The sequence below is a fragment of the Acinetobacter sp. PFS20 genome (assembly GCF_052261015.1).
In the GTDB taxonomy this organism is placed as follows: Bacteria; Pseudomonadota; Gammaproteobacteria; order Pseudomonadales; family Moraxellaceae; genus Acinetobacter.
Map to the genome: position 1 here is coordinate 2537153 of NZ_JBPVZE010000001.1, position 57333 is coordinate 2594485.

Here is a 57333-nt window from a genome sequence, read left to right on the forward strand (position 1 = left end):
AGTTGGTTTAACTTTTCAAATGGATATGGGTGCAATAACGACAAGCTAGAGTTCATTAAACAGTTACCAAGTAGTTGAGTTTCAGTGCTGACAAATTTGATTAGATGCTTCATCTAATGCAGCTTTAAGCTTTTCCGAGAAGAGTTTAACCTCTTCGTTATTTAACGGTTTTCCATCTTTTTTTGTGACAAAGAAAATATCTTCTGCACGTTCACCTAAAGTTGCAATTCTAGCTGAATGGATGTCTAAACCTTGCATCATAAATAAGCCACCTACACGTGCAAGTAGGCCAGGGTGATCGAGTGTTGAAATTTCAACCATGTTTTGCTGTAACGCTTCATTCAATGTTACGTCAACTGTATTTTCGATATCGAAGTGACGTAGTTGACGTGGAATACGGCGTTGCATAAGTCCCGGATATTGATCTGGCTGACTAAGCGCCTTCACTAATGCAGTTTTAACCGTTTCTTCGCGTTCGGGGTCGGTTAGCAATGTACCAAAGCGATCCAGCACCACATAGGTGTCTAAACTAAATGCGGTACTTGCTGTGATAATTTTTGCATCCTGAACGTCTAAGTTCATGCGGTCTAAAACTGCCACAGTCGTTGCAAAAAGGTTGGGTTGGTCGCGCGTATATATAAAGATCTGCACGGCATCTTGGGCAGCTTTACGGTGAGCACGTAATAGTACTAATGGCTCTGGATTATCGCCGTGTTTCAAAATTGCTTGAGTGTGCCATGCAATTTCATCTGCCGATTCTTTAATGAAGTATTCATCGCCCAGTTCTTGCCATACTTTTTCAACGTCTGCCAATGAGAAGTTATTTACCAGTAATTCGCTTGCTGCAAATTTGGTGTCTTCAATCAGCATTTGATAGTCAACAGGACGACTTAAACCTGTACGAATGACATCACGGGCATGCGTATAAAGTTGACGCATAAGCGAGGCACGCCATGTATTCCACAGTTTTGGATTTGTCGCATTAATATCTGCAACTGTTAAGGTATATAAATAATCAAGATGTTCCATATCGCCAAGTTTTTCGGCAAAATCTTTAACAACATCCGGATCGGAAATATCCTTTTTCTGAGCTGTTAGCGACATGAGCAAATGGTTGTGGATGAGCCATGCAATTAATTTACATTCACGCTCTGTAAAACCGTGCGCACGTCCAAACTCGATCGCGTCTTCTGCACCAAGTTCACTATGGTCTCCACCGCGACCTTTGGCAATGTCATGAAATAATGCAGCTATAAATACAATATCTTGACGAGCGAGACGTTGGAAAACTGAGCTTACAACAGGGAATTCTTTGGCAAATTCAGGTTCTTTAAAACGGTTTAAATTGCGCAGTAATAATAATGTGTGAGCATCAACTGTATAGATATGGAATAGGTCATATTGCATAAGACCCATAATTTGACCAAAGGCTGGAATATAGTTTCCTAAAACACCATATCGTTTCATCGCTACCAAAGTGTCGTATAGACGATAAGGTGAGCGAATAATCGACATAAATAGTGCTTGATGCTCAGGGTTATCTCGAAAATTTTGGTTAATACGTTTTGCAGCAAGAATAAGTAAGCGTAAAGTACGAGCGCGAATACCTTCAATATCTGGTCGATTAGCCAAAATATAGAATAGTTCTAAAATAGCACTTGGATGTTCTGCGAAGATTTTGTGGTGCTGTACGGCAAGTTTATTGTCGACAATCTTAAAGTGGTCATTAACGACTTCAATTTTACGTTCGTAATTTGGTAAGCGCGGAGTAATAACTGATTCGCTAAAGTAGGCCAATAACATTTCATTGAGTGTTGAAACCTGTTGAGCCGTACGGTAGTAGCGTTTCATGAACTGCTCGACACCGTAGTTTACAGGCTGACCTTCTTGACGAGCGTAACCAAATTGAGCCGCAATTTCTCTTTGATGATCGAACAGAAGACGGTTTTCATCACGCTTCGCTAAGCGATGTAAATGGTGACGAATTTCCCAAAGAAAACTTTCAGCTTCTTCTAAAACGTTTAATTCAAATTCTGAAATAAAGCCTAAATGAACTAAGTCATAAATGCGGTTTACGCGGAAATGACGTTTAGCAATCCAACCAATCTGGTTAATATCACGAATGCCGCCAGGCGCATTTTTAATGTCAGGTTCTAAATTGCTTTCAGTATTGTTGTGTTGGTGGTAACGCTTAGCTTGTTCAGCCATTTTTGCATCAAAAAAGGTTTTGTCTGTCCACGTTTGCGAAACAATACGACGTGGCCATTTTGCAAGTTGACTATTACCGGTAATTAAACGAGCTTCGATGAGTGTAGTTGCAACAGTTAAATCGGTAGCAGCTTGTTCAACACAACTTTGAATGGTGCGAACGCTAATACCGGGTTTGAAATTACCAACATCCCATAAAGAGGAAATGAATGTGGAAATGCGTTTTTCATTTTCTTCGTTAATTTCATGTTCCGATAAAATCATGATATCAACGTCGGAATAGGGCAACATTTCACGGCGCCCATAACCACCTACAGCAAAAAGACCTAGCCCTGTCTGATCAAGTTCAGCATGTTTCCATAAAAAGATCAGTGCTTCATCAACGAGGTCTGAGCGTGCTTTAATGACTTCCCGGATAGATTGCCCATTTTCATATGAATCCTGCAATTGCTTTTCTACATCCGTTCGCCATTGATTAATGGCTTTAATATCATGATGGCTTGTAACGTAGTTCAGCAATGGCGATGTATTGATCATGAAAATGGGTCTACCAAAAAGTAAATATTAAGAGTTGGTTTTTACGCTTACTTGATCAGCGGTTTCTTTCGCTAAAGTACGAGCAAGATCAGTATTTTCTGCACGAGCAGTTGCTACACCCATACGACGTCGTTTGAAACCTTCTGGTTTACCAAACAAGCGTAAGTCGGTATTTGGGTTGGCTAATGCCGTATTTAAGCCGCTGTAGCTTAAATTGTTGGCATCTACACCAGCATAAATAACTGCACTAGCAGCAACACTATGACGAGCTGTATTTACTGGCAATCCTAAAATTGCACGAGCGTGCAGTTCAAATTCGCTTTGAAATTGTGATGCTAAAGTCACTAGGCCAGTATCATGTGGACGAGGAGAAACTTCACTAAACCAGACCTTGTCGCCTTTAATAAATAGCTCTACACCAAAAATACCACAACCACCCAGTGCTGTTGTCACTTTATTTGCAATACGTTTTGCTTCTTCAAGTGCAGCCGCAGTCATTGGTTGAGGCTGCCAGCTTTCTACATAATCACCGGCATCTTGGCGGTGACCAATTGGATCACAGTAGTGAGTTTCGATTTCGCCAGTTTCAGGATTTTTAGCACGAACGGTAAGTAATGTAATTTCAAAATCAAAATCAATTTGAGATTCAATGATGACCGTACCTTGGTTAACACGACCACCTTGCATCGCATATTCCCAAGCAGCATCGACTTCATCGAAACTTTTTACACGAGACTGACCTTTACCTGAAGATGACATGACTGGTTTTACAAAGTTTGGATAACCAATATCGTCACAAGCAGCACGGAAGCTTTCTAGTGAGTCAGCAAAGCGGTAAGCAGAGGTAGGTAAACCAAGTTCTTCAGCTGCAAGACGACGAATGCCTTCACGGTTCATGGTCAGGTTTACAGCTTTAGCAGAAGGAATAACCGTGGCAGTTTGGCTCGCTTCAATTTCAAGCAAAACTTCTGTAGCGATGGCTTCAATTTCTGGCACAATTAAATTCGGTTTAATTTTCTCGATGAGTTGTTTTAACTCAGTTGGATTAGCCATATTTAACACATAAGAAAAATGTGCAACTTGCATGGCTGGTGCATGATCATAACGGTCGGCTGCATGTACTTCTACACCAAGACGTTGTAAAGAAATTACAACTTCTTTGCCAAGCTCTCCTGAACCTAACAATAAAACTTTAAATGCAGAAGATTGAAGTGGGGTACCGAGTGTCACGCTCATGCGAATCATCCTGACAAAATTATTTTTTTAAGCATAGCAGAACTTATGAGGGAGTTAAGCTTTATCACACATAAAAAAATTAATTTTGTCGGACAATTAAGATGTGACTTTTTAGATATTAACTTGATAGTTTAAAAGTAACTCATCTGCATTTTTGCCGCGAATACCCCAATTTTCTTTAGGGGTTTCAAAAATCGTAATTTCAATATCTTGCGGAGCTATTTTGCATTGTTGTTCAATATTGCGAAATAAAGTTTGAATGAGTTGTTTCTTAGTAGCCGCGCTACGTCCTGCAAACATTGAGAGTTCGATAATAATGTAGTGTTGGCTGCGGTCAGAAGGATAGATAAAATTTCCAGGCTTAAGACTGATAAAACGTTGAAATCTTTTCTCGATAGGATATTTCAATTCTTCAATGAGCGCTTGATGGATTGCATGAGAAAGCAATTCTCTATATTGCATAATCGTTTGTTCATTTGCGTAAATTTTAACTTGTGACATTTTTATCTCTATTAAGTAGGTAAGATTATCTTTTTAATCAATTCAAAAATTAGATTTTTACGCCAGAAGTTTCAATCTTAAAGGCTTCTGGCTAGGTTTTATTTTATATAAGGAAGATCAGTTTATCTATTTATAAAGGTAAATAAGTATAGATTACGCCATAAACAATTGCGGCAGTTAACGTTGCCGGAACAATTTTCTTAAATTTAAAATAAAGACCTGCTAAAACCAGAAAGCCAATAAGCATGGCTAAGCTTTTATCTGGATTTTCAAGAAGTGGTGGAAGGGTGGCCACAACAAGCATGGCGCTAATTGCAGATATACCAATACAACCCAAAGCAATTTTTAGCCAGACTGAACCGCGTCTTTGCTGTGTACCTTGTAGCTTTTGTATAACAAAGAATGGTCCAAAACGTGAGGCGAAATTAGCAATACCAACAATGATGCCAACCAGAATAATTTCTAGATTCATTTTAAACTTCGACCTCTTCTTGTTGTTTCAGCACATAATGTTTAAACAAGCCGGCTAAAATGCCTGAAAGAATACCAATAAAAATAGCCGCCGATAGGTTAATCCAATAGCAGGACAACGCTGAAACAACCAAAGATACAGCAACTACAAGGCTATGCTTTCGCTCAAATGCTGCTAATAAAAAACTTAAGAATAAAGCAGGCAATAAGAAGTCTAAGGCTGCTTGTAAAAACTTTGGAAGATGAGACACTTGATCTGCAAATAATCCCCCTAACAATGAACCAGTTGCCCAAGCCATCCAACTAAATAGACTCAAGCCTAACATCCAAGACTCGGACCATTGTTGTCTGCGCTGTGAAAGTTGAATCATTCCACTGGCAAAAACTTCATCGGTTAAGCCCCAAGCCCATACCGCAGTTTTTTTAAGATTTAATTTGTTTGGAATCAAGTTGTATAAAGCTGGTCCATAAAGTACATGGCGAATATCAAGTGCAATAACTGTTAATGCAGTTAACCAGATAGATGAACCACTGGCTAGAAGTGCGACAACTAAGAACTGGCTGGCTCCAGCATACATTGAACAAGATAGAAAAAATGCTTCCCATGGTGCAAAACCAAACTGAGATGCAGAAACACCAAAGGCAAAAGAAACGGGTAAATAGGTGAGTACGATAGCTTGGCTATCTTTGGCGCCTTGCCAAAAAGTTGCTGTTTGGGCAGGCATCAATTGTTGTTCGGACACAATACACCTTGGCAATAAACCAAATGATAAAAATACTTGAAAGATTGAGTATTGTAGCCGAATTTAATAGCATAGTGCCGAAATGTTTAATCGGCAGTTTGCTATGTTCAACGCAAAGATTCGTTTAGTTTATATCGCCATGTTGAGTGCAGGTATTTTTACATTGCAGGGCTGTGACAATGGTAATCATGAGCCAGAAAAAAAAGTAGAAATTAAGCCAGCACCTAAACTAACCAATGATGCAACTGTTTATGCTCAAAAAGCATGGACATTGATTAATACTGTTGAGCATTTGGTTTATGAAAAACAGCTGAGTCAAATCGATGACAAAGTTCGCAAACCTTTACGTCAATTGAGTACAGACTGGCGTATTAATGTGAAAATGACTGATTCCGTGACAGAAGGGAAATATGCACTTTGTCGTAAAGCTTTAACGAGTCTAGATGTGTGGGCACGCGAAACGCTTGAAAATAATGATTCAGTTGCTAAGAAACAAGCAGATTATGAGCGAGATAAAGCCCAATGTAAGGATGCGATCGATACGCCAAATCTTGGAAATACTTCGCCAAAATAAAAAATTATAAATATAAAAAAGCGAGAGGATCAATCTCGCTTTTTTGCTTTTAAAACGATAATGAGTGAATATTAATTACGGCTTCGCCGCAGCTTTAGCTGTGTTTGCTGTTTTCACTGCATCTTGTTTCATTTGATGAGTCATTTGCTGTGATTCATGTTGAGCATGCATAGATTTCATCATTGCTTCATGCTTTTGTTCAGTCATATCTTTTTTAACATCTTGTTTTGCTTTTACTGCTTCTTTTTTAGCAGTTGCTTTGCCGTGTGCAGCAACACATTTTCCGCCCTTATGATTTGGCCCTGTACCACCTTGTAATTGAGTTCCTTTTGGACATGCAAATGCCGAAACACTTAACATAGCCAATACGCCAGCTGTAAGAATTGTTGATAATTTTTTCATGTTAATCAGCGCCTTGTTGAGTATTATTGCTCAGCTTGAGTGTAAAATGAAAATATCTGCTTTAAAACATTTATTTTGTGAAATAGAGTTTGAACAATGTGTTGTTTTGCAGCGTTATCTATTTTTTTAATTTGGTTTTAAGTTTTTGTCATATAGCTGGTTGTGCAAAGATTAGGAATGGGCTTGAGCAACTACTTTTAATTTCTCAATATCTAGAATCTCAATTTTTCTAAAAGCAATTTTAATGATTTTCTGTTTTTCGAGCAGGCTCAACTCATGGTTGATCGTCTGTCTGGATGTGGTCAGCATATTTGCCAATTGTTCTTGAGAAATATGGATGTGATGATCTTGAATAAGAATATGATTACCATAACCCTCTAAAATAAATAGAAGACGCTGAGCAAGCCTTTGAGAAATACTGCGTGTTTGTATCGCAATCTGTTCTAAGAAAACATATCTGAGTTTTTGGCTAGTTAAACGAGCAAAATAGTACCAGTAATAGGGATTTTCTTTGAGTAGCTCATTTAAGGGCTTGGCAGGAATATGCAGAACCGTACTTTTTTTCAAAGCAATCGCATCGTGCGAGCGCGGTTCATGGTCAATGAGGGATATTTCACCAAACCACATAATTGGTTCAGCAATTGCAGAAAGTGCTTCATTACCATTTACGTCGACATAACCTAAGCTAATTGAGCCTTCAAGCACGGTATAAATGCCATCAAACACATCTTGGGCACGGAAAACATAACTATTTTTTTCAAAAGTTCTTTGCTTACCATGTTCTAAAATAAAGTTTTGGAATGCCTCTGGAAGCACACTAAACCATGTATTTTCTTTTAGTCGGTTAATATAAATAAGGTCCAATATTGGGGCCATCCATGAAAAAAATCATTACTTTGTCAAATAGCTGACAACTTTAAGTTTTCCTTATTTGTACAGTATGACTATATGTAGATGAATAGGGAACAACTCATGTCGAATCTGGAGCAACAGCTTAGCAAATATGCGGCTTACCACTTAAATCATAAAAATATTTTGACGCATTTTATTGGTATTCCACTCATCGTGTTTTCAATTTTATGTTTAACAGCAAGAGCTGGAGTCGATATTGGCGATTTTAAACTGACTTTAGCTATAGTGTTGATTGCGGCTAGTACGATTTATTATTTTATTTTAGATAAAGTATTTGGTTTACTCATGCTGATTCTTTTAGTCGCTGTCTATCCACTGGCGAGCCAAATTGCTCAATTATCTTGGGGAGAATGGTTAGCAGCAAGTATTGGCTTCTTTGTGGTGGGGTGGGTCTTTCAGTTTGTTGGGCATTATTTCGAAAAGAAAAAACCAGCTTTTGTGGATGATGTAATAGGACTTGCGATTGGGCCGTTATTTGTATTGGCAGAATTTATATTTATGCTGGGTTTTAGAAAGCCATTACATGAGCGAATTTTGAAAGAAGCACGTAGTAAACGAGAAATGATGGATCTGAATCATTCCTTATAAATATAAAAAAAGCCCCAATATGTTGGGGCTTTTTTTAGCTTTAACTTAAACGTTAAAACGGAAGTGCATTACATCACCATCTTGAACAACGTAAGTTTTACCTTCTAAACGCCATTTACCAGCTTCTTTAGCGCCGTTTTCACCGTTGTATTGTACGAAGTCGTCATATGCAACAACTTCAGCACGGATAAAGCCTTTTTCGAAGTCAGTATGAATCACACCAGCTGCTTGAGGAGCGGTTGCGCCAACTTTTACTGTCCATGCACGAACTTCTTGTACACCAGCAGTGAAATAAGTTTGTAAACCTAAAAGCGCATAACCTGCACGAATAACCACATTTAAACCTGGTTCTTCCATGCCCATTGCTTCTAAGAACTCAGCACGATCTTCATCTTCTAATAATGAAATTTCAGCTTCGATCTGGTTGCAAAGAGGAACAACGATAGCGTTTTCTTCAGCCGCTAGTTTTTTAACTGCTTCTAAGTGTGGGTTGTTTTCAAAACCATCTTCTGCAACGTTTGCAATATACATGGTTGGTTTTAAAGTCATTAAACCAAAACCACGAACTAATTTACGTTCGTCATCAGACAAATCAGCCGCGCGAGCTGGTTTACCTTCGTCAAGTAAAGGTTGGATTTTTTCTAAAACTGCTTTAGTTGCTACAGCTTCTTTGTCACCGCCTTTAGCAACTTTAGTTAAGCGTAAAATTGCTTTAGCAACAGTTTCAAGATCGGCAAGCGCAAGTTCAGTATTAATCGTTGCGATGTCGTCTAATGGATCAATTTTACCATTTACGTGAATTACGTTTTCGTCTTCGAAACAACGTACAACGTGTGCAATTGCATCAGTTTCACGGATGTTAGCAAGGAATTGGTTACCTAAGCCTTCACCTTTTGATGCGCCAGCAACAAGACCTGCAATGTCCACAAACTCCATTGTAGTTGGCAAAATACGTTGCGGCTTAACAATTGCTGCAAGTTTGTCTAAACGTGGATCTGGTACAGGAACAATACCTGTGTTTGGTTCAATGGTACAGAAAGGGAAGTTTTCCGCTGCAATCGCTGCTTTCGTTAATGCATTGAAAAGGGTAGATTTCCCTACGTTTGGCAGACCAACAATACCGCAATTAAAACCCATGAAAACCACTCACAAATGTGTAAATTAAAAATTGTCGCTGATTTTACATGAAAGCCATGACAAAGTCATGGCTAGAGCGGGGTTGTATTGCGTTTAAACTTTACGTTTATCAAGTTGCTGGGCTAATGCATCGCCAGTCGCTTGTACTAACATGACTAAAACAATGAGCACAAAAATTACAGCCAACATAATTTGCATATCAAAACGTTGATAACCATATCTATATGCGATGTCTCCTAGACCACCTGCACCAATAGCACCAGCAATCGCAGAGGAGTTAATCATAGTCACAATAGTCACGGTAAAGCCTGCCACAATACCCGGCAAAGCCTCTGGTAAAAGCACATGCCAAATAATTTGTTTACGGTTACAACCCATGGCCTGTGCAGCTTCAATTAAGCCTTGGTCGACTTCACGTAAGCTGACTTCTGCAATACGAGCAAAGAAGGGAATTGCCGCAATCGTCAATGGAACAACGGCTGCCCAAACGCCATAACTTGTACCCACAATCCAGCGAGTAAGCGGAATAAGTGCAACCATTAAAATTAGAAAGGGTACAGAGCGAGTAATGTTGATTACCCAACCCAAAGCTTGATTAATCTTTTGCGATGGGTGAATGCCGTGCTCAGAAGTGCTGACTAAAACAACAGCAATCGGTAAGCCAATTAAAAAAGCAATAAATGCAGATGCACCTACCATGAGTAAGGTATCTACAGTTCCAGTAATTAATAAATCAATGAGCTGGTCGTGCATAGCCAAGTACCTCAAATTGTGCAATTGCAGTTGATGCGTCTTGTCGTATAGATGAAAGATCAATTTCTACGTTGGGAATACCGACTAAAAGAGAACCAATAATGTGCCCTTGAATGGTATCGACCTGACTTTGATATAAATTGACGGGTGCTTTAAATCTAGCAAGTAGTTCTTGAATATCGGGTACTTGATGTGCTTCAGCCTCATATTTCAGTTTTACAATAATATGAGTCGAATCTTCATCGGGTAGAGGATTGATTTTAAAAGGCAGAGTGATCTGCTCAAGGTTTAACAATTCTTGAGTAATTTGTTGTTCTGGTCGTGAAAATACAGACCAGACTTGCCCAGCCTCTACAATTTCACCTTGGTCAATCACCACGACTTGATCGCATATTTCTCGAATGACCTGCATTTCGTGTGTGATGAGTACAATCGTTAGACCAAGTTCCTGATTAATCTTTTTAAGTAAAGCCAAAATAGTAGCGGTACTTTCTGGGTCAAGTGCTGAGGTTGCTTCATCACAAAGTAAAATTTCTGGGTGGTGAACAAGTGCACGTGCAATACCGACACGTTGCTTTTGTCCGCCTGAAAGTTGTGACGGGTAGTAACCAGACTTATCTGCTAGGCCTACGAGTGCTAGAACTTCATTTACACGTTGATCGATATCTGCTTTGTTGTAATTGGAAACTTTTAAGGGCAATGCCACATTTTCCCAGACCGTTTTTGCAGACATCAAATTGAAATGTTGAAAAATCATTCCAATTCGTTGGCGAGTTTGAATAAGCTCGGCATGACTCAATTCAGCAATGTTTTGTTGATGAATATGAATACTGCCTGTATTCACTTGTTCTAAGCCATTTAACGTGCGGAGTAAGGAAGATTTTCCGGCACCACTTTTACCAATAATGCCTAAAATCTTACCTTGAGGAATATCAAGGTTAATCTCTTTTAAAGCATGCAGTTTTTGACCCTGCGATTGGTAAAACTTATTTAAACCACGAATTTTGATATGAGGTAGAGAAAAATCAACTTGTGATCCAAAACTCACCATTGTCATTCTCCTTATTTCCACCCAGGGAACCAAAGTTTTGGCCCAATCTCAGCATCTAACACAGCTTTAACTTTTGGCGAGTTTTGATAGATATCAACAAATTTCTTTAATTTGTCGCCCTTGTCCTGATAGTCGTCACGTACTACAAACAAAATTGCATAACGTTTATTGGTATTGTCATCAAGTAAAAGAGCACTATCAGGATCAGCTGTTTTTGCTAAGCGTAAGTAGTGTGGGTATCCAAATGCCAAGTCAACATCATCAATTGCACGAGCAGTTTGCGGTCCTTCAACCTCAATGAATTGCAAGTTTTTAGGATTTGAAACAACATCTTTGAGTGCAGATAAATGATTGTTTGAATCTTTAAGCGTAATTAATTGAGCTTGCTGTAAAAGTAGTAGGGCACGACCTTGGTTCACAGGATCATTTGGAATGACTACACGTGCGTTTTGTGGCAATTCATCAAGGCTTTTGTATTTCTTTGAATAAAGGCCCACATGTGATGCTGCACCTACTGCAAATGCCTTTAATTTAAATCCAGTTTCTTTAATCGCATTGTCTAAGAAAGGCTGATGCTGGAAAAAGTTCGCATCAATATCCCCATGATTTAAAGTAATGTTTGGTGTATTCCAGTCAGAAAACTCAACCAGTTTCACATTTAAGCCTTGTTGCTTTGCTTCATCGGCAGCAGCTTGTAAGGTTTTTGCAAATGGTGGGCTAATGCCAATCACAAGTTCATTTGAGCCACTTTGACGGTGTTTATTCCAAAAGAATAAAGCAACAAAAAGGACTACAACGACTAAGCCTACGCCTAGCCATTTTTTAGAGGCTGTTTGAGCCATGTCTATCTCCAAATTTAAGCGGTTATTTCTTCAATTGTTGTTAGGTTTTTGCTGTTGTTATAGGGACTACATCGGAACGCTTGAACAGGGTGCTGTTCTGGTAATTGATCACCCCGATTAAAAATTTTGTTCCGCAGAGAACCCGTTTTATATGCAGTTTTATAACGACCACGTTGTTGTAGCTCAGGAATAACCAAGCGAATAAAGTCGTGGTGAGATTCAGGTGCAACGGTACGTGTCAAATTAAAGCCATCAATATCTGTTTCATCTAAAAGATGAATTAAGTATTCAGCAACTTCTTCGCCACTACCCACGATGAGGGGATAACGACCACCTAAAACATGCTGAGCTTTTAAATCATTTTTTGTGATTTGTTGCTCTTTAAATTTTTCTGTAATCGAAACAATACTGTTACTTTTCTGGTAAGGAATCGCTTCATCGTCGGTAAATTTACTTAAGTCAATACCAGTTGAACTCGCATAATGCGCTAAGCCAGCTTCAGGGTTTGCATACTGACGATATTCATTAAGTTTCTGTACAGCCAGATCATGTGTTTCGGCAACAACAACGGTTATGCCAACAAAGACTTTAATGTCATCCGCTGAACGGCCTTGCTGTTCGGCAAGAGCACGAATCTTTTTCACCTGTTCGCGAATTTTTTCGGGTTTGTCGCCGCCAATAAATACACATTCAGCATGACGAGTAGCAAACTGCATACCTTTGGGTGAAGCGCCTGCTTGAAATAGAGTGGGAGTACGTTGCATAGAAGGAGACACCTGAAACACACCTTCACTCTGGTAATACTTTCCATGGTGGTGAATAGTGTGCACTTTGGATGGGTCTGTAAAAACGCGCCGTGCTTTATCTTTTTTAACTGCGTCGTTTTCCCAAGAACCTTCCCAATATTTGTAGCAAAGTTCTAAAAACTCTTCGGCTTGTTCATAGCGAGCATCGTGGTCTTTTAAACCTTTTTGGCCAATTAGACGTTCTGCACTATCTAGATAACCTGTCACGATATTCCAGCCAATACGACCTTGAGTTAAATGGTCAAGACTCGCAAAGCGGCGGGCAAATTGATACGGATGCTCATAGCTTAAGTTCACAGTAACCCCAAAACTTAAATTTTGAGTGACTGCTGCCATAGCTGAAATGAGTGTAGATGGGTCATGGCTTGGAAGTTGAATAGACTCTTTTAAAGTGAGATCTATACCGTTTTGATAGACGTCATACACACCTGTAATATCGGCAATAAACAAGCCATCAAATAAACCACTTTCTAAGGTTTTAGCTTGTTCTGTCCAATAGCTTAGTTCATTAAATCGGTGTGATTCATCACGTGGATGTGTCCATAAGCCATGATTGATATGCCCGACACAGTTCATATCAAAGGCATTAAGTAAAATTTCTTTCGCTTTAAAATCTGTCATTACAATGTCCCCCGACGAGGTGGTAGAACACCGTTAAGAACATAGTTCCCAATAAAGTAATATTTCCAGCGTGCAGCGTCATGTAACGTATGTACGCGTGCATTGCGCCAGAAACGGTCTAAACCATCTTGTGACTGACTTCCACGACTACCAGCAAGTTCAATCAGTTTCGATGATGCTTTGAGAGCTGTATCGCTACTATGAGCACGTACTTTGGCCACATCGATGGATGCTTTTGCAATGCTTTCAGGTGTGGTTTCAATTTTTGCGGCATCAATTGATTGCGCTGCCTGTTTTAATAACACTTCACTTGCTCGTACATCTACGGCAATGCGTCCTAATTCATAAATCGTTAAAGGATCTTGGTTGGCCGTTTCTACATTTGAGTCAATCCATGGGCGGGCTTGATGCACTCTTTGCAAGCTTTCTTCAAAGGCTCCACGTGCAATGCCTACCTCAATTGATGCATGCATAATTTGGGCAAAAGGGCCCACTAAGGTTGGTTGTAAAAATGCAGTATCAAAAGGAATAACATCATCCGCATCTACAAAAACCTGATCAAATTTAACTGTGCCACTGCCTGTGGTTTTCTGTCCAAAGCCAGACCAGTCATCTACAAGCTTTAGACCTTGTGAACCACTTTTTACAAATGCCAGATACTCTCGACCTGCATCATCTAAAACTAAGGTTGGAATACGGTGAGCAAATAAACTTCCTGTGCAGTAAAACTTTTCACCCTGAATCAAATACCCATTTTCGTGAGGACGGATATTGGTTTGTTTATGAGTTGAAGTTTTGGTTTTAAACTCAGCAAGCGCATTACCAAAGCGAGTGCCATTTAACACTTCGCCATATAAACGTTGTTTTTGAGCTTCTGTGCCTGTATTGCGCAATACTTCTAAAGCGTAAAAATGGTTTTGTGGAATTTGTCCGATTGAACCATCTGCACCGCTTAAAAGTGCAATCACTTTAGCAACAGTATGACTTGAAACTTCGGCACCGCCATATTGCTTTGGCACTGTAATTGCCCAAAGCCCTGATTGGCTTAAAGCATCGATTTCGGTATACGGTAAAATTCGTTTAGAGTCTCGTTCAACTGCGGTTTTTTTAAATTGCTCAGCAAACTGTTTTGCAACTTCTAAAGCTTCAGCATCATTTTGAATAATGTGTGCTTGGCCAGATGCCGATGTTTGTTTTGTTTGAACCGATTGATATGAAGTCATGATAATTTCTCCTTAAATCCAGGCATGGCGGGCAGGGAAATGACCATTAAGGTAATAATTGCCAATAGCATGTAATTTCCAGCGAACAGGGTCGTGTAAAGTATGTACACGGGCATTTCGCCAATGTTGATCTAAATTGTGTTGGCTTAAACTTGAACGGCTACCGCCCAGTTCCAGCAATTTTTCAGAAATTTGTAGAGCAGTATCATTGGCATAGACTTTCGCTTCAGCAACCAAAATTGAAGCTTTTGCAACTTGTTCATCAGTCACAGTTTGAAGTTGGTCAAGTTCATCTAAATATTCAGCAGCTTCATCGAGTAATAAAATGGCCGCGTCGAGCAAAATATTTAACTTACCCACTTCTTGTAGGGTGTAATGTTCAAAGCTGGCTTTTTCAACATTTGCATCAATAATTGGACGTGCTTTATGAATAGTCGATAAAGTATCGTCAAAAGCGGCTTCCGCTATACCTACATCAATTGCAACTTGTAATAACTGAGAATAAGCACCCCGATAAGTAGGGGCTTTAGTTAATAAGCGTTCATCAAAAATGAGATCTGGATTAACTTCAACGTTATTTAATTTAACTGTACCACTCGCTGTAGTACGCTGACCAAAGCCATTCCAGTCATTAATGACTTCAATGCCTTGAGCATCTCGGTTAACAATGACTAAAACGACATGGCCCTCAGGATGAATGGCTTTAATTGCAAGCCAATGTGCAAAACTTGTACCTGTCGAATAAAACTTTTCACCGTTTAAAATATATTTGCCATTTTCAATTTGAAGTGTGGTTTCTAAAGTTTTTGAGTCATGGGTATTTCGTTCGGGACCACCGTTGGCAAGACGTTTACCAGCTAATATTTCTGAAAAGATAAATTGTTTTTGTTGTTCTGTGCCCATAATTTCGATCAGGTTTAAAAGGCTAATCTGATTTTGTGGAATCTGACCAACGTTCGCATCACCTTTACTTAAAATACGGAAAACTTGAGCTAGTGTTTTATTGGAAACAAAAGCTCCGCCATATTTTTTCGCAATTCGAATTCCGCCTAAGCCTTTTTGGCTAAAGCTTTCAATTTGCTCATGCGGTAATAAGCGTTGTTGATCACGTGTATTACGACCCTCTAAAGCATAATCAGCCACTTGATAAGCAGCATTAATGGCTTGTTGATCATTTTGAATGATTTGGACGTATGCCGTCGTTTTAGATAGAGAATTAGACATAATGACACCTTGTATTGCTGTCATTACCTTACAAAAGAAATATTTTTCCACTAAACGAGGACTTATGCTCAGCTTATGAAATAAAGTGCAAAGCATTTTTTTTGATTTTTAATGGAGAAATATAGATATTAAAAGTATTTATAAATCAATAAATTATAGTTTTTATGCGTAAAGCTGATAATAAAATTAGTTTTAATATGAAAAAGAGCTATAAGTACGGTAAAAAAAGATATAAAAAATATAGACCTAACTGTCAGCAAAAAATGAGCACAATATCCATTGTTTTAAATAAAAATAGCTTCTAAAGTATCTACTTACCATCGACCATTTTTGTACAAATAGTCAAATAAAAATAAACGTGGAGATTTTATGCGGGTTTTGTATCAGTTTCCTTTGTCCCATTATTGTGAGAAAGCTCGCTGGTTGTTAGACCATAAAGAACTTGATTATGTGGCTCATAACTTAATTCCAGGATTTCATCGTGCTTTTGCACAACTCAAAACAGGCCAAAATTTATTGCCAATTTTGAAAGATGACCATCAATGGATTGCTGAATCAACCAAGATTGCACTTTATCTGGATGATACCTACCCAGAACACGCGCTTTTGCGTCGTGATGAGCAACTTAGACAACAAACTCTTAAAATTGATAGTTTAGCTGATGAGCTTGGTATACATGTACGCCGTTGGGCTCTAGCTCATACATTGGCGCAAGGAGACCATGCTTTAGAAATTATGATGGGTGAACAAGGCTATTTACGCCAGTTTGAGAAAATATCGAAGCCTTTTCTCAAAACCCTTGTAAAGAAGAACTATAAACTTGAAGAGGAGTTGGTGGGTCAGTCCAAAGAGCAGATGGATGAACTCATAAATGAACTCAATAACTGCTTAATAGAAAATCAGGCACGTTATATGGTGGGCGATCGCTTAAGTCTAGCTGATATTTCTGTGTGTTCTATGCTTGCACCACTATTAGAGGTGAAGGGTACGCCATGGGAGCGTGAAGAAGCAGAAGAAGTTTCTAAGGAATGGAGCAACTATCAAAAATATTTGCTTGATTTACCTCTAGGCCAATATGTTTTAAGAATATATCAAACCGAAAGAAACGCACGCGTAGATTGGCGAGGAATTTAAACTTTATAAAAAGCCCTGATTTTATCAGGGCTTTTTTGTAATATTTCTAAGGTCAGTTATTAACTTAAATATTACTATCAATTTTCTAAATGCTTTTTATTAAAACATTTATATATATTATTTTGCTGTGGGAATTTCTTCATTTAGCTCATTATTCAACTTTAGTCTAAATACTTAATAATTTTAATTTTTATGTTTTTTCACAAAATACAATTTTTTTTAAAACAGTTTTTAGCTGAAGTTAAGCCACTTTATTGTGCATATGTTTACATTGTAATCAATAATTGCCACATTAAAGTGTAAATAGATGAGCTTAATAATAGACAGAAGATTAAAACATAGATTAAAGTAGAAACATGTTAGCAGTTTTAAAGGTATTAACTCTGCAAAACAGACTGAATAAAATAAGTGAAGCAAATGGATGTGTCCTACTTGGAAAAGTTGGCGCGATAATTGCAATTTAATAATAAATCACTCTATTACTCTATATGAATGATTCTATAGATAAATAGAGAGAATGATCATCAAGGAGTTCTTATGAAACGTTCTGCAACCTCTCTCATTGTTTCAACATTTATGCTTTGTACGGTTGGCGCTACTTCTCAAATTCAGGCAGCAGATACATTAGCTAAAATTAAAAGTACCGGAAAAATCGTTATTGGCCACCGAGAATCTTCTGACCCAATTTCATATGTTGTTGCAGGTAAACCAGTAGGTTATGCAGTCGATATCTGTAACCAGTTTGCAAATGACATTAAAAAAGAATTGAAAATGCCTGGGCTAAAAGTTGAATACAAGGCAGTAACTTCATCAACACGTATTCCTGAACTTTTAGCAGGTAATATTGATATGGAATGTGGTACGACCACAAACTCTAAGCAACGCCAAGAACAAGTGGGCTTCTCAACAAACTACTATGCGACAGAAGTACGTATGGCAGTTAAAGCGAACTCAGGCATTAAGAGTTTGGCAGATTTAAATGGCAAGGCAGTTGTAACAACTCAAGGCACAACATCTGATAAATACATCAAGATGAATGAAAAAGGCCAAGCGCTTAATATCCAAAATATCTATGGTAAAGATCATTCTGACTCGTTTGCAATGATGGCGTCAGGCCGTGCTGCTGCATTTGTTATGGATGATAATATTTTAGCTGGCTTAGTTGCTAAATCTTCTACACCTAAAGCTTTCGCAATTGTTGGTCCAGTACTTTCATCAGAGCCTTATGGCATTATGCTGGCTAAAGGTGATACAAAATTCAAAGCGATTGCTGACCGTACTGTAAATAATCTATGGAAAACTGGTCAAATGGACGCTTTATATAAGAAGTGGTTCTTATCGCCAATTCCACCAAAAAATACAAATTTGAACATGCCACAAAGTTCATCTTATAAAAAACTAAAAGCTCACCCAACAGATGCAGGGATCTAACAAGATCTTTTTGTCCTAAATTTACTTAAGCAAGTGAGACTCACTTGCTTAAGCGGTCTATTTTCCTAAAGATATTCATTTAAGGGGCAAACATGTCAGTCGGCTCGCTAAACTGGACTATATTCTGTGCGGAGTCTAATGAATATGGTGTCGATAAAGCCGCATGGGCAGAATCAGTCTGTAGAGTAATTGGTAGTACAAGCTACAATGCTCATGCTGAAGCGCCCACATGGTTACAAATGTTAGGTTCAGGCGTCTTTACTATGGTTTGGACAGCTGTTATAGCCTTTCTTATCGCATTTTTATTAGGTTCTCTCCTAGGGGTAATTCGTACATTACCTAACAAACCTCTCGCATTTATTGGCAATTGTTACGTTGAAATCTTCCGTAATATTCCACTTATTGTACAGCTATTCTTCTGGGCATTTGTTTTTCCGGAATTCTTACCAGACAGCTTAAGTGCAGGCAGTGGGGACGTGGTTGCAGGTGGATGGTGGAAAAATATTTTAAATCAGCAACCTGCAGTTATTGGTGTTTTTGCATTAGGTCTTTACACTGCTGCGCGTGTATCTGAACACATACGTGCCGGTATTAATACTGTTTCTCGTGGACAAAAGTTCGCAGCTTCTGCAATGGGTTTTACCACTGCACAAAGCTATCGTTATGTTATTTTACCTGTTGCATATCGTACAGTGTGGCCAACGATTACTTCTGAAGCAATGAACGTTTTCAAGAACTCGGCTGTTTTATATGCTTTGAGTGTTTTGAACTTCTTCGCTTATACAAAAACCATGCGGGAAGAAACTTCTCAGGACATCATTATTCTTATTCTATCTACGCCTGTTTATTTAATTATTACTTATAGTATTAAATTTATCATGGCATGGATTGAGAAACGAATGGCTGTGCCTGGCTTAGGTTCAGGAGGGAAGTAATTATGGATTTTTCTTTATTACATAACCCTGATGTGATCGCGGCACTCAAAGAAGGTTTCATTTTTACCCTGACCGTGACTGTATTGGCCATGATGGGCGGTATCCTAATCGGAACCCCATTGGCAATGATGCGTTTATCAAGCAATGCCATCGCAAGTAATTTCGCAAAATTTTATGTCGATCTGTTTCGTGGTATTCCACTGATTCAGGTGATCTTTATTTTCTACTTTTTGTTGCCAAAAATATTTGAGTTTCAATCTGATACGTATTGGGGACCATTGTTTTCAAGTGTTGTGACTTTTGCTATTTTTGAAGCTGCATTTTTCTCGGAAATTGTACGTTCCGGAATTCAGTCTATTTCAAGAGGTCAGGTCAATGCAGGCTATGCGCTAGGTTTTACCTATGGTCAATCAATGCGCTATGTAGTTTTACCTCAAGCCTTTCGTAACATGCTCCCAGTATTGTTAACTCAAACAATTATTTTATTTCAGGATATCTCATTAGTTTATGTGATTAGTGCACCAGACTTTTTAGGTCGTGCAGATACATTGGCCAATACATATGGTCCTGAAACGAAAGCAACATTCTATTTAATCGTCGCTGTAGTTTACTTCTGTAGTTCGTTTGTGCTGTCGCAATTAGTCAAACGCTTACAGCAAAAAATTGCCATCATTCGCTAATTGGAGATTTTAAATGCCAATGATAGACATCCAACATATCTCTAAATGGTATGGTGATTTTCAGGTTTTAACAGATTGCACGACGAGTATTGAAAAAGGTGATGTCGTTGTTGTTTGCGGACCGTCTGGTTCCGGAAAATCAACACTCATTAAAACAGTAAATGCGTTAGAACCATTTCAACAAGGCGATATTATTGTTGATGGAGTTTCTCTGAAAGATCCAAAAACGGATCTTGCTAAATTCCGTTCACGCGTAGGAATGGTCTTTCAACACTTTGAACTTTTTCCACACATGACTGTTTTGGAAAATTTAACCATTGCTCAAGTTAAAGTGTTAAAGCGTTCAGTTGCCGATGCTCGTGAAAAAGGTTTGAAATATTTAGAGCGTGTAGGTTTACTTGCACATAAAGATAAGTTTCCAGGTCAATTGTCTGGGGGCCAGCAACAACGTGTAGCGATTGCTCGGGGCTTGTCCATGGACCCAATCTGTATGTTGTTTGATGAACCAACTTCTGCACTTGACCCAGAAATGGTAGGTGAAGTACTTGAAGTAATGGTGCAACTTGCACATGAAGGTATGACCATGATGTGTGTGACACATGAAATGGGTTTTGCTAAAAGAGTATCTAACCGTCTAATTTTTATGGATGAAGGTAAGATTTTAGAAGACTGTCCAACGCATGAATTCTTTGATAATTTAGATGCTCGCCACGAGCGCGCGAAGCTCTTTTTAGAAAAAATTCAAGCCATGCACTAATACTATTAATAAAAAAAGAGCCTTTTGAAAGGCTCTTTTTTTACATCCAAATTTTAGAAACTATATTTTGCTAATAAATTGACGCGAGAGTAATCACCTTTATCGCCTGCAAAAGTTTCTCGTTGGCCGTAGGTATATTCTGCACCTAAATCAATATTTTTAACCGGATTCCAGATTAAATTGACCAAAGCATTATAAATTTCTTTGTTATAGCTGGTGCTGGTCAAATTGCTATTTGCATAGATGCTATCATCTTTGTATTGAATACCACCTATTGCAAAAGTAGAGCGGAGGATAGGACTCCATTTTCGTTGATAGCCAATAACAGCACTATCAAATTCACCTAGATTAATATCCTGAGTTGTTGTGTCATAGGCATAAGCTGAGTTGCTATAAAGTAAATAGCGGCCATCTCCTTTAACATGATAGTAGTTAGCAACCACGCTATCTTGAGGTGTTAAATCATATTTACCACCAACGCCTACACCCCAACCGAATTTTTCTTCTGAAGCACTATCTTTGGGAGCAACACGGTTTTCATGGGCAAGACCATGTAACTGTAATAGGCCTTTATTATCCGTAGTTTTGAAATCATATCGTGCTGTTAAAGCAGGAAAGCGGCTTCCACCGGCAGCATTACCAGCTTTTTCAACATCACCACCTTCTAAGGCAACTAATATTTTCTGTTGTGCATTAATTGGCTGAGTGTACCTAACTTGTACTGTACGTGTAGTACCTGTACCAATAGCGCCATTAAAATCTACTGTTTCTGGTGATGTATCAGTGTTTACAAAAGGTGAGGTGGTTTGACCAGCTAACCATTTTCCTAAAGACATATATGCATGGCGAACACGGAAGGTACCATTACCATTATCGCCATTTCCGCCCATGAAATCGGCTTCAATTTTTCCGGTTAAATCTCCGTACTGAGTAGGTCGAGTAATGTCTAGACCAATTCTTGAAGTTGCAGCAGATACATTTAGTGAGTCTTGTTTTGGATCATCTTTATTTAATGGATAGTTAGCGCCATTTGAAATGCTGCCATTTGAACCTTTAAAGTCATAGGTTGCATCTGCGCGGACACTACCATAAAGCTTAACTTGGGTTTGCCCATCGGTCATAGCCATCCAACCTGGTTTTGATACAGGAGGTGTAGGATTAGCTGGTGCTACGGGAATTGTTGTTGGAGCACTAACCGACAAAGCTGATTTTTGTTGATCAGATAGTTTCTGGACGAGTTGTTTTAACTCCTTTACTTCATCACGTAAGGCGTTAACTTCTGCATCTGTAGCGGCATGCACAGGCATCGTCACGCTAATTACGCCTAAAGAACTCATTGCTAGCACTAGTGTTTTGATCTTATTCACAGGAACTCCCCGACATGGATAAAAATTTTCCTGCAAATACATAACAATAATAATGCCAACTTTAAGAATTTAGAAAAATAGTCAAATTTCTATAATTATCATTGGTCTACGTTCTAATAATGGGGCGAGTAATATCTTATATTGAAAAAAATAAATAAGGGAGTGAAATTAACTTTCTAAAATGCGCCATATGCTCCATTATTTGCACGGTTAAAATGCATAACTGCAATAAAATGTGTAAAAGGAATAAACGTTTTAGCTATTTTTAAACCTTTGTATTTTAAATGCAGATGAGTTGTATAGGGTATACTGTCGTCACTGTAAAATTCTGGCTGGAGATAACAATGGAGTTAGATCGTTTTGATAAACAAATTCTAGAAATTTTGTCTCATGAAGACTTAAATTTGAATGAACTTTCAGAACGGATCAATCTGTCAGTCAGTTCTGTGCATCGCCGGATTAAGCATCTGATTGAAGCCAACGTTATGGGGCAGCTCAAAAGGGAAATTAATTTTAGTAAACTTGGATTTACCTTACACATCTTATTGCAAGTTTCATTGAGTAAGCATGACACCGAAACATTTGATAAGTTTCTTTCTGAAATAGAAGCAATTCCAGAAGTGACCAATGCATTTCTCGTGACAGGGCAAAGTGCCGATTTTATTTTAGAACTTGTAGCACGTAACATGGATGACTACAGTGAAATTTTATTAAGACGTATTGGAAAAATTGACAATGTTGTTGCATTGCATTCCAGCTTTGTTATTAAAAAATATAATGTTTTTAACTGCTATAACTTACTCAATAAACTATAAAAAAACGCACCATTTGGTGCGTTTTTTTAATTCAAATATTTGATTTAGGCATCAAGTTGAGCCAAAACCTCATCTGTGAACTCAACGTTAGTATAAACGTTTTGTACATCATCAAGATCTTCAAACATATCAATCATTTTAAGAATTTGTTTTGCTTGGTCGACATCAGTAATTTCAGCTTTAGTTGATGGACTCATAACCACTTCTGCGTTGTCAGATTTTAAACCAGCAGCAGTTAGAGCATCTTGAACTTCACCAAAAGTTTCTGGTGAAGTGATTACCAAAATTTCATCTTCTGAAACTTCAATATCTTCAGCACCAGCTTCTAGAGCAATTTCCATGATTTTGTCTTCTAAAGAAACATCTTCAAAAGTAATTTCACCACGTTTAGTAAATAGATAAGCCACAGAACCCGCAGTTCCTAGGTTACCATTCGTTTTACTAAAACAGTGACGTACATCTGGTACTGTACGGTTTAAGTTATCTGTCATTGTCTCAACAAGAACAGCAACACCGCCAACACCATAACCTTCGTAAGTTACTTCTTTTAAATCATCATTATCTTCACCACCGGCACCACGTTGGATTGCACGGTTGATGGTGTCACGTGTCATATTAACTGAAAGAGCTTTTTCAACTACTGCACGCAAACGAGGGTTACTAGCAGCATCTCCACCACCAAGTTTGGCAGCAGTCACAATTTCACGAATATATTTAGTAAAAACTTTACCGCGACTTGCATCTTGTTTCGCTTTACGATGCTTAATATTGGCCCATTTAGAATGACCCGCCATGGACGTGAACTCCAAAAAAAGAAAATGCAAAAGTGCTGGAATATTAGCATAGGCTTGGTTTTGTTGAAAACTGTTGCCCTGCGTTTTGTTAGCCAATTGAATAAGAATAATAACGTTAAGGCCTAATGAGTGAGATTAGGCCGAATCAAATCCAATTTGATCTAGTTAATTTTGACATCTATGTCAAATTGCGCATATAGCTCTTTAATGGTTTCTAAATCTTTTTGTAAGTCTGTTGGATAAATTTTGCCTAGAATCCCGCCTTGTTTGCTTCGGGCGTTGGCATACATGAGTACAATTGGAACATTAGCAGCTTTCGCAATATGCCAAAAACCTGTACGGATAGGTTTACGTTCTGAACCATCTTTCGCCCGAGTAGCTTCTGGAGCAATCACCAAGTTAAAAGTTTCATGAGTTTGAAATTGTTCAACCATTTGAGAAACAATATCTTTACTCGCTTTGCGATCAACTGGAATGCCACCAAGTTTTTCTAAAACTGGCTTAAGGGGACCCTTAAAAAGTTCTTTCTTTATTAAAGTATGAATCTTAATGTCTAAAATTTGGAAGAGAGCAATAGAGAGCACTGCATCTAGATTTGAGGTATGTTCAAATCCAATAATAACTTGTTTTTTTTCAAGAATTTTAGGATCTACATTATAGGTCCAACCAGCAGCTTTAAAGATAGAGTTAGCTAGAAATTTTTTCATAGATCAGTGCAAGGTGATAAATTTGCAGGATTCTAATATGAGTTTGTAAAAAAGCCTAGAAAAATTATGAAAGCTAAAGTAGCCAATTAAAAATGAACATTATCTAAGCTTGAAGATTTAAAAAGTTCTTTTTTATTTTTCTTTAAACATAATAAACTTAGATAATTTTAAAATTAAGAAATCTGTTGAGGTATTTCTTCATTAATTAAAAACTCAATATACTGCCAAATTTTTTCAGCATTAATTAGTTTTTTATCTGTTGTTCCATCAATAATCATTCCATCAATAATAGAAATAATGATATGAGTAAGCGGAGTAGGGTTTTCTATACCTAATTGAGTGAGCTGATCTTGTAATAAATGAGTTAACCACTTTGTATACTCGTAAAATGGTTCACGGATTGAAGTATATTGTTTAGATACTTCAATAAATGCTTTTTTAAATAAGCAACCATTAAATGTTTCGCTATTGATCCATTCAATATACCAATTAAAAATAATATGAATTTTCTCAAGCGGGTTAGCATCTTGACGTAAATTTAATTGTTCATTAATTGAATTTTGAATATTTAAGTTTCTATGTTGCAAACACTCCATAATTAAATTTTCTTTTGAAGGAAAATATTTATAAAAGGTCATCTTTGCAACATTAGATTCAGCAATAATACGGTCAACACCAGTTGCATTGTAGCCAATCTGATTAAATAAATTTAAAGCAGTATTTATAATATCTTCTTTTTTTGACATTACTATTCCATATAGTTAGAACTAATTATAACTTAATCGAAAAATTAAAATTTTAATATCAATGATCATAATAAAAAAAGGGCTTGGATTCAAGTTGATATTGTGATAATGATTATCATTAACATAAGTTTTTTTTAATTTTCTATTTGATTTCGTACGATTTTAATTCTAATATGGATTGATAAGGGAACATATTTAAATATTAATTTAAGTCATTGTTTTTATAATAAAATATGTAAAAATCGATCAGGCTTCAATAAGTTTAATGAGAGTAGATATGCCTAAGAAATTTGAGAATTTTAATAACCCTAGAAAGAAAGCACTCGCAGGGATGAAGCAAAGCATTTCTACCGAACTATGGGAAAAAAATTTAGACTTTTTGACCCGATTAAGAGAAAAAATTGCTAAGCATGCGGTATCACATCATCCAGCAATTGATATTTTAAATAACGGAGAGATTAATAAAGAAAATTTAAAAAAAATACACTTAGAATACCGCCATGCAATCGTACAAACTTTTACTGATGCATTGCTCATGGCCCAATTTCAAACTAAACAACTAGAGCCAAGATTGCATGCTGGTGCGAAAATGTTTCCGCGTTTTCTTTTGAGCCTAAATATTTTTGATGAGTTTGGATTTCGTCCTGGTTTAGACAAAGATGGTTATTATCAGGGAAATCCTGAATATGCTCACTATCCTTTATTTGAAGATGTATTAAATGATTTTGGTATTACAGAACAAGATCGTTTGACTTATCAGCCGACTGAAATTGCAGATCAAGTTAGAGTGTTTTTAGAAAATGCTTATGATGACTATAAAGCTGTTTCAGCCTTATTAGCAGTCGCAGAAGAAGAGGTGATTCTTTATAGTCCACCGTTACGTAAAGCGACTAAAGCTGTAGGTTTAGAGGTAGAGGGTGGTGGCTATTATCATGTACATGGTATTTCTGAAGATGAAAGTGCCGAAGCCGCAGATGATGATCATGAAGAAGACTTATGGTATGTCTTAATGCAAGCTTGTACGGAAGAAGATTATAACTATATCGAAAAGTTATGTTTAGAGTATTGTGATTTATGGGAAAAATTTTGGGATGCTCAATTAGAACATACAGAGCTTATGCGGAAGAAAATCTTAGCTTAATAGAAGAAATAGAAATATTGAGTTTAGAAAAAACGTATTTTAAAGCAGTTAAAATTTTAAGATAAAATAAAATTTACACTTTGATAATTAAATTTTGAATATTGTTTATAACGGTAAAACGAATTCTATTTAGCTAAGCATTAAAAAACCCCATAAACTTTTTAGTTTATGGGGTTTGTATTTGGTGGGCCCACCGTGACTTGAACACGGGACCAACGGATTATGAGTCCGCTGCTCTAACCAACTGAGCTATAGGCCCTATAAGTCAGAAAAGCTTTAAATCTCAAGGCCTTTCAGTGCGTGCAATACTAATCAATTTTTTAATCAAACACAAGTCATTTTCTAAACTAGGCGCATACTAAACCCAAAAAATATTGTGTTATTTTGGTTAAATATTACGAGCGAGAGTGATTCTAGCGTATGAGTACTTCATGAGTAAAGTGAACTTAGTTATTTATCGATCAATTAGAACTTATGCCAGTCAGTAGTTTATAGTGATTAGGTTTTAGTTAATTATCAGTTCGAATTGTTAATTCTTTTAAAACATCTTTTGTTTGAAAAATAATCAAATTGTGGGTTGATTGAGTGTTGCTGAAAATATGAGCAATATTGGTTTTTCAAAAAGTTTACAAACATAATTTATACATTTATGTCTTATACATAATTTATAAATATTTCTAATAATGGCTATAGAATATTCTAAATAAACTTAATTTAAGAAATATTTTATCTACTCTAAATATTTAGACAATGTGCAATTTTATAAAATTCTATTTATAGAATGATGCACTTCTTATCATAGTCAATTCTATATCATTCTAATCAGAGTTATTCTTTGCAGTCTAATAGGTACTGTAATAAATCTGATGAAAGTGATTAATTTTTTAAGTAAGGTGAATCCAAAAATCTAATTAATTTGAAAAAATAAGAGTACAAAGATAATATTTATGAAATTAATTTTGTTTAGAGCACAGGACAAAAAAACTCCATAGGCTTTAACGGCGAAATACGAAAAATAAGGAAGCAAAGTGAGTCACCTTCAAAGTAAGACTTTTATCTAGTTTTATTAAAAAATTAGAACTTTTTAGGTGGGGTAATTGGAAGTTTTTTTAATTGAAATTTCTTTCTTTTTCTCATGTGTTTTCTATATAAAACTTAAAGTGTGACTACTTTCACGCTCGATACAAATGATTGTATTTTATTGAATTTATTCTTGACTAAAATGCTAGGTTTTAATAAAGTACAAATGTATTTTCCCAAAATAAAAAACTATTGCTTAGTCCTGAAATACAGTAAGAAGCCTACTTTTTAAAGTAGGCTTCTTGCTTTTTGTAATATAGAGAAAATAGGTTAGAGCAATAATCTAAATTTTAAAAGTAAGTATATATAATCAGGAATAAACCTATAGAAAGATCATGTGTGTTCAGAGCTACAGTATAAGAAATTATAAATTTTCTTGAATAATCTGAATGAGTTCTCGAGCCGCTTTAGATAAGGGGCGGTCTTGAAGCCAAATTAAGTAAATGGATAGAGGTAAATGATTTTTAGTATTTTTAAAATCTAAAAGAACTAAATGACCTTGATCAATTTTTTCTTGTACTAATGATAAGGGGAAATTTCCCCAACCGAGTCCTGCTTCAACCATATTAATTGCTGTTTGTAGACTATTCGTTTTCCAGTACATAGCACCAATAATTGATCGAGAATCAGTCATTTCATGGTCGCTACTCGCCACTACAATTTGTCTAATATTGATTAACTTTTCAATAGAAAAATGCTTTGTTTTTTCTTGTAGAAGAGTATGACTAGACGAGATAGTAGCAACGACTGTTTCAGTCATTACTAATTGTAGATTTTCACGCATTTTTATATTCAGGTCTGAACCAGCTAAGCAAAGACTAATTTCTTCCCTATAAAGTAAATTAAGGATGTCATCTTGAGGTGCAGTAATAACCTCTATATTTAGTAAGGGGAATTTATCAGCTAACTTCTTTATTGAAGAAAATAATAGTTTTGTATTTACATCTGAGACCACACCAATACGTAATTTACTCTCTAGTCCTAAAGAAAGTTCATGGGCATGAGTACTGAATAGTTTAAGTTGTTCAGAAATAATTCGTGCTTGAGGTTCCAAAGCTAATGCGGTAGGTGTAGGAATGACCTTGCGTGGAGTACGTTCAAATAAGGTGTAACCCAATTCTGCTTCTAGATTAGCAACCGCCATACTGACTGCTGAGGGGACTCGATTTAGTTTACGGGCGGCTGCAGAGAAAGAGCCTGTATCAAGTACAGTAATAAAGAGTTCAATATTTTCACTATTAAAATTCATTTTGATATCAGTAGAACTGAAAGCTATTAACTTTATATATGATTTTAACTGAAATTAAAATAAAAAGAATTAAGTAGAGTTTGTTTATTATGCAAGGTGTAAAGCGTCGAATCGTATATGTTTCTTCTTATGAGGTGATTGGAATGATTATTTCATCAGTAGGGTTAGCGATTTTGGCAGGTGATAGTGTTGAACATACAGGTCCACTCTCTGTCATGATTACGACCATCGCTGTAACTTGGAATTTTATCTACAATATTTTATATGAGAAGTGGGAGGCTAGACAAAGCAGTAATGTTCGTACAGTTAAGCGTAGAGTTGGACATGCGATTGGTTTCCAGCTTACCTTAGTTCTATTTTTGATTCCTCTTATTGCATGGTGGATGGATATTTCTCTGATTGCTGCTTTTTGGTTAGATGTAGCTTTTATTATCATTATTCCTATCTATACTTTTATATTTAATTGGAGCTTTGATAAGTTATTTGGATTGCCTGTTTCGGCACAAGCTAAAGCATTGCAAGAATAGTCACTAAATCAGCTTAATAAGCTATCAAGTTGTGTGACTTTGATAGCTTATCTCTAGTTTAATTATTTGATTTGATCAATGATTAACTGCTTTGAAAACTTAAGTTGAGCTTTCTTGGCGAAAATATAATAAATCACTGCTGTAGATATCAGTCCTACCAGCCAGGATAAGTCGATCCCTCCTAACATTGCAGCAATTTGTCCCGTATAAAATTTACTATCAATAAAGGGTAGTTGGATCAAAATACCGAGAAAGTAGCAGGTGATACCAATTCGATTCCAACGGCCATACTTGCCATTTGGATCATAGAGCGCATCTACATCACATTCTTCTTTAGAGATAAAGTAGTAATCAACCAGATTAATAGCACTCCATGGAATAAAGAAGGTAAGTAAAAACAAAATAAATGCTTTAAAAGCACTTAAAAAAGTATGTTCACCTATAATTGCAATAAAAGTCGAAAACACAACCATAGCAAGGACAATGAGTAATCTTGTTATTTTTGAGATTTGATTTGTCGATTTGAAACTATTCCAAACAGTAGCAATGCACATAAAACTACCGTAAGCATTTAACGTTGTCAGAGTAACTTTACCAAAAGCGATACTAAAATATAAAAAGGTCACGACGAGGGCAATTGGATTCATACCCACAACATATTGAACTTCATTTCCGACAAAATTGCCGTTTGCTACCTGAGCAATCAAAACACCTAGGCTCATAGAAATTTGTGAACCCAATAGAGAACCTAAACCAACGGCCCAAAATACACGAGATGAAGATGTTTTAGTTGGAAGATAACGGGAATAGTCTGCAACATAAGGTCCAAAAGAGATTTGCCAAGAAGCAGAAAGTGAAACTGCTAACAAAAATGAAGACCAACTAAAATGACGTACTGCTAAGAGTTGAGAAAAATCAGAAAGTGCTAAAATTTGAGTCAAAATAATCACAAAAGCGATCAAACCAATAATACTGGCTACTTTGCCTACCAAATGAATTAAACGATATCCAATCGTTGCAAATATAATGATTAAACATGCGTAAATTAAGATACCAGTTGTATTACTGACATGTGCTAGATGTGCAATTGCTTTACCAGCCAATACCTCTCCAGTTGCAGTAAAGCCAATATACATGAAGCAAACAAGTATGATTGGAATACAAGCACCATATACCCCAAATTGCACACGGCTTGAAATCATTTGAGGAAGGCCAAGTTTAGGACCTTGGGCAGCATGTAGTGCCATAACGGCAGCACCAAAACACTGTCCCACGAATAAACCAATAATAGACCAAAAAACATCCCCACCTAATACAACTGCTAGCGCACCCGTCACAATGGCTGTGATTTGTAAATTAGCACCAAACCAGAGGGTGAATTGAGCAAATACTCCGCCATGTCTTTCATTTTCTGGAATAAAATCAATGCTTCGGTTTTCAATAAAACTACTATTTGCTTTCTCAGCCGATGAGTCCATTTCACTCTCCTTGTCCTTTAAGAGTTCACTCTATTTTTATTAATTCAATCTTTGTACAAACAAATACAAACATGTATATACAAGTAATTTAAAGAATAATCAAACAATTTTTGAGGCTGTAAAAGCTAAAAGTAGCTTAAATAATTCATAGATAAATAGAAAAAGTATTTGACGAATTTTATTTTTTAAAAAGTTAAATAATAGAAAAATAATATATAAAAAAGCCCTCTATAGAGGGCTCAACTTTATGCGTTAGCATCTAAAACGATTTGGAAATAAGTAGGAAGTTCAGAAAATTGCACGAGTTGGGTTTTATCTTCTTGCTTAAAATAATATTGATAATTTGGAGTTTCTAAATGGTTATCTAGATATTGTGTTGCATCAGTAAACTGTGCTTTTGCAATAGGCTTATCTTTTTTGCATTTAATAATAACGGGATTTACCGAGTTTAATTTTACAGGAACACCATTTTCAAATTTAGCAGTTTCAATCAATAAAGAAATTTTGAAATCACCAAAATTTACACAAAAGTGGCCTCCATTTTCTGTCTTAACCTCTCGGTCAGAGAAAAGATCTTTAAATAAACTCTTCAGGGTCTCCCTGTGCTTATCTAAAGCAACTTGAAATTCATGATCTCGTTGCTCGATCTTTTCTTGCTCTTCTTGTAGCAATTTGGCTTGCTTTTCAATTGTTGTAAAATCCAGCTTCATTTTAATATCTCCTTTGGTTGTTTTAAAACTATATATGGCAATCTTTTATTAAGTTTTAAAGAAACATACAGTATTTGTTACAACGGAATAATTAAGATGAGCTTTTGTATAAGCCATTACAAAGGTAAGAATATGTTTGAAAATATAAGAACTTAAAGAAATTATTATTATTTTATATTTGAAAATGCTGCTACATATTAATAGTAGATTTTAATGTAGCAGCATATTTCTTATTTTGTACAATGTTTTGCCATAAGTGGAGTACTTTTAATTTTTAAAAAACCTCCGCTACTCATGACACCAAGCATCACCAAAGCTGTTCCTATCAACTGCCAGATATTAAGGGTTTGCCCAGTAAGCAAAGCAATGATCATACTGAACACTGGCACAAAGTTAAAAAATACCGAAGCGCGGCCAGCACCTAATTTTTGTATGCCATTAAACCAGAATAAATAAGCAATCATGGTAGAGCAGATAACCACATATCCCATGGCTAAATGTGCATTTACAGGTGCAGATGCAATGGCTGAAAGAGGATTTTCAAATATCATACTCAACAAACCAAGTGTTATTGCTCCAAACATCATAGAAAAAGTCGTTGTTTCTAGCGGCGTAGCATTTTTTACATAACGACGAGACAGCACATTTGCGAAACAAAATCCAAATGCACCCATTAATATAAATAGATCTCCAATGTCTATTTTGAGATGAAGTAAAGTTGTTATATGGCCTTGACTAATCACAAGTAATACGCCACTTAAGCCAAATAAAACGCCTAAAAATTTACTAGTGGTAAGTTTTTCACCATCTAGCATGATTGTCATTAATAGAGTCATTAAGGGGGTAGTTGCCATAATTAAAGCACCGTTCACGGCAGATGTCGTTTTTAAGCCATAAAAACAGCCTATGTTGAAGCCTGCAATTCCAATTACCCCAATAACAAGGTAGATAACTAAATTCTGGCTTAAGGCTGCCCATCTTAGTTGGCCTGTTATTGAAAAGATCAGAAGTAAGCCTAGGCTTGCAATTGAAAACCGTTCAGATGCAGCAGATAGCGGAGGCATATGTTGAATGATATAAGACATTGCATTAAATGCTGATCCCCAAAAAAACATTGTTAAGACAACACCAGCATAGGCATAAGCCACCGTTCTGTTCATGGACAGGCTCCCATCAAGAAAGGTTTTATTCTCGGCAATTACATAAAGGTGTACAATTCCATATTAATACACTTCTAATGTGAAAATTTGCACAATGATTGATTGGGAAAATTTACATTACTTTTCAGTTTTTACAGAAGAAAAGTCACTGTCAGCGGCTGCCCGAAAATTGGGAGTAGATCATGCAACTGTATCTAGAAGAATTGCCCAGCTAGAACAAAATTTAAAACTTAAATTAGTTGATCGTAGACCACGCACCTACATCCTAACCCCTGATGGTGAACGCCTTGCGCAGGTGGTTGCTCGTATGATGGAAGAAACTTTTTCTATTGAACGTTTAACTCAGGCTGGTCAGCAAGAAGTGATGGGAAGTGTTTCTATTAGTATGCCTCCTTTAACTGCGGCACATCTCATCATGCCTCATCTGGGTAGGTTTTATCGCCATTATCCTCAATTAAAATTACGTGTGCTTGGCGATGTTCATTATGTTTCTTTACAGCATAGTGAGGCTGATATTGCGGTAAGATTTGGTCGTCCTAAAGATGAAAATTTAGTAGCTCGTAAAGTAGGTGAAATTCCTTTTGGAATATATGCCGGTCCAAATTATTTGGCTTCAACGGCTCCTGAAAATTATGAATGGATTAGTGTGGAAGTAGGGGGAGTACATGGTCAAAAACAGCAAAAATTAAAAGAAAGATTAAATCATAAAGAACCCATTATGGTGACCAATCATCCTGAATTACAGTGGAGAGCTGCATGTGGGGAAGTGGGTTTAGCGGTCTTACCGGATTTTTTAGGCGCTATTAGCAATTTAGTTAGATTACAAGATGATTATCCGATGAGTGCTGAAATTTGGTTAGTTACACATGAAGATTTACGGCATAGTCCAGCTATCCGAGTAGTAATGGATTTTCTTATGTCTTGTTTTGAGCCTTTTAAAGTCTAATCTCTTAATTGCGATCCATTTATATAAAAGCTGCTGGAGTCCGCAGCTTTTATATTTGGATAAATTTTTAAGACAAACTAACTTCTATTCCTTTACGTAAATTAGATTGGTCCTGATCGGAGTTTAAAACAATCTTGGTATACGATTTGGCAAGTATGCGTCGAGCAGCAAAATTAATCGGTTTTTCTAACAACTTTGGTAATTTTATACCTAAAGGATTACTTTCAGTTTGAGACGCTTCTGTCGTGACCCGAGTTCCCATAATATAGTCAAACCAAGGTTTGGTAACGCACCAGTTAGCATTTTGATTGCTCGTCATATGATGATCATAGTGCCAAGGGATACGTTTCTTTGCATATTCAGGGTCTAAATGAGCCTTTGAATGTACACGCCAATAATTCCATAAGCCATAATAAAGTCCGGCTGTAAAAAAGGGTGCTATAGGTAAAAAAATAGTAGCGGCCCCAGCTAACCCAAGCAGAGCTGTTTTTTCGTTATACATTTCAGCATTTTTAAACATTGATTCAGCATAACCTTCATCTTGAAAGCCATTTAAACGAGCACGCTTATGATGCGCGATATGGGTGAAAAAAGGACTATTACGGTACTGACTTGGATATTCATGTAACCAAACTTTATGAAAGTACCATTCAAGACCATTTGCAACGAAAATACCTACAGGAAGTCCGAGCATATTAATCACTTCTCATCAATTACAATTTAAAGCTATTCTAAAAGAAGGAAGTTTTATCTCTTTGACCTAATAGGCAGCAGAATAATTGCCTTTAGAATCAATTTGACTGTTTTTGTTTGCGCTGGCGATATGCGCTTGGAGTTTCACCACTCCAACGTTTAAAAGCCCGTGTAAATGCTGAGGGTTCAGAAAAACCGGTCAAATAAACAATCTGATCAATAGTTTCTTGGGTGTGTGCTAGCAAGCGTCTAGCAAGTTTTTCCCGATGTTGGTTTAAAATTTTCTCATAATTGGTATTTATTGCTTGTAAATCAGCACGCAGAGTACGTGGGTTACGATTTAATTTCTCAGCAATAAATTTTTGATCGAATTCTCCCGATTCGAGTAGCCCATTGCTGAGTAAGCGCTCAATTTCATAAACAAGTTGATGTTTTTCTAAAGTTGATAGTTGTTGTTCAGCAATTGTTTCATGAATTTTTAATAATTCAGGTTCAGCTGCTGGTGATGTTTTATTTAATAACGCACTAGGAAAAATTATAGCGCCTTGATTTGTATTTAAAATTACGGGACAATTCCAAGCTTCTTGATAATCGCTAGCTGAAGCACCTTGTTGATAAGATAAAGTAATTTGACTAGGTCTAAACTCGTTATTTGTAATATATTTAAAAAAATTAAGAAAAATACCAATTCCACACTCAAGGTAATGTCTTACGGGATGTTCAAAACCAGATAATATTGCTTCATCTTCTTTAACTGTTAATTTTAGGTCAAATACATCTGTAAGTATGGCCTGATATCTTAGAGCACGTTGCAAACCCTCTCCGAAAGTTGAACTACTCAAAAATAGATATTCAATTACCAAGCCTCTGAAGGGTGGCATTTGCCTACCGACATGCAGACCAATGTCTGTATCTTGGCTAATTTTTTCAGCAGCTGTCCAAAACCGTTGTTGGGTAGAATTATCTCTACGAATATTTTTATCGGGTGGTTGATTGGGTAAATTTACACTTGCAAAAATAGATGCGGCATCTAAACCCATCTTTTGCATAGTCTGATAAGTCATCAATAAAAAAATTCCAGCATCTGAAGAACTTTTTGACATATTTTGATTACAACCATCCCTATAGACTATATGGCGCATTCAATCATGATTTTAGTATTGATGCTATATCCTAGAAATTCATAATATTTTAATTATCAGGAAAGAAACCAGCATCTTCACGTGCTTGCTTTAAAGCTAAGACAAAGCAGGTTAATAAAAGTAAACCTATAAAGAAAAGAAAAAGATCGATCTTACTAATCGCAAAACCTATACTTGTAGCGCCTAGACTTAGTAATAAGATACATAATATTTTCCAAAAAATGAGCATGTTACGTTCTGATAAAAAGTCTAAGGATATTATTTGCAATTGAAGGGGAATTCTAAATTTATTTATGTTTTTTTTATTGTAAATTATGTAATTCATTAAAATTTTAATTTTTATGGTTTTAATCTAAATTTATGAAAATAAATGGATTTTTGTTTTTTTTAGGCTTAGTGAGTGAATTTTAATTTTTCTTAAAATTAAGTTTTTATTAATTAATAGAATGATAATTCTTTAGAAACACTATAAAATAGTGCTCATGAATTAAATTTATTTTTTTAATTTAGTTAAAACAATATGTTATGTTGGTTATTAGAATATTTGTTAAAAAAAAGACTTGATCTTTAAGCTGTTTTTTGAAATTATAGTCATGCAAATTGTGATCTATTTCCCACAATTTGTATTTCAGGTTAAGTGGTTATCACTAATGCTCATTTGCTATTTTTGCTTATGAGCATTTTTTTATGTGATTTTTTAATAGAACTACAAAGTTCTAAAAATTAGCCTTTTAGTTCCCTTATTAGTATTAAGCTTACTTGATTAGTAGTTTTATAGAGAATATTAATCATATTGAATCGTTACCGTCGCTGTGGCTTTAACCTCACCTGCGGTCACATTGGTGGCGGTCTGATAATAACGAGCAGTTAAAGGAATATCATATTCAACAGTTTGATTGGAGCTCACGCTACCTATATTGAGTTTGGTTGCTTTTTGAATCGGCTTATTTGCTCCATTCAGATTCCACAACAGTTCAACACCAACACCGTTAGCTTTTATTGAATTCGCTGCACTGTTGTTAATTACCTGATTATTGGAGGTATCAGAATTATAATCAAAACTTAAGCTGATCGTATTGCTCGTAGCGATACCAGAGTTGTTTTCACCACCATTACATAAGATTGATAGATTAAAATTCTGTTCCCCTTGGGTTGACCCAATCGCTCTAAAGGCTGATTTCATCACGGTTGGGAGTTGAACTGGCGAATCTACACCACTTTGAATTTCACAAGATGAAGATGCAATAAGAATAGGGGCATTACTTAATACGGTAGTGGTTAAAAATGGGCGATTCTGTTGTCCTGATACGTAATAAGTACTGTAACGGCCTGCGACTAGTGCTCCAGAACCCGTTGTCATGGCAGTTTTAATTACTTCCATAACAAAATATCCAGGGGAAAGTGTATATGTTTGATTAGGTGTTAATGTACGTCTATAAGGATAATATCCTGAAAAATCTGAAGCATCTGCTGCTTCGCGATAAAGACGAATACCAATACCTGGAATATTGGTTGCATAAACATTATTGCCTATTGGACTAATTGGATAATTTAAGGGGAGAGCTGCAATAATTTGATCACTTGCTCGATTACAAGTGGCGGTAGAATTATTAGGAGATATTGTAAAAGTATTCTTTTGTAAGATCGTTCCTATTGGATCGTTTGGTTTTACTACGATTTTACCTATCGTCATTGGAATATCGACAGTGGTAAATCCTTTACTTAAAGTACAATTTGCATTTGTATGGTTATAAGCAAATAGACTCACCGCTAAAAAACCAATTTTTTTAAAAATATTATTCATTTACAGACTGCCTTTGTCATAATAATTGGTTGGTTGTTATGCTTTATTTGATCCGCTATATCGTATTCAATCTCGCATTTTTCAGTACTCGTATTTCCCCATTTTACATATAAATGATCGTGGGTTAAGGGTGTTCGTAAATAAATGCGACTACCTTGTGCGACAATGCCTATTACTTCGTTATTCTGGTTATATACCTGTGCGGCAAAAGGTAGATGTGAACCATCCAATGTTGTTGTACTAATAAAAAGTGCATAACCTTTTTTTGTTGAGAATTGGACTTTAGTGATTGAGCCTGCATAAGGGGCGATACGTAAGCTACTTTCAGCTAGCTCAACTTGTGTAGACATATTTTGCGGGTCAAGGCTAATGTCATTCATACGGTAGGGTGTAACATACGGAATAACGGCATATCCGTTTTTGTTAATACTTAGCCCAGGTGTATTACCGACTTGTGCTCCAGTAGCATTCGGCGCATAGACCAACACCATGGTTTGGGCTTGATCTGGCCCAAACAAAATTCCTTGAGAATGTGCAACAACATTACCACTCAAGCTAAGCATTTCTTGTTGGTATGAATCTGCATGACTGAATGAAGCACCAAGTGTTGTATAGTTAGTTTTATAGGTACCATTAATATTTAAGTTGGTTTGATCATGGTCCTGATTAGAAATTGATGCGCCGTAGTTTAAGCGATTTCCTGAAAAGCCACTGAAGCTTAAAATCTGACTGTCGTCACCAATAACATTATTAAAAGTTAGAGAATTTTTCTTAAAATCTAAGGGAAAGGATAGGGACGCTAGGTATTGAGTATCTTGGCCAGCCCGCCCATCAGCTTCGGTAATCTCGCTGCTCATTGCAGATAAACTATAAGTTAAATCTTTAAATTGATTGCTATAACCTAATTGGAACTGTTTATTGGTCTTGGGTTGATTCCAATAATTTATCCATGAACCAACTAGGTAGAAATTTCCCCATTGCTTTGGAAGCACCTGATTTAAAGTAATCTGAAATTCACTTTTTTGTTTGCCTACGGAAAGGCTATCAATATTTTGCTTTTGTAAATCTTGAATTAAAATTGCATCACGCAATTTGAGGTAGTTTTCTGTTGAATAGCGATAAGTCGCTAATGTTAAATTAGTATTTGTTGGGGAAAATAACTTACTGTAGCTTAAACGATAGCTTTGTCCTGTCATTTTAGGTTGATGATCAAACTCAGCTTTTGACTGGGTCGCATCAAAAGAAATAGCTCCAATGGGTGTAGAAAAAGCTGTACCTAGTAAGAGTGAGAGATATTGTTGCGTTGCTTGAACTGCACTGTAAGCTGTGAAGTAATTATTAATTCCCCGTTGATATTTACCTTGTATTAGCCAAGGATTTAGGCCAAGGTTTGAATCTCTAAATTGCCCTAAAGTGAAAGAGTATCGACTCATTTGCGGACGTAGCATTTCGACGACAGAAGCATAGGGAATAGCGAATTTCTGAATTACGCCATTAGATTCAATTACCGAAACTTGTAGCTCGCCTCCAAATCCTGTTGGGTAAAGATCATTAATTTCAAAATTTCCGGGTGGTACCGTTGTTTGATAAATTAAGTTGCCTTGTTGCCTAACCTCGACTTTCGCATTGGTTTTTGCATAACCTCTCACTCTGGGAGCATAACCGAGCATACTGTTTGGAAGCATTCGGTCATCACTTGAAATATTTACGCCGCGATACGGTAAAGAATCGATAAAATCACTATTAGTAAAATAATCGCCTAAAGTCACAACACCATGAATCTGGGGAAAGGCCTTTTGTATATATGTATTTGTTGAAGTATAAGAAGAATTATTGGATTGAGAGCTAGACTGGCTTTGCCATTTCCATTGTCCATTATGGCGAAATTGCCAACTCGCTAAATTTGCTCCAAGATTAGTTCCCATAAAAGCATATGCACTTTCATGTTGTTCGTTAACTATTCGATAAGCAGTCGCGTTATATGTCAAAAAAGCTGCATTAATTCCTCGATCCCAAAGATGTGGATCGATATAGCCCTGTGCATTTTTTTCTAATGTGACTTGGGGGATAGAGATATCAATTCTTAAACGAGAACTATCAAATAAATAAAAAGCATTATCTATCCAATGACCTAGTGCATCACAAGAAAGAGAGGATGTATGAGAATGTTGGCTAAGCACATCAGCTTTTACACCATATTCTAGTAACATGGTTTCTGTAAAACAGGTTTCAGCATTTACGTTAGGAGAGCTGGCATTAAAGCGCATGCGTCGTTTACCCAACCATTGACCATTAATATAGACATCTAAGCTATATTCACCAGCTAAGATGGGGTTTCCATATTTGAAACGACCAATATCAATTTTTTGTGCATTACCTACTAAAAAATTGCTATCAAATTCTGCTTTTGAGAAACCTGAAACATCAACATTATTTTGTGCATATGCTGCCAAAGGTATAAATAACGCAATACTTGAGGCCACATAACAAGTAAAAGGGCTTTTTAAACATATATAAGGTATAAACCATTTAGACATAGTTTTAGAGCCTATTCATGATAGGTATTTAGGTTTTTTAGTAATACAGTAAGTTTAGAACTTTATTGGATGCTCAACTCTTCCACCGTAATCATTGATATATACAAAGCGCATATCTGATACATTTTTATTTTTAAGTTTTATTTTATCTTCAGAAAAAGGGGCAACCATTAAACCTTGTTGTAACAAGTCTGCTTTATGGCTTTCAGTTCCTTGAAAAATAGAAGTGATAGTGAGGAAAAAGGGAGTCGGGTTCTTTACTACAAGATATTGATCATTTATTTTCCATTGAACTTTTTCACTTAGCTGTTCAATATTTTCTTTTAGATCTATAGGGCGATAAAAGAATTTAATTCTTGAACGAACAGCGAGCTGTAAAAAATTATTAGAAATTGGGGTACTTTGGTCTTGTTGAGTTTTTCCTTCGGGTTTAGGAGGTATATCTAAAACATTAAGCCAGAAAATGGATTCTTGTTGTTGACTTAATTGAGACGAATTAGGTAGAGCTGTAATTCTTAAAGTTTGGCCCTTAGTTGCTTCTACTCGTGAAATCGGGGGAGTAATAATGAAAGGCACATTTGCTTCATCGGGAGTTGATTTTGCATTTCCATCATCAATCCAAGCTTGAACAAGAGACGGAGCTGTGCCGTTATTGCTGAGTTGTAGTGTGATCTCACGTGCATTTGAAGGATAAACGACACGAGTTCCATGCAAAACAATTTCAGTATGACCTGTGGTAGTCAGTGCTACCTGTAGGCAAACTAATCCCCAAAAAAACTTACGACCACGAAAAAGCATGAGCCATATTCTCAATAATAAATAATAGATAGGAGATAGCTTCTATTTAGAAATAGAAGCTTCAGTTTTAATTTTATTGATAAATAATTGTGTATTTTACTTGCGACGTTACCGTACCAGCAGTAGAAGCACCTGTAGCATAATATTCAGCATAATAGTTAAGGTCAGCATCACCTCCTGCTGAAACATTTACCCATTGCGAATTGGTCTGCGTGCTATTTGTGCTTGTAGCAAGTACAGGAATTACAGCGTTATTACTGCCTAGCAACTGGATATTCACGTTTGTTGCCGCACCCGAGGTTGCTTGGTTTAATAAACGACCAGTATTAAAGTCAACGGTAGCGCCTGGCTCAAAATAAGTGGCTACTTTACCAGCAGAAGTACAGTTCGTTAAATTAATTTGAAATGGAGTACGGCCAGCCACATCGCCTGCATTTTTTAAAGTTTGAGCTGAAACTGTAGGTAAATTAATTGTTAGATTTTTATCTCCAGTATCAATAGTACAAGTATTATCCATAACAAGACCATTAATAGTAATTGTGCCATCTGCAGCTTGTGCATTTGTTATATTTAAGAGAGAAACCGCCGCTATAAAAATAAACTTTTTCATAAAATCCCCAGAATAGTCTTTTAAAATAAAATCCATTACTTTTCAGCAAGTTTATTCTGCTTAAGTAAGGCGAAGGAAATATATCACTTTTCAACCAAAAAACAAGAAAAACATTATATTTATATATATTTTGATCAATTTTTTTATAAAGAAATATATTTGAAATATATTTTTTATCAATTGGTAAAATACTTTGTGATTCATTTTTAAAATAGAATTAAAAAACTTGTAATATTTAAGTATTTGTATTTTATTAAATTAATCTAACATTAAAATATTTTTGACTAAAAAAGTGTGTTTTATTTGTTTAAGTATATGTTTTTTAATAATAAAATTATTTTTTAATTTATCTTGTGAATAAATTTATTTTTTAAGAATTTTTTAAGATTCAATTCCTACTGTTTTAGTTGTAATTCAATAAAAGATAATCTGGAGTTCCGTTCCATGAATACTATGAAGTATAGCTATAAACCAAATTACTTTTTCTTTGCTCATAAACTAGTTTTGTTTTTAAAGGATTATCTGATTAAGCACCCAACGGAGCAGCAGACAACGTTTAACCTACAAACGATTTATGACATCTTTAGTCATGATCTTGCTTCAAGTACAACTAATCTTGAGGGTATCTTAAATATTGCAGATGAATACGTCTTTGAAACAGAAGATGGGTTACTTCCATTGATTAGTAAGCACTCTGTTAATCTCAAGAATCATGTACTTTCTTTGGAATTTTCACCGCAAGCTTTAACAAGCTTATTGTCAGGCCGTTCTTTAGTGAATCCTAAAGCAGCTTAGATTTTCTTTTAAGGTAGAGTGAACTCATATAAAATTCATAAAATTTATTTTTAAGAGTTATTTATGAGTAAAGACTTTAAGGCCTTAACTTATATTGCGGATGATCAGATAGCAGATACAGTGACTTGGCTCTTACACCATCAAGATGTTTTTGATTCTTTTAATTTTGATGTATTGAGCCAAGAGCTGTCTGTAACACATGCAGCAGGAAAAGACATTATTCGAGTAGGGACATTTCTTAATGCCACTTACGGAATTTTAGTTACTTCTGTTTAAATTAAAAAGCCCTGAAAATCAGGGCTTTTTAATTTTACTGCACTCAGTTATGCACTCATTGCATTTACTGATAAGTCAGCAACTGTAGGTTTTGGTTTTTCTGCGGTTAAGCCTAGTTTATTAAACAATGCTTGGTCTTTACCTTCACCTGCATTTGGTGTGGTGAGTAATTTATCACCAGAGAATAATGAGTTTGCACCCGCCATAAATGCTAATGCTTGATCTGAATCACTTAATGACTCACGACCAGCAGATAAACGAATATAGCTATGCGGCATAATAATGCGTGCAACGGCAATAGTGCGGATCCACTCAATTACATCAAGCTTTTCAACATCTGCTAAAGGTGTTCCTTCAATTGGAACAAGCATGTTAATTGGTACTGATTCTGGATGAATTGGCAAGGTAGCTAGTTCATGCAATAAACCAACACGGTCATCACGGCTTTCACCTAAACCTACAATACCGCCACTACAAACTTTCATACCAGCTTGGCGAACATAATCTAGGGTATTTAAACGATCATCAAAAGTACGTGTACTAATGATGTGAGAGTAGTACTCACGAGATGTATCTAGGTTGTGATTGTAATAATCTAAACCAGCAACTTGTAGACGTTCTGCTTGAGATTGGTTAAGCATGCCTAAAGTCATGCATGTTTCTAAACCTAACGCTTTTACTTCACGTACCATTTCTAAAACATAAGGCATATCGCGCTCATGTGGGTTACGCCAAGCAGCACCCATACAAAAACGAGACGAACCTGAATCTTTTGCAGCTTTTGCTTCGCTAATCACTTTTTCTACAGCGATACGTTTTTCTGCTTCTAATTTTGATTCGTAATGTGCGGATTGTGAGCAGTATTTGCAATCTTCAGGACACTTACCCGTTTTAATAGATAAAAGGGTACTGACCTGAATCGAATTGGCAGTGAAGTGCTCACGATGTACTTGCTGAGCCTTGAAAACTAAATCCAAAAAAGGTTGTTCATATAAAGCTTGGATTTCTTCACGATTCCAATCATTACGTAGAGTCATTGTCATATCCATGATGATGGCATTAATTCACTACACATAATCATACAGAATTCGTATTAAAGCTATAGGGCAAAAAACATCATTTTTTTAATTTGATAGCTGAAGTTGATTAAGTTGCTGTTCAATTGCCCAATCAATATGCACATTGACGATTTCGTCATGTAAATTTTTGCCTTTGTGTAGCTGATCTACAATTTCTTTTGAATAAGGAGCATTTCCTAATCCGATAGCAATATTACGTTTAAATGATTGATAACCTGTCCGGCGGATAGGGCTACCTTCTGTATTGGCTAAAAAATTGGCTTCATCCCACTGCCAAATATCCAGTAGACTAATATTGTCTAATCCATTTCTAGGATTGAAATCGCTAATGGACGCAGTTTTGGCAAAACTATTCCATGGGCAAATTAATTGGCAGTCGTCACAACCAAAAATTCGATTACCAATTCCTGAACGTAATTCTTCAGCAATAATTCCTTTGTATTCGATAGTTAAATAAGCAATGCAACGCCTTGCATCTAGCATATAAGGCTCGACAATCGCTTGCGTTGGGCAAATATCAATACAAGCGCTACAAGAACCACAATGTGCTGTTGCAGGTTCGTCGAAAGGTAAATCGAGTGACGTAAATAGCTCGCCTAATACAAAAAAAGAACCCGACTTTTTATGAATGAGTAAAGTATGCTTACCTGTCCAACCCATTCCTGCACTTTCAGCTAATGATTTCTCAAAAATAGGAGCCGAATCTGCAAAAGGGCGAGATTCAAAATCGCCGACTTTTTCGCGAATTCGTGTTGCTAAAGTTTTCAATCGGCCACGCATGACTTTATGGTAATCACGGCCACGTGCATAACGGGCGATAATCGCAGAATTTGGTTCGAAAGGTACATATCGAGGTTTGGGAGATTCCACAAGATAGTTCATACGAACGCAAATAATACTTTTTGTGCCAGGAACTAATAATGTAGGGTCGGCGCGTTTTTCTAGATTTTCTTCTAAATAGGTCATGTCTGCATGATAACCACGTTCTAGATATTCTAAAAAACGTGGCATTTGCTCTTGAGCATCTGGTTTTGCAATGACACAATCAGCAAAACCCAAGTCTAAGGCTTGAGCTTTGATCCATGCTTTTAATTCATGAGGATCAAGTTGTTGTACTGCAATGCGTGATGTGTCGGAAGATGTCATAAACCAAAATGCAAGAGGATAATAATATGCAGGCGGTAGTTTACCATAGCGATGATATTCGAGCATGGGAGCGGCGTTGGTTTGCTGCACAAAACTCCTCATTAGGTTTAATGCAACAAGCAGCTTGGTCAATCGCTCAGCAGTTCATCGAGCTTTTTAAAGATCGTAGCATTAATAATATTGCTGTTTGGTGTGGGAAAGGCAATAACGCAGGTGATGGCTACTTTATAGCAGGTTATCTACAACAAGCTGGATTTCACGTTGAAATATTTGCCGCTCAATTGGGTGAATCAACCGATTTACATTGTGCAGCGCAATTTGCTATAGAAAAGAAAGTTCAAATTCATTCAAATTTTGATATTAAAAGTACATTTGATTGCCATATTGATGCTCTATTTGGCATAGGCTTAAATCGCGAATTAAATATTAATTGGCAACAGGCTATTCAACAATTTAATGAACAATCTGGTTTAAAAATTTCGATTGATATACCGAGTGGCTTACATGCAAATACAGGCTGTGCTTTACCTTTTGCAATACGAGCTGATCATACCTTTACTGTTTTAGGTCTTAAAGCTGGATTATTTACAGGTCAAGGTAAAGAATATGTGGGGCAAGTTCATTTAGTTAATTTAATTCCAATAGATGAAGAGCTGAAACCTTTAGCTTATTTGACACCGACAAGTATTAAGCTTCCTAAACGTTTGGCTTTTGGTCATAAAGGCAGCTATGGTCATGTCTTAGTGGTTGGTGGACATGAGCAAATGGGTGGTGCTGTCATTATGGCTGCTGAAGCTGCTTTTCATGCAGGTGCAGGTAAAGTTACAGTGATTTGTCATCGCAACCATCATCAAGCTATTTTATCGCGGGCACCTAATATTATGCTCCGTGATATTAATGCTTTAGATGAAGAAAATATTAGAGAGATTTTATCTCAAGTTGATGCAGTATGTTTTGGAATGGGTCTAGGCCGTGACGATTGGGCACAGCAAATTTATCAGCAATGGTTTAATTTGTTAAATCAGACTACACACCTAGAAACTGTTTTAGATGCAGATGCTTTATGGTTTCTTGCCAAGCAGCCTGAAAAATTGGGTGAACATGTTTATGCGACGCCGCATCCGGGAGAAGCTGCTACCTTACTTGGTTCTTCTACAGCGCAAATTGAGAATGATCGAATTGCTGCAATTTATGCCTTGCAACATAAATATGGGGGTCAGTGGGTACTTAAAGGTGCGGGTAGCTTAATTTTAGAGGATAACTTGTATATTTGTACCGAAGGTAATGCCGGTATGGGAACTGGTGGAATGGGTGATGTATTAGCTGGAATGATTACAAGTCTAAAAGCTCAGTTCCATAAGGCAATTGCATTACATGAGATTGTTACCCTTCATGCTCAAGCAGCTGATGAACTTGCAAAACAAGGTATGCGTGGTTTACAGGCTTATCAAATGAATGAAGCAATTACTCAAGTAGTGAACTAAAAAGTTTTAACGTCTACGACTGCTAGAGCGGCTTCGTCCACGCGCCATACCACCTAAGGCATTAAGAACAGAAAGTTTACTCATACTTCCCGATGCATGAGCATGGCAAATAGCGGCAGCAAGAGCATCGGCTGCATCGGATTGAGGTTTAATCGTCAAGTTAAGTAACCGCATGACCATCATTTGTACTTGTTCTTTGTCTGCTGCACCATACCCTACGACAGACTGTTTAATTTGACGGGCAGTATATTCTGCAACTTGTAAATCTAAATTAACTAATGCGGCTATGGCAGCACCACGAGCTTGTCCCAGTTTTAAAGCAGAGTCTGGGTTTTGAGCCATAAAGACCTGCTCAACCGCAGCTTCAGTGGGACCATGAAATTTCACAATGCGTTCAACGCCAGCAAAAATACGTTTTAAGCGTTCAGGCATTTCTTGAGTTTCTGTTCGGATTGTACCGGCATCAACAAAACGCAGTTTGCTACCATCTTTTTCAATGATTCCATAACCTGTTAAGCGTGAACCCGGGTCAATACCAATAATCAATGCCATGTGAAGACTTATATAAATAGTTCAGTAGGTATTGTTACATAGCCAAAACGGTTATGCATGAGTAATTTAAAGAATGCTGTGATGAATGGTTATTTTTCGGTTTTTATTAAACCAATTTATATTTTCTAAAATCATTTGATGTAATTCTATTTTAATGGAATAATTATCTATAATTTTGGAATTAAAGTCTGTCGGCAGATGGAAGATATAAATATACGCATTGCGCAGCAAGTACGTGAATTGCGTCTAGCCCGTGGATATACCTTAGATGTTCTTGCAACTCGATGTCAGGTAAGTCGTTCTGCAATTTCGTTAATTGAACGAGGTGAGGCGAGTCCTACAGCTGTTGTCCTTGAAAAGCTGGCAAATGGTTTAGGTGTGCCTTTGACTCAGCTATTTGATATTCCACAAAACAATCAATCACCTCAACCTATGGTTCGGCGTACTCAACAATCAGAATGGAAAGATCCTGAAACAGGTTATATTCGCCGTCAGGTTTCACCGCCAAATTGGAAATCTCCATTTCAAATCGTTGAAATCGAATTCCCGCCTCAGTCACGAATTACGTATGAAATTAGTGAAACCTCCAAGGTGGTACAACAGCAACTCTGGGTGGTTGAAGGTGAAATTGATATTCAATTAGGTGATTCTTCTTATGCTTTAAGCACAGGGGATTGCTTGGCAATGCAACTCAACCAGCCCGTCATATACAGCAATAATTCATCTCAAGTCGCTCGCTATATTTTAGTCGTCTCTAATCAACTTATTTCTGCCGTTAAGGAATCTTTATGACCTATTCCCTCAATTCTAATTTTCGTTTAATTGATTGTAATGAAGCAGAATATTCTGGGGCTATATTAGAGATTCTGAATGAGGCAATCATCAATTCTACCGCTCTATATGACTATTTACCGCGCTCTCAAGAATCGATGAAAAACTGGTTTTCAGTTAAACGAGAAAATGGTTTTCCAGTGATTGGTATTATTGATGAAACAAACAAGTTATTAGGTTTTGCAAGCTGGGGGACTTTCAGGGCTTTTCCTGCCTATAAATATACTGTTGAACATAGTATTTATATTCATCATGAGCATCGTGGTTGTGGGCTAAGCAAATTTTTAATGCAAGAGTTGATTAAGCGTGCTCAAGAGGCTGAGCTACATGTATTGATAGGCTGTATTGATGCGACCAATCAGGCAAGCATTGGTTTACATGAAAAAATGGGCTTTATCCATGCAGGTACTTTTAAACAAGTCGGGTTTAAGTTTGGACAATGGTTGGATGCTGCTTTTTATCAGTTAAATTTAAATACGCCGCAGCAGCCAGTTGATGGGTAAATCATAAAGCTCAAATCTCAAGTTTAAGAAAATAGCCCAGTTTATGATGAAATAAAAACAGGGCTATAGAGCCTAAATTATAAAACACCGAGTTGTTCTAATCCTTTATAAGCAATTTCTTTTCGAATAGAACTAGGAATTCCTTTTTTCATTTCTAAATTGAGTGAGAACGCTACAATTTCTCCTTGTGGTTGAACGACCCAGCCGGTTAACCAGCCAACTTGTGGTTCAACATCCCATCCCCAACCACTTTTAGCATAAATTTTACGTCCATTTTTTTCTTCTATAAACACCATTGATTGGACTTGTTCTTGTACATTTTTACTAAATGGAAGAGTTTTATTAGCTAATTCATAAGCAAATTGGGTTTCTTGTTCAGGTGTAATTTTAAGTGGGCCGACAAGCCAAAAATTATCTACTTTTGAACCAATGTCCGCATTACCGAAACCAATACGTTTTACCTCTTTAGACATAAGATCAAGTCCAATTCTTCGCGCTAGTTCTTGATAAACTGGAATAGCAGAAGCTTTCATTGCATCGCCTAGAGTCATGTCCTTTTCCCAATCAGGAAACAAACGCTTTTGCCCGTCCCATTTAAATACTTCTGTTGTCGTTGCTTTATGGTGTTCAAGTCCAATTAAAGCATTTAGCATTTTAAATGTAGAGGCGGGAACATATTCTGTTGATGCTCTTTTAAGATCATTGCCATAAATTTCTTCGGTCTGCCCACGCTTAATCACTAAAACTCCCGTGGTGTGTGCCTGATCAAACAGAGATTTAATTTCTTGTGAATTTTTATTGGCGGAAATAGAGTGTATTTGGTGTTGTTTTACCGTGTTAGAAGTGCAGGCAGATAAAAATAGAGTAGCTGTTGCAACGACAAGGACTTTTTTATACATAGTTCTGACTAAGTCTAATTTGTGAAGTGTTATTAATTAATTTAACTTGTATAGAACTGACTTTAGATAGGTAAAATGTAAGCTATTTAGCGAGATCTACATGTCGGTAGTATTTTAAGTTCTCCAAGGGTACAACGGAAATAAAGGAATACTCATAAATTTGCTAGGTAAATAAGACCTTCTTTGACTAAATACGTTCATTTTCGAAGAACTTTTCGCTCAAATAAAGTAAAAAATTTAAAATCTGATTGAAGTGGCACTTGATAAACCTGATACAGCACTCATTAATAAGAAAGCATGTTTGTTTTTATCGAGTTAAAATCAAATGTACTCCAGTATTGCAGACTCTTATTGATCCGATGGTATTGTTAATTTTTTAGAAATTAGACAAAACAATCAAAGTTAAGAGAAATGCTTAATCCTTATGTGAAACTTAGATAGGGTTAGGTCAAATAAAACTGCAATGAATTTTCTTTTTGAGATAGATAAAGTTTTACATGAATTTACTTCTTATTGTAGTTCTGGGCGCGATTGTTGAAATTGCCGTATGGATTGGCGTAGCACAGTTCATCAGTGGATGGTACGTGTTCTTTTGGTTCATTATTGCTTTCTTTATTGGTTTGGGGCTTATTCGCAGAAGTACTGCTGGTATTATGCCTCAATTACAGCAAATGCAGATGACAGGCCAGCTAGGTAGTGACCCAACTGTAACTAAAAAACTTGCTTACGCTTTTGCAGGTTTCTTATTAATGTTGCCAGGTCTTGTATCTGATGTTTTGGCGGTTTTAATTTTGATTCCTGGTGTTCAAACCGCATTCCGTAACATAGCGATGAGAACTCTTGCAAAACGCCAACAAGCCATGATGAATAAAATGATGGGTGGTATGGGCGGTAATGCTTCAGGACAAAATCCATTTGCTGATTTAATGCGCCAAATGCAAGATATGCAGAATCAGCAAGGTGGTGGTCAAGGCCAATACCATGATTCAAACGTCATTGATGGCGAAGCGAGAGATGTTACGCCAAACCACAAAAAAATTGAGCATAAAAATAAAGATTAATAAGTAATTATGTTATGAAAAAGCTTAAACCTCATGGGTTTAAGCTTTTTTTATTTTTAAAATTATTATTGATTCTGAGAAACCGAAGTAGATGAATCACTATCGTCTATTTCTAATTTAGTTTCTTCTTGTGGTTTCGGCTGTGGTTGATATTTATTTGAAGGTAAAGCGGTTTGCTTGTTTTCAGATTGTTGATAACCTCGACTTCGGTTTGCTCTTTCGCGAAAGCCACCTTTATTAATCAGCTGTGTATGAGACATGCATTTGCCTAAAATGTGAGATTATTCGCTTATTTTAGCAAATTTGGCAAAATATCAAAATAAGAAAAATAGTGCCAAAAAATAATATTTAACTTATCTTTTTGTATTTTAATAATATTTTTTAATTGACTCAATTGTTCATTCAGATTGAATTATCTTTTCATTTCACATAGGATAAATATAAAGGATGTATAAATTAAAAATGCAGCAAACCTATTAAAAAAACAACGGTTGAAATGAGGGAAGGAGGGTTACCTATGCTATATCAATACCATTGTGCGTGTTGCGACAAAGTTGTGGCATCAACTGATAAATCATGTCCATATTGTGGTTCGCAACATATTCGAAGCCCATATGGTTTGTGGATGTTTTGTGTGATGGCTTGTCTAGCGGTTGTCGTTGTATTTAAAGTTGTCCATATTTATGTCCAGAACCATCAAGATACTCCGATGCAGTCAACATTACTTGATGTATTAAATCAGGATGATAAAACCACAAGACAATAAATTTTGATCAGAGCTACAAATGATATGGCATCAAGGATGGTTGCTAGAAGAGTAAACCCTACATATTATGAAATTTGAACTGTAAAAAAAGCCCGCTCATTGGCGGGCTTTTTTATGACTTTATATTAGAGGCCAGCAGCATCTTTAAGAGCTTCAACTTTATCAGTTTTTTCCCATGTAAATGCAGTATCTGATCCTTCGCGACCAAAGTGGCCATAAGCCGCAGTTTGTTTATACATTGGCTGAATAAGATCCAGCATACGAGTAATACCAAACGGTCTTAAATCGAAATGATCACGTACAAGTTGAATAATCAACTCATCAGAAACTTTTGCTGTACCAAAGGTGTTAATTGAAATTGAAGTAGGCTCAGCTACACCAATTGCATAACTCACCTGAATTTCGCATTTGTCAGCAAGACCAGCTGCTACAATATTTTTTGCAACATAACGGCCTGCATATGCAGCAGAACGGTCAACTTTAGATGGATCTTTACCAGAGAAAGCACCACCGCCGTGACGAGCCATACCACCGTATGTATCAACAATAATTTTACGACCTGTTAAACCACAGTCACCTACAGGGCCGCCAATAACGAACATACCGGTTGGGTTAATATGGAATTTAGTCGCAGCGTGGAACATTTCCGCAGGAATGATCGGCTTGATAATTTCTTCAATAACAGCTTCTTTAAGCTGGCTTTGAGTAATTTCAGGATCATGTTGAGTTGACAAAACAACTGCATCTAGACGTACAGGCTTGCCATTTTCATATGCAAAAGTAACTTGGCTTTTTGCATCTGGGCGTAACCATGGAAGTGTGCCTGAGCGACGAAGTTCAGCCTGACGTTCCATTAAACGGTGAGCATAAGAAATCGGAGCAGGCATTAAAACATCTGTTTCACGGCTTGCATAACCGAACATTAAACCTTGGTCACCGGCACCTTGATCTTCAGGTTTTTGACGGTCTACACCTTGAGCAATCTCTGGTGATTGTTTACCAATCATATTGATTACAGCACATGTTGATCCATCAAAGCCAAGATCAGAGTGGTGGTATCCAATACCGTTAACAGTATTACGAACAACAGCTTCAACATCAATATTAGCAGTCGTTGTTACTTCACCAGCAAGTACAACAGCGCCTGTTTTTACCAGTGTTTCACATGCAACACGTGCGTATGGGTCTTCTTTTAAGATTGCATCCAAAATAGCGTCGCTAATTTGGTCGGCCATTTTATCGGGATGACCTTCGCTTACAGATTCCGAGGTAAAAACAGCGTACTCGCGCATGAAAGTCCTATCTTGGTTATTTCAAAAGACATAATATGTTACATCGACTTGAGCTTAAGGACCAGTTCATACTGACCAAAAAGCATGAATTTGTTTCATTTATACTGTGTTTTAATTGATAAGTGTATTAGTAAAATTGATATAAAGAATGTTTATTTAAAGTATTGGTATTTTAATAACTACTTATTAGAGTACTTTTTAGACATATGAATTAACAAAAAGATTATGTCTTACAAGTAGGATTTTAAAGAAAAGAAACATGATCGACCTAGATAGAGATATTCAAAATATTTTATCTATATATCAAAGTCTAATAGAACGGTCTGTTTGTATAGGGAGGCATTATTTAAAAAAATGAGCACTGTTTTGTATAGCTTAAAGGTCCAAATGATTTTTGTGTAACCAAGAAACGGTTAAAAATAAAGAAATATACTATGTTGGGGTTTACCCTCAGCCTTTTTTTTAAGACAATATAGCCGCATTGAATTGTTATTCATCTTCTTCTTTTCATCAATCTATTAAAATTGGATTCTGATCTTATGACGACCCCTTTAAACGAACGTCGTATTGCAAATGCAATTCGTGTATTGGCAATGGATGCTGTGCAACAGGCAAACTCAGGGCATCCTGGTGCTCCAATGGGGATGGCAGATATTGCTGACGTCGTCTGGCGCGAGTTTTTAAATCACAACCCAACTAACCCACAATGGGCAAACCGCGACCGTTTCGTTTTATCAAACGGCCATGGTTCAATGTTGCAATACGCTTTGCTTCATTTAACAGGTTATGATCTTTCAATTGAAGATTTAAAACAGTTCCGTCAATTACATTCAAAAACTCCTGGTCACCCTGAATATGGTTATGCACCAGGTATCGAAACTACGACTGGCCCTTTAGGCCAAGGTATTGCTAATGCAGTTGGTTTTGCATTGGCAGAAAAGACTTTAGCTGCTCAGTTCAATAAAGATGATTTAAAAGTAGTTGATCACTTTACTTATTGTTTCTTAGGCGATGGCTGTTTAATGGAAGGTATTTCTCACGAAGTATGTTCTTTAGCAGGTACTTTACAGCTTGGTAAATTGATTGCTTATTATGATGACAATGGCATTTCAATTGATGGTGAAGTAGAAGGTTGGTTCAGCGATGATACAGAAGAGCGTTTTAAAGCCTATGGTTGGCAAGTTCTTCGTGTAGATGGGCATGATGCTGATGCGATTCGTCAAGCAACAATCGAAGCAAAAGCTGAAACTCAAAAACCAACAATCATTATGTGTAAAACGATTATTGGTTTAGGTTCACCAAATAAACAAGGTAAAGAAGACTGTCATGGTGCGCCATTAGGTAAAGATGAGATTACTTTAACTCGTGAAGCATTAGGCTGGAAAGAAGAAGCATTCGTTATTCCTGCTGATGTATATGCTGCATGGGATGCGAAAGCAAAAGGTACTGAATCTGAAGCAGCTTGGGATGCGGTATTTGCACAATATCAAGCAAAATATCCAACTGAAGCAGCTGAGTTACTTCGTCGTATTAGCGGTGATTTACCAGCTGAATTTGCAGCACAAGCAGATGCTTTCATTCGTGAAACAAATGCGAAAGGCGAAACCATCGCAACACGTAAAGCGAGCCAAAACACATTACAAGCATTTGGTCCTTTATTGCCTGAATTATTAGGTGGTTCTGCTGACTTAGCTGGTTCTAACTTAACGCTTTGGAAAGGTTGCCAAGGTATTCAAGAAAACCCAGCTGGTAACTACGTATATTATGGCGTACGTGAGTTCGGTATGACTGCAATTGCGAATGGCGTTGCATTGCATGGCGGTTTTGTTCCTTACGTTGCAACATTCTTAATGTTTATGGAATATGCGCGTAATGCAGTACGTATGTCTGCATTGATGAAACAACGTGTAATTCATGTTTATACACATGACTCAATTGGTTTAGGTGAAGATGGTCCAACTCACCAACCAATCGAACAAATTGCTTCTTTACGTGGTACACCGAACCTAAATACATGGCGTCCTGCTGATACTGTAGAAACTGCTACTGCGTGGAAATCTGCTCTAGAGCGTAAAGATGGCCCTACAGCACTTATTTTCTCTCGTCAAAACTTACCATTCCAAGCACGTTCTGAAGAACAAATTCAAAATGTTGCAAAGGGTGGTTATGTTCTTGCTCAAGAAAAAGGCGAATTGAAAGCAATCATTATTGCAACTGGTTCTGAAATTTCTTTAGCAATGGAAGCTTATGCTCAACTTGATGGTGTGCGTGTAGTTTCTATGCCATGTGCAGAAGAGTTTATGAAACAAGACGCTGCATATCGTGAAGCTGTATTACCAGCTCATATCCGTGCACGTGTTGCAGTTGAAGCTGCTCATGTTGACTACTGGTGGAAGTTTGTTGGTCTTGATGGCAAAGTAATTGGTATGACAACTTATGGTGAGTCTGCACCAGCAAAAGACTTGTTCCAATTCTTTGGTATTACAACTGAAGCTGTTGTTACGGCAGTAAAAGAATTAACTGCTTAAATATTAAAGTAGTGTAAAAAAAGCGCTCCTCATGGAGCGCTTTTTTTATATTTGAAGATTAAATGCTAAGTTCGGTTTGAATATTAATTTGAGACGTCAGTAATTTATGAATAGGGCAGTTTTCAGCAACTTTTAATAAGCGCTTGTGTTGATCTTCCGTGAATTCACCTTTGAGTGTGATTTTGCGTTCAATATTATTTTGGCCTTTTTCAGGCTCACCATTTGGGTTTAATGATAAGTCCACTTGAACATGATCAATCTTAATACCTTTAAGATTCGCATACATCTCTAATGTGATGGTAGTGCAAGCACCTAAAGCAGACAGTAAGATTTGAACTGGGTTTGGTGCAGTATCTTGCCCACCTTTATCGGTAGGTTCATCAGCAAACCATTGGTGACCTGAAGGATCGGTAAGAGTTACTCGATATGGAGTAGAAGTACTTTGTGCTTGAGCAGTGTTAGTCATGTTTTACCTTATTATTAATCAAAAATCGAAGTAAAAACGAATTAATTTAAGAGTCCAGACACGGTACGATAGTACCTATACTTTATAATATTGTTTTTAAATAATAACTGTAACGCTTTTATTGTTGCATGGATGAAACATATCGTTTTATAAAGAATAGTGAATTAAATTACTTGATGTATACACTAACGACTATATCAATAAAGGATACGAAAAATGCATCTTAAAACATTAAGCTTCGGTTTAGCAGTAGCATTGGCTAGTTCAGTTACTTTAGCTGCTCCAGTTGACTACAAAATTGATCCAACACATACAGCTACTGTTTTCTCGTGGAATCACTTTGGTTTCTCTACTCCAAGCGCTAACTTCTCAGATATCCAAGGTGTAATTAAAGTTGATAATGCTAAACCAGCAAACTCATCTGTTAATGTAACTATTCCTTTAAGCAGCGTAAATACAAACGTTCCTGCTTTAGATAAAGAGTTCCAAGAAGAAGCTTGGTTTAATGCAGCTAAATATCCAAATATTACTTTTAAAAGTACTAAAGTTGAAACCAAAGACAAAAAGCACTTTAAAATTACTGGTGACTTAACTGTTAAAGGTGTAACTAAACCTGTTGTACTTGATGCTGTTTTAAACAAGCAAGGCGAACACCCAATGGCAAAAGTTCCAGCGATTGGTTTCAATGCTACAACTTCATTCAAACGCTCTGACTTTGGTCTAGGTAACTACGTTCCAAATGTAGGCGATAAGATCACTGTAAATATTACCACTGAAGCAACTGCTGCTAGTGCAGCTAAAAAATAAGTTTTAAGTTTTCTAAAAAGCCCTCAAATATAAGGGCTTTTTTATTAAATTGGTTCTTTTTTATCGGGATCTATAAATATTAAAGGGACTGAAGGATCAATATTCCTTTTTTCAGATTTTTCTCTGAGGAATTGGTAAGTAGGAACCTTCATTTTTGCTTGATCACGCAATTTCTTCTTAATATAAAGAACAAGAGCAAAACATGTGGTTGCGACAGTAAGCATCATACCATTCATATAGCTCATGATTGAACTTACATAACCGATGGTCGTTAATCGGTGCATCATACGTTCAACTTGGGTACTACTTTCAATTCCGGTAATTGCCCAACTGCATAAGTGTTCGCAGTTATTAATAATGAGATGATAGTGGTTTTCATGCATACGTGAACGCATGCGGCGCACGATAGCTTTGCCTTTATAGCGCGGCTTGTCATAAGAGCGAACGTGTATTTTTTTGCCATGCGAGAATGCATCTATTGAAGTGATTTCAATTGGGCGTTTTTTGATGAAATGCGCTAAGCCAGAATAATGGATAACTCGACCTCTCCCCGCATATATACCATGATGGCTATAGCCGAGATGCTTTACGATGAGATGAGCCCCTAGAGGGTAGCGCTTATTCGATTGTTGCATGCTTACGCTGATCCAATAAAGTGTAAATGGCTTTTATTGAAAGCTGCCAACATTATAACCAATATCAGTCATGTGGAGTGTATTGATTACGTCGAATGAATGAGTTTGGTACATACCTAATCTATTTGTCTTTATTGTATATAATTTAAAGATTTCATATGAAGGAAAAATGTCATGCTTGGGGGCACTAAATGAAATGGTTGATATGGTGCTTAACGATATATGGTCTTTTGATTCAGTCTGTCTATGCCATAGAACATCAGCAACTTAAAACGGCGGAAGGCGATCAATATGATGTGATTGCAATTAGCGATTTAAAACAGTTGCGTTTGTTTCTTAAGAATTCCACTAATCAACGGTATTACAAAAGCTTTAATAATATTCAGAAAAATTTAAAGCAATGTGAGCGTCTTTCTTTTGCAATGAATGCAGGGATGTTTCATCCGGGATTTTCTCCAGTAGGGCTGTATGTTGAACAGGCTAAAGTAATTCAGCCATTAAATGAAAATAAAGGATTGGGAAATTTCTTTTTACAGCCGAATGGTGTGCTAGGTTGGAATAAAAAACAGGCCTTTATTTTAACAACACAGCAATATAGTCGACGCGATTTGAACGTTGAGTATGCGACACAATCTGGCCCGATGTTAGTTATTGATGGGAAGATAAACTCCCTTTTTTTACCAGACTCTCAATCGAATAAAATTCGTAATGGCGTGGGTATTCGAAATAATAAGCTCTACTTTGTAATATCGAAAAATAGCGTGAGTTTCTACAGATTTGCTCAGTTCTTTCAAAGAAATCTTAAGGTAGAGCAGGCTTTATATCTCGATGGTTCTATTTCTAGTTTATATGTTCAAAAAAACAAGCGTAATGATCAATTATTTGAAATGGGGCCAATAGTTGGTTCGGTTGAACAGACAGATTGCCAAATAAAGTGAAATATAAAAAAGCCAGTACAAGACTGGCTTTTTTATTAGTGAATAGATGGTTTTTGAGTGAGTTCATTTAACTCTTTTCGGCTATAACCACGGGAAATAAGAACTTTTTTTATTCCCTTAATGACATCTTCATCTGTTGCTAGTGCAAGAGCACTTAGAAGTTGTTCATTTGTTTTACATGAGCAGTCATTTTCAACACAAGCAG

General features: G+C 36.7%; 60 protein-coding genes and 1 tRNA gene (2 of these 61 only partly in view). 21 read left to right on the forward strand and 40 right to left on the reverse strand.

The annotated features are described in order from the left end of the window. From dapC to ACS125_RS11975, 6 genes are all read right to left on the reverse strand, one after another. Positions 1 to 56 carry the 5' portion of a succinyldiaminopimelate transaminase gene (dapC, locus tag ACS125_RS11950; protein WP_443273961.1) on the reverse strand. Its footprint begins 1114 nt before the window's first position, so the window shows 56 of its 1170 coding nt (coding positions 1–56); the start codon lies at positions 54 to 56; its stop codon lies off the left edge, out of view. A gap of 25 nt (positions 57 to 81) precedes the next feature. Next, the gene (gene glnD, locus ACS125_RS11955; protein ID WP_005304499.1) at positions 82 to 2745 is read right to left on the reverse strand and encodes a [protein-PII] uridylyltransferase; all 2664 of its coding nucleotides are present in this window, start codon (positions 2743 to 2745) and stop codon (positions 82 to 84) included. A 27-nt stretch (positions 2746 to 2772) separates the two neighbouring features. Beyond that, complete coding sequence (gene purT / locus ACS125_RS11960; RefSeq protein ID WP_238611132.1) at positions 2773 to 3990, reverse strand: formate-dependent phosphoribosylglycinamide formyltransferase; 1218 nt, start codon at positions 3988 to 3990, stop codon at positions 2773 to 2775. A 102-nt stretch (positions 3991 to 4092) separates the two neighbouring features. Further along, the gene (locus tag ACS125_RS11965; protein WP_005304505.1) at positions 4093 to 4482 is read right to left on the reverse strand and encodes a tautomerase family protein; all 390 of its coding nucleotides are present in this window, start codon (positions 4480 to 4482) and stop codon (positions 4093 to 4095) included. A 130-nt stretch (positions 4483 to 4612) separates the two neighbouring features. Continuing rightward, positions 4613 to 4954, reverse strand: coding sequence for an L-valine transporter subunit YgaH (gene ygaH, locus ACS125_RS11970; protein ID WP_443272337.1), 342 nt, complete (start codon positions 4952 to 4954; stop codon positions 4613 to 4615). Between the two features lies 1 nt (position 4955). Further along, positions 4956 to 5678 carry an AzlC family ABC transporter permease gene (locus ACS125_RS11975; protein WP_443273963.1) on the reverse strand — a complete coding sequence of 241 codons (723 nt, stop codon included), beginning with the start codon at positions 5676 to 5678 and terminating at the stop codon, positions 4956 to 4958. A gap of 121 nt (positions 5679 to 5799) precedes the next feature. Here ACS125_RS11975 and ACS125_RS11980 point away from each other — a divergent pair, with 121 nt between their 5' ends. Then, positions 5800 to 6270 carry a hypothetical protein gene (locus ACS125_RS11980; protein WP_443272339.1) on the forward strand — a complete coding sequence of 157 codons (471 nt, stop codon included), beginning with the start codon at positions 5800 to 5802 and terminating at the stop codon, positions 6268 to 6270. Between the two features lie 75 nt (positions 6271 to 6345). On the opposite strand, the gene ACS125_RS11985 is transcribed toward ACS125_RS11980, so the two are convergent. Together ACS125_RS11985 and ACS125_RS11990 are read right to left on the reverse strand one after the other, a co-directional pair. Continuing rightward, the gene (locus tag ACS125_RS11985; protein WP_151962643.1) at positions 6346 to 6672 is read right to left on the reverse strand and encodes a hypothetical protein; all 327 of its coding nucleotides are present in this window, start codon (positions 6670 to 6672) and stop codon (positions 6346 to 6348) included. Positions 6673 to 6843: 171 nt separating this feature from the next. Continuing rightward, complete coding sequence (locus tag ACS125_RS11990; RefSeq protein ID WP_443272341.1) at positions 6844 to 7548, reverse strand: Crp/Fnr family transcriptional regulator; 705 nt, start codon at positions 7546 to 7548, stop codon at positions 6844 to 6846. Between the two features lie 96 nt (positions 7549 to 7644). On the opposite strand from ACS125_RS11990, the gene ACS125_RS11995 reads away from it, so the two are divergent. Then, a complete protein-coding gene (locus tag ACS125_RS11995) occupies positions 7645 to 8172 on the forward strand; it encodes an Mpo1 family 2-hydroxy fatty acid dioxygenase (protein WP_443272343.1) in 528 nt (175 codons plus the stop codon). A 45-nt stretch (positions 8173 to 8217) separates the two neighbouring features. On the opposite strand, the gene ychF is transcribed toward ACS125_RS11995, so the two are convergent. From ychF to ACS125_RS12030, 7 genes are all read right to left on the reverse strand, one after another. Further along, complete coding sequence (ychF, locus tag ACS125_RS12000; RefSeq protein ID WP_002050104.1) at positions 8218 to 9309, reverse strand: redox-regulated ATPase YchF; 1092 nt, start codon at positions 9307 to 9309, stop codon at positions 8218 to 8220. 93 nt (positions 9310 to 9402) lie between these two features. Continuing rightward, positions 9403 to 10062, reverse strand: a complete 660-nt coding sequence (locus tag ACS125_RS12005; protein ID WP_004792864.1) for a methionine ABC transporter permease — start codon at positions 10060 to 10062, stop codon at positions 9403 to 9405. Next, positions 10043 to 11119, reverse strand: coding sequence for a methionine ABC transporter ATP-binding protein (locus ACS125_RS12010; protein WP_443272346.1), 1077 nt, complete (start codon positions 11117 to 11119; stop codon positions 10043 to 10045). The genes ACS125_RS12005 and ACS125_RS12010 overlap by 20 nt, the downstream gene beginning before the upstream one ends. Positions 11120 to 11124: 5 nt before the next feature. Next, entirely contained in the window at positions 11125 to 11955 is an 831-nt protein-coding gene (locus ACS125_RS12015) for a MetQ/NlpA family ABC transporter substrate-binding protein (RefSeq protein WP_443272348.1), read from the reverse strand. Between the two features lie 14 nt (positions 11956 to 11969). After that, on the reverse strand, positions 11970 to 13382 hold the full coding sequence (locus ACS125_RS12020; protein WP_443272350.1) for an LLM class flavin-dependent oxidoreductase: 1413 nt from the start codon (positions 13380 to 13382) through the stop codon (positions 11970 to 11972). Beyond that, positions 13382 to 14605 (reverse strand): SfnB family sulfur acquisition oxidoreductase, encoded by a 1224-nt coding sequence (locus ACS125_RS12025; RefSeq protein ID WP_111853724.1) that lies wholly within the window; start codon positions 14603 to 14605, stop codon positions 13382 to 13384. The genes ACS125_RS12020 and ACS125_RS12025 overlap by 1 nt, the downstream gene beginning before the upstream one ends. Before the next feature lie 12 nt (positions 14606 to 14617). Further along, on the reverse strand, positions 14618 to 15853 hold the full coding sequence (locus tag ACS125_RS12030) for an SfnB family sulfur acquisition oxidoreductase (RefSeq protein WP_443272352.1): 1236 nt from the start codon (positions 15851 to 15853) through the stop codon (positions 14618 to 14620). A gap of 345 nt (positions 15854 to 16198) precedes the next feature. Here ACS125_RS12030 and ACS125_RS12035 point away from each other — a divergent pair, with 345 nt between their 5' ends. The 5 genes from ACS125_RS12035 to ACS125_RS12055 all read left to right on the forward strand — a co-directional run bounded on the left by ACS125_RS12035 (position 16199) and on the right by ACS125_RS12055 (position 20766). After that, positions 16199 to 16963, forward strand: coding sequence for a glutathione S-transferase family protein (locus ACS125_RS12035; RefSeq protein WP_443272354.1), 765 nt, complete (start codon positions 16199 to 16201; stop codon positions 16961 to 16963). 537 nt (positions 16964 to 17500) lie between these two features. Next, positions 17501 to 18394 (forward strand): amino acid ABC transporter substrate-binding protein, encoded by an 894-nt coding sequence (locus ACS125_RS12040; protein ID WP_004792851.1) that lies wholly within the window; start codon positions 17501 to 17503, stop codon positions 18392 to 18394. A 92-nt stretch (positions 18395 to 18486) separates the two neighbouring features. Continuing rightward, positions 18487 to 19329: an amino acid ABC transporter permease gene (locus tag ACS125_RS12045; RefSeq protein WP_004792848.1), complete on the forward strand. Its 843-nt coding sequence runs from the start codon at positions 18487 to 18489 to the stop codon at positions 19327 to 19329. A gap of 2 nt (positions 19330 to 19331) precedes the next feature. Beyond that, positions 19332 to 20009, forward strand: a complete 678-nt coding sequence (locus ACS125_RS12050) for an amino acid ABC transporter permease (RefSeq protein ID WP_004792846.1) — start codon at positions 19332 to 19334, stop codon at positions 20007 to 20009. 13 nt (positions 20010 to 20022) lie between these two features. Beyond that, positions 20023 to 20766 carry an amino acid ABC transporter ATP-binding protein gene (locus tag ACS125_RS12055; RefSeq protein ID WP_004792844.1) on the forward strand — a complete coding sequence of 248 codons (744 nt, stop codon included), beginning with the start codon at positions 20023 to 20025 and terminating at the stop codon, positions 20764 to 20766. A gap of 53 nt (positions 20767 to 20819) precedes the next feature. Here ACS125_RS12055 and ACS125_RS12060 read toward each other — a convergent pair whose 3' ends face one another. Further along, entirely contained in the window at positions 20820 to 22133 is a 1314-nt protein-coding gene (locus ACS125_RS12060; protein ID WP_216069833.1) for a DcaP family trimeric outer membrane transporter, read from the reverse strand. Between the two features lie 344 nt (positions 22134 to 22477). Between ACS125_RS12060 and ACS125_RS12065 the strand changes: the two genes are divergently transcribed. Continuing rightward, a complete protein-coding gene (locus ACS125_RS12065; RefSeq protein WP_004642558.1) occupies positions 22478 to 22948 on the forward strand; it encodes an Lrp/AsnC family transcriptional regulator in 471 nt (156 codons plus the stop codon). 44 nt (positions 22949 to 22992) lie between these two features. On the opposite strand, the gene ACS125_RS12070 is transcribed toward ACS125_RS12065, so the two are convergent. The 3 genes from ACS125_RS12070 to ACS125_RS12080 all read right to left on the reverse strand — a co-directional run bounded on the left by ACS125_RS12070 (position 22993) and on the right by ACS125_RS12080 (position 25195). After that, positions 22993 to 23742 carry a YebC/PmpR family DNA-binding transcriptional regulator gene (locus ACS125_RS12070; protein WP_005304550.1) on the reverse strand — a complete coding sequence of 250 codons (750 nt, stop codon included), beginning with the start codon at positions 23740 to 23742 and terminating at the stop codon, positions 22993 to 22995. Positions 23743 to 23903: 161 nt separating this feature from the next. Continuing rightward, positions 23904 to 24449, reverse strand: coding sequence for a 1-acyl-sn-glycerol-3-phosphate acyltransferase (locus ACS125_RS12075; RefSeq protein WP_004792837.1), 546 nt, complete (start codon positions 24447 to 24449; stop codon positions 23904 to 23906). 173 nt (positions 24450 to 24622) lie between these two features. Continuing rightward, entirely contained in the window at positions 24623 to 25195 is a 573-nt protein-coding gene (locus tag ACS125_RS12080) for a TetR/AcrR family transcriptional regulator (protein ID WP_238611142.1), read from the reverse strand. Between the two features lie 277 nt (positions 25196 to 25472). Between ACS125_RS12080 and ACS125_RS12085 the strand changes: the two genes are divergently transcribed. Continuing rightward, the gene (locus ACS125_RS12085) at positions 25473 to 26336 is read left to right on the forward strand and encodes an iron-containing redox enzyme family protein (protein WP_004792833.1); all 864 of its coding nucleotides are present in this window, start codon (positions 25473 to 25475) and stop codon (positions 26334 to 26336) included. Positions 26337 to 26518: 182 nt separating this feature from the next. Here ACS125_RS12085 and ACS125_RS12090 read toward each other — a convergent pair. Both ACS125_RS12090 and ACS125_RS12095 read right to left on the reverse strand, forming a co-directional pair. Continuing rightward, positions 26519 to 26595: transfer RNA gene (locus ACS125_RS12090), tRNA-Ile, on the reverse strand. A gap of 1185 nt (positions 26596 to 27780) precedes the next feature. Further along, positions 27781 to 28665, reverse strand: coding sequence for a LysR family transcriptional regulator (locus ACS125_RS12095; protein WP_174731936.1), 885 nt, complete (start codon positions 28663 to 28665; stop codon positions 27781 to 27783). A gap of 89 nt (positions 28666 to 28754) precedes the next feature. On the opposite strand from ACS125_RS12095, the gene ACS125_RS12100 reads away from it, so the two are divergent. Continuing rightward, positions 28755 to 29192, forward strand: a complete 438-nt coding sequence (locus ACS125_RS12100) for a PACE efflux transporter (protein WP_049836489.1) — start codon at positions 28755 to 28757, stop codon at positions 29190 to 29192. Between the two features lie 62 nt (positions 29193 to 29254). Here the strand turns inward: ACS125_RS12100 and ACS125_RS12105 are convergent, their stop codons facing one another. From ACS125_RS12105 to ACS125_RS12115, 3 genes are all read right to left on the reverse strand, one after another. Beyond that, entirely contained in the window at positions 29255 to 30670 is a 1416-nt protein-coding gene (locus ACS125_RS12105; RefSeq protein ID WP_443272361.1) for a purine-cytosine permease family protein, read from the reverse strand. A gap of 245 nt (positions 30671 to 30915) precedes the next feature. Beyond that, the gene (locus tag ACS125_RS12110) at positions 30916 to 31380 is read right to left on the reverse strand and encodes a hypothetical protein (RefSeq protein ID WP_004792827.1); all 465 of its coding nucleotides are present in this window, start codon (positions 31378 to 31380) and stop codon (positions 30916 to 30918) included. 230 nt (positions 31381 to 31610) lie between these two features. After that, the gene (locus ACS125_RS12115) at positions 31611 to 32540 is read right to left on the reverse strand and encodes a DMT family transporter (protein ID WP_443272363.1); all 930 of its coding nucleotides are present in this window, start codon (positions 32538 to 32540) and stop codon (positions 31611 to 31613) included. A gap of 94 nt (positions 32541 to 32634) precedes the next feature. On the opposite strand from ACS125_RS12115, the gene ACS125_RS12120 reads away from it, so the two are divergent. Beyond that, positions 32635 to 33486, forward strand: a complete 852-nt coding sequence (locus tag ACS125_RS12120; protein ID WP_443272365.1) for a LysR family transcriptional regulator — start codon at positions 32635 to 32637, stop codon at positions 33484 to 33486. 67 nt (positions 33487 to 33553) lie between these two features. Here the strand turns inward: ACS125_RS12120 and ACS125_RS12125 are convergent, their stop codons facing one another. The 7 genes from ACS125_RS12125 to ACS125_RS12155 all read right to left on the reverse strand — a co-directional run bounded on the left by ACS125_RS12125 (position 33554) and on the right by ACS125_RS12155 (position 41070). Beyond that, complete coding sequence (locus tag ACS125_RS12125; protein WP_440202089.1) at positions 33554 to 34180, reverse strand: sterol desaturase family protein; 627 nt, start codon at positions 34178 to 34180, stop codon at positions 33554 to 33556. Positions 34181 to 34277: 97 nt separating this feature from the next. Then, positions 34278 to 35282 carry an AraC family transcriptional regulator gene (locus tag ACS125_RS12130; RefSeq protein ID WP_004792823.1) on the reverse strand — a complete coding sequence of 335 codons (1005 nt, stop codon included), beginning with the start codon at positions 35280 to 35282 and terminating at the stop codon, positions 34278 to 34280. 88 nt (positions 35283 to 35370) lie between these two features. Then, positions 35371 to 35550 (reverse strand): hypothetical protein, encoded by a 180-nt coding sequence (locus tag ACS125_RS12135; protein ID WP_151962660.1) that lies wholly within the window; start codon positions 35548 to 35550, stop codon positions 35371 to 35373. Between the two features lie 555 nt (positions 35551 to 36105). Then, positions 36106 to 37125 carry a fimbrial protein gene (locus tag ACS125_RS12140; RefSeq protein WP_174759708.1) on the reverse strand — a complete coding sequence of 340 codons (1020 nt, stop codon included), beginning with the start codon at positions 37123 to 37125 and terminating at the stop codon, positions 36106 to 36108. Then, on the reverse strand, positions 37122 to 39578 hold the full coding sequence (locus ACS125_RS12145) for a fimbria/pilus outer membrane usher protein (protein WP_443273965.1): 2457 nt from the start codon (positions 39576 to 39578) through the stop codon (positions 37122 to 37124). Before ACS125_RS12145 ends, ACS125_RS12140 begins: the two co-directional genes overlap by 4 nt. 138 nt (positions 39579 to 39716) lie before the next feature. Then, positions 39717 to 40460 carry a fimbrial biogenesis chaperone gene (locus ACS125_RS12150; RefSeq protein WP_004792819.1) on the reverse strand — a complete coding sequence of 248 codons (744 nt, stop codon included), beginning with the start codon at positions 40458 to 40460 and terminating at the stop codon, positions 39717 to 39719. 73 nt (positions 40461 to 40533) lie between these two features. Beyond that, entirely contained in the window at positions 40534 to 41070 is a 537-nt protein-coding gene (locus tag ACS125_RS12155) for a fimbrial protein (protein WP_443272369.1), read from the reverse strand. A gap of 444 nt (positions 41071 to 41514) precedes the next feature. On the opposite strand from ACS125_RS12155, the gene ACS125_RS12160 reads away from it, so the two are divergent. Both ACS125_RS12160 and ACS125_RS12165 read left to right on the forward strand, forming a co-directional pair. Then, complete coding sequence (locus tag ACS125_RS12160; RefSeq protein ID WP_151962664.1) at positions 41515 to 41865, forward strand: hypothetical protein; 351 nt, start codon at positions 41515 to 41517, stop codon at positions 41863 to 41865. Between the two features lie 63 nt (positions 41866 to 41928). Beyond that, positions 41929 to 42141: a hypothetical protein gene (locus tag ACS125_RS12165; protein WP_151962665.1), complete on the forward strand. Its 213-nt coding sequence runs from the start codon at positions 41929 to 41931 to the stop codon at positions 42139 to 42141. A 47-nt stretch (positions 42142 to 42188) separates the two neighbouring features. On the opposite strand, the gene bioB is transcribed toward ACS125_RS12165, so the two are convergent. Both bioB and queG read right to left on the reverse strand, forming a co-directional pair. After that, positions 42189 to 43178: a biotin synthase BioB gene (bioB, locus tag ACS125_RS12170; RefSeq protein ID WP_004792815.1), complete on the reverse strand. Its 990-nt coding sequence runs from the start codon at positions 43176 to 43178 to the stop codon at positions 42189 to 42191. A gap of 87 nt (positions 43179 to 43265) precedes the next feature. Further along, complete coding sequence (queG, locus tag ACS125_RS12175; RefSeq protein ID WP_443273967.1) at positions 43266 to 44366, reverse strand: tRNA epoxyqueuosine(34) reductase QueG; 1101 nt, start codon at positions 44364 to 44366, stop codon at positions 43266 to 43268. A gap of 26 nt (positions 44367 to 44392) precedes the next feature. On the opposite strand from queG, the gene ACS125_RS12180 reads away from it, so the two are divergent. Next, positions 44393 to 45850, forward strand: coding sequence for an NAD(P)H-hydrate dehydratase (locus ACS125_RS12180; RefSeq protein WP_443272372.1), 1458 nt, complete (start codon positions 44393 to 44395; stop codon positions 45848 to 45850). 6 nt (positions 45851 to 45856) lie between these two features. Here the strand turns inward: ACS125_RS12180 and ruvC are convergent, their stop codons facing one another. Beyond that, a complete protein-coding gene (gene ruvC, locus ACS125_RS12185; RefSeq protein ID WP_002121356.1) occupies positions 45857 to 46402 on the reverse strand; it encodes a crossover junction endodeoxyribonuclease RuvC in 546 nt (181 codons plus the stop codon). 198 nt (positions 46403 to 46600) lie between these two features. Here ruvC and ACS125_RS12190 point away from each other — a divergent pair, with 198 nt between their 5' ends. Beyond that, a complete protein-coding gene (locus ACS125_RS12190; protein ID WP_443272374.1) occupies positions 46601 to 47194 on the forward strand; it encodes a helix-turn-helix domain-containing protein in 594 nt (197 codons plus the stop codon). Next, positions 47191 to 47736: a GNAT family N-acetyltransferase gene (locus ACS125_RS12195; protein WP_443272376.1), complete on the forward strand. Its 546-nt coding sequence runs from the start codon at positions 47191 to 47193 to the stop codon at positions 47734 to 47736. Before ACS125_RS12190 ends, ACS125_RS12195 begins: the two co-directional genes overlap by 4 nt. Positions 47737 to 47813: 77 nt before the next feature. On the opposite strand, the gene blaOXA is transcribed toward ACS125_RS12195, so the two are convergent. Beyond that, positions 47814 to 48635, reverse strand: a complete 822-nt coding sequence (gene blaOXA, locus ACS125_RS12200; protein WP_224971621.1) for an OXA-213 family carbapenem-hydrolyzing class D beta-lactamase — start codon at positions 48633 to 48635, stop codon at positions 47814 to 47816. 497 nt (positions 48636 to 49132) lie between these two features. Between blaOXA and ACS125_RS12205 the strand changes: the two genes are divergently transcribed. After that, positions 49133 to 49696 carry an FxsA family protein gene (locus ACS125_RS12205; protein ID WP_111853744.1) on the forward strand — a complete coding sequence of 188 codons (564 nt, stop codon included), beginning with the start codon at positions 49133 to 49135 and terminating at the stop codon, positions 49694 to 49696. 65 nt (positions 49697 to 49761) lie between these two features. Here the strand turns inward: ACS125_RS12205 and ACS125_RS12210 are convergent, their stop codons facing one another. Next, positions 49762 to 49956 carry a hypothetical protein gene (locus ACS125_RS12210; protein ID WP_049836500.1) on the reverse strand — a complete coding sequence of 65 codons (195 nt, stop codon included), beginning with the start codon at positions 49954 to 49956 and terminating at the stop codon, positions 49762 to 49764. Between the two features lie 257 nt (positions 49957 to 50213). Here ACS125_RS12210 and ACS125_RS12215 point away from each other — a divergent pair, with 257 nt between their 5' ends. Next, complete coding sequence (locus tag ACS125_RS12215) at positions 50214 to 50462, forward strand: hypothetical protein (protein ID WP_016138343.1); 249 nt, start codon at positions 50214 to 50216, stop codon at positions 50460 to 50462. Positions 50463 to 50587: 125 nt separating this feature from the next. Here ACS125_RS12215 and metK read toward each other — a convergent pair whose 3' ends face one another. Further along, positions 50588 to 51754: a methionine adenosyltransferase gene (gene metK, locus ACS125_RS12220; RefSeq protein WP_004792802.1), complete on the reverse strand. Its 1167-nt coding sequence runs from the start codon at positions 51752 to 51754 to the stop codon at positions 50588 to 50590. A 539-nt stretch (positions 51755 to 52293) separates the two neighbouring features. On the opposite strand from metK, the gene tkt reads away from it, so the two are divergent. Beyond that, entirely contained in the window at positions 52294 to 54282 is a 1989-nt protein-coding gene (gene tkt, locus ACS125_RS12225) for a transketolase (protein ID WP_004792800.1), read from the forward strand. 58 nt (positions 54283 to 54340) lie between these two features. On the opposite strand, the gene ACS125_RS12230 is transcribed toward tkt, so the two are convergent. Next, on the reverse strand, positions 54341 to 54748 hold the full coding sequence (locus tag ACS125_RS12230; RefSeq protein WP_151962671.1) for an OsmC family protein: 408 nt from the start codon (positions 54746 to 54748) through the stop codon (positions 54341 to 54343). 216 nt (positions 54749 to 54964) lie between these two features. Here ACS125_RS12230 and ACS125_RS12235 point away from each other — a divergent pair, with 216 nt between their 5' ends. After that, positions 54965 to 55555, forward strand: coding sequence for a YceI family protein (locus ACS125_RS12235; protein ID WP_151747975.1), 591 nt, complete (start codon positions 54965 to 54967; stop codon positions 55553 to 55555). Positions 55556 to 55599: 44 nt separating this feature from the next. On the opposite strand, the gene ACS125_RS12240 is transcribed toward ACS125_RS12235, so the two are convergent. Continuing rightward, a complete protein-coding gene (locus ACS125_RS12240; RefSeq protein ID WP_443272381.1) occupies positions 55600 to 56190 on the reverse strand; it encodes a lecithin retinol acyltransferase family protein in 591 nt (196 codons plus the stop codon). Positions 56191 to 56381: 191 nt separating this feature from the next. Between ACS125_RS12240 and ACS125_RS12245 the strand changes: the two genes are divergently transcribed. Then, positions 56382 to 57128 carry a phosphodiester glycosidase family protein gene (locus ACS125_RS12245; protein WP_443272383.1) on the forward strand — a complete coding sequence of 249 codons (747 nt, stop codon included), beginning with the start codon at positions 56382 to 56384 and terminating at the stop codon, positions 57126 to 57128. A 35-nt stretch (positions 57129 to 57163) separates the two neighbouring features. On the opposite strand, the gene ACS125_RS12250 is transcribed toward ACS125_RS12245, so the two are convergent. Next, positions 57164 to 57333, reverse strand: the 3' portion of a protein-coding gene (locus ACS125_RS12250) for a hypothetical protein (RefSeq protein WP_003651412.1). The gene runs 61 nt beyond the window's last position; only the last 170 of its 231 coding nucleotides appear in the window; its start codon lies beyond the right edge, outside the window; its stop codon occupies positions 57164 to 57166.

Bases quoted from the DNA above. Each gene is read 5' to 3' on its own strand.
- glnD (WP_005304499.1), bottom strand. From the start codon at position 2,745: ATGATCAATACATCGCCATTGCTGAACTACGTTACAAGCCATCATGAT.
- purT (WP_238611132.1), bottom strand. From the start codon at position 3,990: ATGATTCGCATGAGCGTGACACTCGGTACCCCACTTCAATCTTCTGCA.
- ACS125_RS11965 (WP_005304505.1), bottom strand. From the start codon at position 4,482: ATGTCACAAGTTAAAATTTACGCAAATGAACAAACGATTATGCAATAT.
- ygaH (WP_443272337.1), bottom strand. From the start codon at position 4,954: ATGAATCTAGAAATTATTCTGGTTGGCATCATTGTTGGTATTGCTAAT.
- ACS125_RS11975 (WP_443273963.1), bottom strand. From the start codon at position 5,678: ATGCCTGCCCAAACAGCAACTTTTTGGCAAGGCGCCAAAGATAGCCAA.
- ACS125_RS11980 (WP_443272339.1), top strand. From the start codon at position 5,800: ATGTTCAACGCAAAGATTCGTTTAGTTTATATCGCCATGTTGAGTGCA.
- ACS125_RS11985 (WP_151962643.1), bottom strand. From the start codon at position 6,672: ATGAAAAAATTATCAACAATTCTTACAGCTGGCGTATTGGCTATGTTA.
- ACS125_RS11990 (WP_443272341.1), bottom strand. From the start codon at position 7,548: ATGGCCCCAATATTGGACCTTATTTATATTAACCGACTAAAAGAAAAT.
- ACS125_RS11995 (WP_443272343.1), top strand. From the start codon at position 7,645: ATGTCGAATCTGGAGCAACAGCTTAGCAAATATGCGGCTTACCACTTA.
- ychF (WP_002050104.1), bottom strand. From the start codon at position 9,309: ATGGGTTTTAATTGCGGTATTGTTGGTCTGCCAAACGTAGGGAAATCT.
- ACS125_RS12005 (WP_004792864.1), bottom strand. From the start codon at position 10,062: ATGCACGACCAGCTCATTGATTTATTAATTACTGGAACTGTAGATACC.
- ACS125_RS12010 (WP_443272346.1), bottom strand. From the start codon at position 11,119: ATGACAATGGTGAGTTTTGGATCACAAGTTGATTTTTCTCTACCTCAT.
- ACS125_RS12015 (WP_443272348.1), bottom strand. From the start codon at position 11,955: ATGGCTCAAACAGCCTCTAAAAAATGGCTAGGCGTAGGCTTAGTCGTT.
- ACS125_RS12020 (WP_443272350.1), bottom strand. From the start codon at position 13,382: ATGACAGATTTTAAAGCGAAAGAAATTTTACTTAATGCCTTTGATATG.
- ACS125_RS12025 (WP_111853724.1), bottom strand. From the start codon at position 14,605: ATGACTTCATATCAATCGGTTCAAACAAAACAAACATCGGCATCTGGC.
- ACS125_RS12030 (WP_443272352.1), bottom strand. From the start codon at position 15,853: ATGACAGCAATACAAGGTGTCATTATGTCTAATTCTCTATCTAAAACG.
- ACS125_RS12035 (WP_443272354.1), top strand. From the start codon at position 16,199: ATGCGGGTTTTGTATCAGTTTCCTTTGTCCCATTATTGTGAGAAAGCT.
- ACS125_RS12040 (WP_004792851.1), top strand. From the start codon at position 17,501: ATGAAACGTTCTGCAACCTCTCTCATTGTTTCAACATTTATGCTTTGT.
- ACS125_RS12045 (WP_004792848.1), top strand. From the start codon at position 18,487: ATGTCAGTCGGCTCGCTAAACTGGACTATATTCTGTGCGGAGTCTAAT.
- ACS125_RS12050 (WP_004792846.1), top strand. From the start codon at position 19,332: ATGGATTTTTCTTTATTACATAACCCTGATGTGATCGCGGCACTCAAA.
- ACS125_RS12055 (WP_004792844.1), top strand. From the start codon at position 20,023: ATGCCAATGATAGACATCCAACATATCTCTAAATGGTATGGTGATTTT.
- ACS125_RS12065 (WP_004642558.1), top strand. From the start codon at position 22,478: ATGGAGTTAGATCGTTTTGATAAACAAATTCTAGAAATTTTGTCTCAT.
- ACS125_RS12070 (WP_005304550.1), bottom strand. From the start codon at position 23,742: ATGGCGGGTCATTCTAAATGGGCCAATATTAAGCATCGTAAAGCGAAA.
- ACS125_RS12075 (WP_004792837.1), bottom strand. From the start codon at position 24,449: ATGAAAAAATTTCTAGCTAACTCTATCTTTAAAGCTGCTGGTTGGACC.
- ACS125_RS12080 (WP_238611142.1), bottom strand. From the start codon at position 25,195: ATGTCAAAAAAAGAAGATATTATAAATACTGCTTTAAATTTATTTAAT.
- ACS125_RS12085 (WP_004792833.1), top strand. From the start codon at position 25,473: ATGCCTAAGAAATTTGAGAATTTTAATAACCCTAGAAAGAAAGCACTC.
- ACS125_RS12095 (WP_174731936.1), bottom strand. From the start codon at position 28,665: ATGAATTTTAATAGTGAAAATATTGAACTCTTTATTACTGTACTTGAT.
- ACS125_RS12100 (WP_049836489.1), top strand. From the start codon at position 28,755: ATGCAAGGTGTAAAGCGTCGAATCGTATATGTTTCTTCTTATGAGGTG.
- ACS125_RS12105 (WP_443272361.1), bottom strand. From the start codon at position 30,670: ATGGACTCATCGGCTGAGAAAGCAAATAGTAGTTTTATTGAAAACCGA.
- ACS125_RS12110 (WP_004792827.1), bottom strand. From the start codon at position 31,380: ATGAAGCTGGATTTTACAACAATTGAAAAGCAAGCCAAATTGCTACAA.
- ACS125_RS12115 (WP_443272363.1), bottom strand. From the start codon at position 32,540: ATGAACAGAACGGTGGCTTATGCCTATGCTGGTGTTGTCTTAACAATG.
- ACS125_RS12120 (WP_443272365.1), top strand. From the start codon at position 32,635: ATGATTGATTGGGAAAATTTACATTACTTTTCAGTTTTTACAGAAGAA.
- ACS125_RS12125 (WP_440202089.1), bottom strand. From the start codon at position 34,180: ATGCTCGGACTTCCTGTAGGTATTTTCGTTGCAAATGGTCTTGAATGG.
- ACS125_RS12130 (WP_004792823.1), bottom strand. From the start codon at position 35,282: ATGTCAAAAAGTTCTTCAGATGCTGGAATTTTTTTATTGATGACTTAT.
- ACS125_RS12135 (WP_151962660.1), bottom strand. From the start codon at position 35,550: ATGCTCATTTTTTGGAAAATATTATGTATCTTATTACTAAGTCTAGGC.
- ACS125_RS12140 (WP_174759708.1), bottom strand. From the start codon at position 37,125: ATGAATAATATTTTTAAAAAAATTGGTTTTTTAGCGGTGAGTCTATTT.
- ACS125_RS12150 (WP_004792819.1), bottom strand. From the start codon at position 40,460: ATGCTTTTTCGTGGTCGTAAGTTTTTTTGGGGATTAGTTTGCCTACAG.
- ACS125_RS12155 (WP_443272369.1), bottom strand. From the start codon at position 41,070: ATGAAAAAGTTTATTTTTATAGCGGCGGTTTCTCTCTTAAATATAACA.
- ACS125_RS12160 (WP_151962664.1), top strand. From the start codon at position 41,515: ATGAATACTATGAAGTATAGCTATAAACCAAATTACTTTTTCTTTGCT.
- ACS125_RS12165 (WP_151962665.1), top strand. From the start codon at position 41,929: ATGAGTAAAGACTTTAAGGCCTTAACTTATATTGCGGATGATCAGATA.
- bioB (WP_004792815.1), bottom strand. From the start codon at position 43,178: ATGACTCTACGTAATGATTGGAATCGTGAAGAAATCCAAGCTTTATAT.
- queG (WP_443273967.1), bottom strand. From the start codon at position 44,366: ATGACATCTTCCGACACATCACGCATTGCAGTACAACAACTTGATCCT.
- ACS125_RS12180 (WP_443272372.1), top strand. From the start codon at position 44,393: ATGCAGGCGGTAGTTTACCATAGCGATGATATTCGAGCATGGGAGCGG.
- ruvC (WP_002121356.1), bottom strand. From the start codon at position 46,402: ATGGCATTGATTATTGGTATTGACCCGGGTTCACGCTTAACAGGTTAT.
- ACS125_RS12190 (WP_443272374.1), top strand. From the start codon at position 46,601: ATGGAAGATATAAATATACGCATTGCGCAGCAAGTACGTGAATTGCGT.
- ACS125_RS12195 (WP_443272376.1), top strand. From the start codon at position 47,191: ATGACCTATTCCCTCAATTCTAATTTTCGTTTAATTGATTGTAATGAA.
- blaOXA (WP_224971621.1), bottom strand. From the start codon at position 48,635: ATGTATAAAAAAGTCCTTGTCGTTGCAACAGCTACTCTATTTTTATCT.
- ACS125_RS12205 (WP_111853744.1), top strand. From the start codon at position 49,133: ATGAATTTACTTCTTATTGTAGTTCTGGGCGCGATTGTTGAAATTGCC.
- ACS125_RS12210 (WP_049836500.1), bottom strand. From the start codon at position 49,956: ATGTCTCATACACAGCTGATTAATAAAGGTGGCTTTCGCGAAAGAGCA.
- ACS125_RS12215 (WP_016138343.1), top strand. From the start codon at position 50,214: ATGCTATATCAATACCATTGTGCGTGTTGCGACAAAGTTGTGGCATCA.
- metK (WP_004792802.1), bottom strand. From the start codon at position 51,754: ATGCGCGAGTACGCTGTTTTTACCTCGGAATCTGTAAGCGAAGGTCAT.
- tkt (WP_004792800.1), top strand. From the start codon at position 52,294: ATGACGACCCCTTTAAACGAACGTCGTATTGCAAATGCAATTCGTGTA.
- ACS125_RS12230 (WP_151962671.1), bottom strand. From the start codon at position 54,748: ATGACTAACACTGCTCAAGCACAAAGTACTTCTACTCCATATCGAGTA.
- ACS125_RS12235 (WP_151747975.1), top strand. From the start codon at position 54,965: ATGCATCTTAAAACATTAAGCTTCGGTTTAGCAGTAGCATTGGCTAGT.
- ACS125_RS12240 (WP_443272381.1), bottom strand. From the start codon at position 56,190: ATGCAACAATCGAATAAGCGCTACCCTCTAGGGGCTCATCTCATCGTA.
- ACS125_RS12245 (WP_443272383.1), top strand. From the start codon at position 56,382: ATGAAATGGTTGATATGGTGCTTAACGATATATGGTCTTTTGATTCAG.